A 57,453-nucleotide genomic window follows, 5' to 3' on the forward strand; every position below is an offset into this window, starting at 1 on the left:
GTAATATAAAATGGAATTGGTATTTTATAAAAATATAATTTTATAAAAATTGTAATTGAAAAAAGGTTAAAAAATGAAGATGATTAGTTACTAGATTTTTGGAGAGGGCTTGATTTTCTAAGGAAAATAGGTGGAGGTAAAAAGAAGTGATAGGAGGATATAGTACACAAAATATTATTTCAATATAAATAAAAATCATTAAAATGATTATGTAAAAGACGGTTTCGTACAATATCGAAACCGTCTTTTTGTGTTGATTAGTGCTGGTTTTGTTTTCGAGCCTGCTCTGGTGTATCAAGTCCAGTTGCACCTGGATACTGTAGTGATTGATTACGATCAGATTCAACGCGGCGCGATTCTCGCAGTTTTCGTTCTTGGCGATCTTTACCCATAATGAATAACACCTCCTTGTTAAAAGTGTTGCTGTTATAAGAAAAAACTATGCGTAAATAAAATGGATTAACTTTCATAAAAAGTTCCCATAATGGAAAACATAGGAGGTGAAGTTGATGGATGGAAGTACTTTTTATTTTATAGCTTGGATAGGGTGGATTGTCGTAACCTTTTTTATGAAAAAGGACCCTATTCGGTGGAAGTTAGGCGCTTGTATATTGATTTTTATAATTTGCTCTCCGTTACATGTAACGATTGCCTCATTCATGGTATCAGTAAATGCTCTTTTACTTTGTATTATTTCTTTTATAGGGATCACGCTATATTCTGTTTGGAAAAAATTATATAGCTTACTTTCGGCACTTATTATTGCAATGTTATATACAAGTTTTCATCTGTTAGAGGTATATGATCCGATTTGGATTGTGGTGGATAGAGTGTTTCTGCTAAGTAGTGCTCTTGTGTATGCATCGGTGTTATTGCATGGGGATCGCATATTACGATTATGTTCCCTATATGTAGGGATGTTACAAGGAGAGTTGCTAGTGACATTTATTTTTCGGAAATTGAATTTTCCATATGATTACGGTAGTTTAGCATTTTTTGATATCGTCGCCGTTTCTACATTATTCATGGCAGTATTGTTTTGGATTGCAAAAGCATCAGTATACATGGAACAGTTTAAGAGAAAAACACGTAAAAGAAAGGCGAGGGTAATACATGACTGAATATACACCAGCCATTTTATGCGGCGTAATAGCGGGTACAGTTACAAGGTTGTTAATGCTTCGGACGGATACGCGGCAATATCCGACGAGGCTGCATGGGAAAATTATTCATATTGCAATGGGGTTAATTGCAGCAGCTTTAGGAGCGATTGCAATCCCGTCTATTTTGAAAAAAGATTTTTCTGCCATTACATTTCTTACGTTAGCAGCAACACAATTTCGTGATGTACGTAATATGGAAAGAAATACGCTTCAACAATTAGATGGATATGAGCTCGTACCGCGTGGAAATACATATATTGAAGGAATTGCATTGGTTTTTGAAAGTCGCAACTATTTGGCGATGTTAACGTCGTTTGCAACGACGTTTGCGTATATAGGATTCCGTTCATGGATTGCTGGAGTAATTATGGCTATAATCGCATTTTTTATTGCGAAAAAATTAATGTCTGGAAAAAGGCTACATGATCTTGTTGAAATTGAGCACGTTCCGCTTCGTTTTGAAGGGGCAGGACTGTATATTGATAATATTTATATTATGAATATTGGATTGCCGGCGAGGCAAGAAGAGATTATGAAATATGGCATGGGGTTTATTTTAAAACCGAAATCAATTGATGCGATGGTTACAATCTCAAATTTAGGGCAACGACAAGCTATTTTACACGATGTTTCGGTGGCGTTAGGGATTTATAGAGATTCTGGTACACCAGCGCTTGTACCGTTAGCAAAGCGTGATTTAGAGGATGGCAGGGTTGGAATCTTTGTCTTACCGCAAGATCAAGATGCAGAGAAAGCGATAAGTGTCATAGGAAATGTACCAACGTTAGAAAGTGCTGTCCATATGTCATCGGAAGCCCCGAAAGGAAGGGGAGATAAGAGATGATGTTAGAAAGCGTTATCCTGGCAGTTATTACAACAGCGCCAGAAAAATTTGCAGGTGGTGCTCCTTTATTTGTTTGTGAGTCGATGGAGGAACTAGAATTTGTTGCAAATAATTTAGAGGCAATTTTAGATGGTATTGCACATCGCTTACAAGAGAATGTATATATTATTGTGAAACATTAGGAACGTGTGTTATAATGTGAGGTGTTTTGATACGTTGAGAAATATTCTGGAATGCAAATCCCTTCTTGCACAAAGAAGGGTTTTTTACATAATAAACAGAAGCAAGTTGAAAGGATGAAAGTATATGCCGAAACCAGTAATAGCAATAGTAGGCCGCCCGAACGTAGGAAAATCTACTATTTTCAATAGAATAGTTGGAGAAAGAGTTTCAATCGTAGAAGATATCCCAGGTATAACTCGAGACCGTATTTATAGTGCGGGAGAATGGTTAAATCATGAGTTTAACATTATTGATACAGGTGGAATTGATATTGGAGACGAGCCGTTCTTGACACAAATTCGTCAACAGGCGGAAGTTGCGATTGATGAAGCAGATGTTATCATTTTTATGACGAATGGTCGCGATGGTGTAACTGCAGCGGATGAAGAAGTTGCTAAAATTTTGTATCGTTCTAAAAAACCAATTGTACTTGCGGTAAATAAAGTTGATAATCCAGAAATGCGTAGTGATATTTATGATTTTTATTCATTAGGATTTGGCGAGCCATTCCCGATTTCAGGTACACACGGTTTAGGGCTTGGTGATTTGTTAGATGAAGCTGCAAATCATTTTCCAAAGATTGAAGAAGAGGCGTATGACGATGAAACAATCCGTTTCTCTTTAATTGGACGTCCAAATGTAGGGAAATCATCGCTTGTAAATGCACTTCTTGGTCAAGAACGTGTAATTGTAAGTAATATCGCAGGAACGACGCGTGATGCTGTCGATACACCATATAGTAAAGATGATCAAGATTATGTAATCATTGATACAGCTGGTATGCGTAAAAAAGGAAAAGTATATGAAAGTACAGAAAAGTATAGTGTACTTCGTGCACTTAGAGCAATTGAACGTTCTGACGTTGTTTTAGTTGTTTTAGACGGAGAAGAAGGAATTATTGAGCAAGATAAAAAAATCGCTGGATATGCTCATGATTCAGGACGAGCTGTTATTATCGTTGTAAACAAATGGGATGCAGTGAAAAAAGATGAAAAAACAATGAAAGCATTTGAAGAAAATATCCGTGCTCATTTCCAATTCTTGGATTATGCGCCGATTGTATTCTTATCTGCAAAAACGAAAAAACGTACACAAACGTTATTACCGGTTATCAATGAGGTAAATGAAAGCCATAGCATCCGTGTACAAACAAACGTATTAAACGATGTAATTATGGATGCGGTAGCGATGAATCCAACACCGACTCATAATGGTAGCCGTCTGAAAATCTTCTATGCGACACAGGTTGCGGTAAAACCACCGACATTTGTTGTGTTTGTAAACGATACAGAATTAATGCACTTTTCATATGAGCGCTTCTTAAAGAATCGTTTACGTGAAGCGTTCGGTTTTGTAGGAACGCCGATTCACATTATCGCTCGAGCAAGAGACTAATGGAGAGGATGTGATTTTATGACAAAAATCACAGTAGTAGGAGCAGGTAGCTGGGGAACAGCGTTAGCGATGGTATTAGCTGACAATGGACATGATGTACGTATTTGGGGAAATCGCTCAGAACTTATGGATGAAATGAATACGAAACATGAGAATAGTCGATATCTTCCAGGCATTACATTGCCAAGCACAATCGTAGCCTACTCTTCTTTAGAAGAAGCATTAGTAGATGTAAATACAGTACTGCTAGTAGTACCGACGAAAGCGTACAGAGATGTATTACAAGAGATGAAAGAAATTGTTACAGAACCGATTACTTGGATTCATGCGAGTAAAGGGATTGAACCTGGTACGTCAAAACGTATTTCGGAAGTGATCGAGGAAGAAATTCCAGAGAACTTAATTAAAGATGTTGTTGTATTGTCTGGACCGAGTCATGCTGAAGAAGTTGGTTTACGACAAGCGACAACAGTTACGTCTGCAGCAAAGCGTATGGAAGCGGCTGAGGAAGTACAAGATTTATTTATGAATAGTTATTTCCGTGTATACACAAATCCAGATATCGTTGGAGTTGAACTTGGTGGTGCGTTAAAAAATATTATCGCATTAGCTGCTGGTATAACTGATGGTCTTGGATTAGGTGATAATGCAAAAGCGGCATTAATGACACGTGGTTTAACAGAGATTGCTCGTTTAGGAAGAAAAATGGGCGGGAATCCGTTAACGTTTGCTGGTCTAACTGGTATGGGAGACTTAATTGTAACTTGTACAAGTGTTCATAGTCGAAATTGGCGTGCTGGAAATATGCTTGGAAAAGGATACTCTTTAGAAGAAGTGTTAGAAAGCATGGGTATGGTTGTGGAAGGTGTAAGAACAACGAAAGCTGCTCATGAATTGGCAGAGAAAATGGAAGTTGAAATGCCGATTACAGCTGCTTTATATGACGTGCTGTTCAATGGAAATAACGTAAAAGATGCGGTAGGCTCATTGATGGGACGTGTTCGAAAACATGAAGTGGAAGCTATACCTGACTTACTGTAAAGAAAAGCGACAGAAGTACATTCGTACTTCTGTCGCTTTTTTATTTTATGGGTCTTTTCACCATTTTTTTATTTTTGCATAGGATGAAGAGTAACTTGAGGAGAGGGTGAAAAGAATGGATAATAACATTTTTAATAATATTGAGAAGGAAGCGAAAGTAAATAAAGAGGATATTTTTAAATTAGCATCATCCGTGCAAAATGCGAATTTACGTGATGAAACTGTACTTCGTCAATTAATTCATCAAGTGGCTCTTATGGCGGGACGTGAAGTGCCGAAAGAGCAAGAGGATCAAATTGTAAAAGCGATTATTAATAATAATATGCCAGCAGATTTTGGCTCGTTAAGCAAAATGTTTAAAAAATAAATTATGAGAAACAAAGAGTTTGTAGATTGCATATGATAGCCATGAAAGAATGGGAATAGAGCTGTTTTTGGGCATATTTGGTCAACCGAAGCGAGAGATACAATCGCTTCGGTTTTATTTTTATCTAGATTGGTGGAAAATACTGAAAAACCTATTGATTAAAGTTACATATTCGTAATTTGTAGTAAAATGTTCTTTTTGTATTTGTTTAAAGATTTTAATTTGTTAAAATAGTATAAAAATAGATTAATAAAAAGGGGTGTGTATATGTCAGAAGGGCTTATGAAAATGTGGCTGGCTTTAGGGGCAATTGGATTTATGTTTTTTGCAGTAAGCTTTATTTTATTAAGTAGACATAAAATAAAGAATAAATTCTTGAAAGGGATTACAGCGTTAGTAGCGTACACCCTTATGGTTGTGTCAGGAATTGTTATTTTTCTTGTTGTATTTAGTGGACCTGTACAGCAGTAAATGGAATGGTCTCGAAAATACTACATACGGAGCAAGTTATATTAGTATGAAAAGGTGATGCTAGTGAAAAAAGTCCATATTATTTTAATATTTTGTTGTATGAGCCTTTTAACGGGGTGTCTGTATCCGAAAGAAAATATGAAGCAAAATGCGGTTCCTTATGAAGATCAGCTGCAGGTTGTTCAAAAAGCTGTTGTGACATTTAAGGAGCAAAATGATGGGATATTGCCAATTAAGACGAGGGATATGAGTACACCTATTTATCAAAAGTATCCAATCGATTTTCAACAGATTGCCCCGCGTTACATACAAGAAGCGCCAGGAAATGCATATGAAAGTGGAGGAGTATATCAATACGTATTAATAGACGTTGAAACAAATCCAACAGTAAAGTTAATTGATGTTAGGATGGCTGAACAAATTCAGGAATTATCTTTAAAGCTTAGGATGTATCGTGATGAACATCAATATCCACCTTTTAAAAAAGTAATTTCAGATGGTGTATATGAATTGGATTTCAAAAAACTAGGATATAAAGATGTGCCACAAGTGACAAGTCCATATTCTGGTAAAGGGCTTCCTTTTGTAATTAATGAAAAAGGAGAAGTTTTTGTTGATTATAGAATCGACTTATATGACGCTTTGAAAAAAAATGAAGGGCAGTTTACGGAGGGAGAAGATATTCGAAATATACTTTCGAAAGGTTCCCCGTTTGTACCAGCTTATTCTTTACCGTACACAGTAAAGGACGGAGAACCAATTTTTTTAAAATCATAAGTCATGAACCTTTCTTTTAGTGAATAAGTTCTAGAAGAAAGGTTTTTTATGTTATACAACTTACGATGCAAACAAAAGATATTTTTTAATAGTCATATGAAATTGGACAAAATTATATGATATATTGTCCGAACTTCTAGAATACCATTATATTATATCAGATATTATAGGCAACGTTAGAGAAGGTATTAGTTGACTATAAACGCGGAATTATTCCCAAAAATTTTGAGGGAGGGAATCACTTGGAAAAGGTAGATATTTTTAAAGATATTGCAGAACGAACAGGCGGTGATATTTATTTTGGAGTTGTAGGAGCTGTTCGAACAGGGAAATCAACATTCATTAAAAAATTTATGGAACTTGTAGTTATTCCAAATATTGAGAATGAGTCTGACCGTCAAAGAGCGCAGGATGAATTGCCTCAAAGTGCTGCTGGTCGTACAATTATGACGACGGAACCGAAGTTTGTTCCAAACCAAGCGGTTTCTATCGAAGTAGATGAAGGACTTGAAGTGAATATTCGATTAGTAGATTGTGTTGGATATACGGTTCCAGGAGCGAAGGGCTATGAAGATGAGAATGGCCCGCGCATGATTAATACCCCTTGGTATGAAGAACCTATTCCATTCCATGAAGCTGCAGAAATCGGCACGCGTAAAGTAATTCAAGAACATTCAACAATTGGTGTTGTAATTACAACAGATGGAACAATTGGTGAAATTCCAAGAAGAGATTATATAGAGGCAGAAGAACGCGTTGTAAATGAATTGAAAGAAGTAGGAAAACCTTTCATTATGATAATTAATACGGTACAGCCGTATCATCCAGATACAGAGCAATTACGCCAAAGTTTATCAGAAGAATATGATATCCCGGTTATTGCAATGAGTGTGGAGAGTTTAAGAGAAACAGATGTATATAATGTACTTCGTGAAGCGCTATTTGAATTCCCTGTATTAGAAGTGAATGTGAACCTTCCAAGCTGGGTAATGGTGCTAAATGAAGGGCATTGGTTGCGTCAAAGTTATCAAGAAGCAGTTCAAGAAACTGTGAAGGATATAAAACGTCTTCGTGATGTGGATCGCGTTGTTTGGCAGTTTAGTCAATATGAATTTATTGATCGAGCGAGCTTAGCTGGCATTGATATGGGGCAAGGTGTGGCGGAGATTGATTTATATGCGCCAGATGAATTATATGATCAGATTTTAAAAGAAGTAGTAGGGGTAGAAATTCGAGGGAAAGATCATTTATTGAAGCTTATGCTCGATTTATCTCATGCGAAAACAGAATACGACCAAGTCGCAGACGCACTGCGTATGGTTAAGCAAACAGGATATGGTGTAGCAGCGCCTGCGCTAGCAGATATGAGCTTAGATGAGCCAGAAATTATTCGTCACGGTTCAAGGTTTGGTGTGAAGTTAAAAGCGGTAGCGCCATCCATTCATATGATTAAAGTAGATGTAGAGTCAACGTTTGAACCGATCATTGGTACTGAAAAGCAAAGTGAAGAATTAGTTCGTTATTTAATGCAAGATTTTGAAGATGACCCGTTATCAATTTGGAATTCTGATATATTTGGACGTTCGCTTAGCTCGATTGTTCGAGAAGGAATTCAGGCGAAATTATCCTTAATGCCAGAAAACGCTAGATATAAATTAAAAGAAACGCTAGAAAGAATTATTAATGAAGGATCTGGCGGATTAATTGCGATTATACTATAAGAAAAATCCCTCTCATTGTAGAGGGATTTTTTGTTTTTTTTGATTATAAAATAGAAAAATAAACAGTCATTATCTAATACATTGTTGTAAATTGTCAAGTTTCATCAGATTTTCACATTTTCACAGTAACAATTTCCTTAAAAATATTGAATTATAAAGGAGAATCGTATAATATAGGCGTTGATAATGATTTATCTACATCTTTGTAGTATAGAATTTGTAAAAATTGCCTACAAATGAAAGTAAGACTCATTTTATGATCATTATACAGTCTTATCTTTGGGAGGAGGTGAATGGCATGAACAAGACAGATTTAATCAATGCTGTTGCAGAAGCAAGTTCCCTTTCTAAAAAGGACGCAACAAAAGCAGTAGACGCTGTTTTTGATTCTATCTTAGAAGCTTTAAAACAAGGTGATAAAGTACAACTGATCGGATTCGGTAACTTCGAAGTTCGTGAGCGTGCGGCTCGTAAAGGTCGTAACCCACAAACAGGTGAGGAGATTGAAATCGCTGCAAGTAAAGTACCTGCATTCAAACCTGGTAAAGCGTTAAAAGATGCGGTTAAATAATCCTTACATATTAACAGGGAAGAAGAGTTTCCTTTTTGGGAACTCTTCTTTTTGCTTTTAAAAACATAAATATGCTAGAATGTGTTCGTATCACTTTTAGGTTTTCGGGAGGGCTAGCGGATGGCAAAAGTTAATTTAGAACAAATTGAACATGCAGTACGCCTTATTTTAGAGGCGATTGGGGATGATCCAAATCGTGAGGGAGTACTTGATACACCAAAACGTGTTGCAAAAATGTACGCAGAAGTGTTCTCAGGTATGCATGAAGATCCGAAAGAGCATTTGCATAAAGTATTCGGAGAAGATCACGAAGAGCTTGTACTAGTAAAAGATATACCATTTTATTCGATGTGTGAGCATCATTTAGTTCCATTCTATGGAGTTGCTCACGTTGCATATATTCCGCAAGGTGGAAAGGTGACAGGGTTAAGTAAATTAGCTCGTACTGTAGATACAATTGCACGTCGTCCACAACTGCAAGAACGTATTACATCAACAGTAGCGAACTCTATTATGGAAGTACTAGAGCCTCATGGTGTAATGGTAGTAGTAGAAGCAGAACATATGTGTATGACGATGCGTGGTGTGAAAAAACCAGGTGCGAAAACAGTAACGACAGCAGTGCGTGGTGTGCTTGAAAATGATGCTGCAGCGCGCAGTGAAATTTTATCGTTTATTAAAACGAAGTAAAGAAAAGCGGGAAACTGCTTTTCTTTTTTTTTTTAGTAAATAAATGATATAGTTTTAGCTAGACAGAGTGAGATTAGAAAAATTGCTTACATGAATGGTAGGTGTAGCCAAGTTTTGGTTATAGAAAATAGAGTGTATGTGTTATAATAAGTTTTATGAATTAGAAAACAAGGGTGATTTTTTGTGTGTGACATCTACGGAGGGTATGCGGGTATAAAAGAGAAATTGATGGAGAAATTACGCCATCCTTATTTTATAAACTATATTGAAGAACCATTTATTGATGAAGAAAAGATAGCATTGTTATATGGTGCTTTAAAGAGTGCAAACTTACATATAGAACAAATTGAGCATTACGTAGTAACGATTATGCTTGTACAAATTGCGCTTGATACGCATGAAAAGGTATCAAATAAAGCAGGCGAGGAAGCGATTGAATCGCATAAATGTCGTCAATTAACAGTACTTGCAGGCGATTACTATAGTGGACTATATTATTATTTATTGTCTATGAATCGTGATATTGTTTTAATTCGTGCACTTGCTGAAGGAATTAAAGAGATAAATGAACACAAAATTATGTTATACCAAAAAGCGCATGAAACGACGGATGACATAATGAAAAGCGTAGTAACGATTGAGTCTGCACTCCTTCAAAAAACATGTGATCATTTTCATTTATCACATTGGAAGCCATTTATCACATACGTATTAGGTGGAAATCGCCTTCAAAAAGAAATTCAATTGTATGCTGATAAACAACATTCACCTGTTTTTCAAGCGATGCAAGATGCTTTAGGGGATAAAGCAGAAGTAGTGATTAATAGTTGGATGATGGAATTGAGAAAGAAAGAAAAACAATTTTTAGAAAATCACATAGACATTAATGAAATAAATTCTGTGTTAAGGGATAAATAGAAGACATAAGCAATTTTACATTGGAAGAAGGTACGAGCATGCAACAATCAAAAGAAGAAAGAGTACATGACGTATTTGAAAAGATTTCTGATAAATACGATGTGATGAATTCTGTAATTAGTTTTCAAAGACATAAAGCGTGGCGTAAAGAAACGATGCGAATTATGGATGTACAACCAGGCAGTCAAGCGCTTGATGTATGCTGTGGAACCGCAGATTGGACAATTGCACTAGCTGAAGCGGTAGGTGAACAAGGAAAGGCTGTTGGCTTAGACTTCAGTGAAAATATGTTATCTGTCGGTAAGCAAAAGGTAGAGGCATTACAATTAAAACAAGTAGAACTTCTACATGGGAATGCAATGGAACTTCCGTTTGAAGATAATACGTTTGATTATGTAACGATTGGGTTTGGTTTACGTAACGTACCGGATTATATGCACGTATTAAAAGAAATGACGCGTGTAGTAAAACCAGGTGGAAAAGTAATCTGTTTAGAAACATCTCAACCAACAATGATTGGTTTTCGACAAGGGTATATTTTATACTTTAAATATATCATGCCGTTATTTGGAAAGATGTTTGCGAAAAGTTATAAAGAATATTCATGGCTTCAAGAATCTGCTAGTACGTTCCCAGGGATGAAAGAACTGGCTCAAATGTTTGAGCAAGCTGGACTTGAACGTGTGCAAGTGAAACCATTTACTTTTGGGGTAGCAGCGATGCATTTAGGTATTAAACCAGAATCAAAATAGAAAAAAGAAGTTTTAGGTTAAGGTGAACAATATGAAGTTACAACTTATGTACTCTTTTTTACGATCGGATATTAATGTAATAGAAAAAGAATTAAAAAAGACAGTCGCTTCTGAACAGCCATTAGTAGAAGAGGCAGCATTACAGCTTATTGAAGCTGGTGGGAAGCGAATTCGTCCTGTATTTGTGTTGCTTGCAGGGAAATTTGGAGATTATAAGTTAGATGCAATTAAGCATGTTGCTGTTGCGTTAGAACTTATTCATATGGCTTCTCTTGTTCACGATGATGTTATTGATGCTGCATTTTTACGACGCGGCAGTGCGACTGTGAATGCAAAATGGGGAGATCGTATTGCGATGTATACAGGGGACTATCTGTTCGCTAAGTCTCTTGAATGTATAACAAACATCGAAATCCCAGAGGCGCATCAAGCGTTATCACATACTATTTTAGAAGTCTGTAAAGGTGAAATTGAACAAATTAAAGATAAATACAATTATGACCAGAATTTAAGAACGTATTTAAGAAGAATAAAGCGAAAAACAGCATTATTAATTGCCGCGAGTTGTCAATTGGGAGCGATTGCTGCTGGTGCTAATCGTGATACGGTAAATCGTTTATTTTGGTATGGGTATTTTGTAGGAATGTCTTATCAAATTATTGATGACATTTTAGACTTCGTTTCCACAGAAGAGAAACTTGGAAAACCTGCTGGCGGAGATTTACTACAAGGGAATATTACACTTCCTGCTTTATATGCGATGGAAGATCCAGCACTTCGTCAGAAAATCATATCTGTACACGAAAATACAACAGCAAGTGAAATGCAAGAAATTATTGATGCTGTAAAAAATAGTACAGCAATTGATCAAGCATTTGCGTTTAGTGAACGTTATTTACATAAAGCTTTAGAAATAATAAAACCACTCCCACGTGGACAAGCAAAGTACGCATTACAAAATGTTGCAAAGTATATTGGAAAACGAAAATTTTAATGTTTATTCTAAAAAATAAAATAATCTCTCTATTTCAAAACTATTGCACAATTGTGATAATATGTGTGTGGGGATATACAATTACATACATAATTCAGAAGTGGAGAGATTTTTTATGGAAAAAACATTTCTAATGGTAAAACCAGATGGTGTACAACGTGCCTTCATTGGGGAAATTCTAGCTCGTTTTGAGAAAAAAGGCTTTCAATTAGTTGGTGCAAAATTAATGCAAGTCACTCCGGAAATTGCTGGACAACACTACGCTGAGCATAAGGAAAAACCTTTCTTTGGTGAGTTAGTAGACTTTATTACATCTGGACCTGTATTCGCAATGGTATGGCAAGGTGAAGGTGTAGTAGATACAGCGCGTAACATGATGGGGAAAACAAGACCACATGAAGCAGCTCCTGGAACAATTCGTGGAGATTTCGGTGTAACTGTTGCGAAAAATATTATTCATGGTTCTGATTCTTTAGAAAGCGCAGAGCGCGAGATTGCTATTTTCTTTAAAGAAGAAGAATTAGTTGACTACTCAAAATTAATGAATGAATGGATTTACTAATTATTTTGAAATAATTTGTAAACGCTTTAATCACTGTGATAATAGTAAAAAGTGCAAGGAGAATAGGGGTATTCTTCTTGCGCTTTTTTTATTTTCAATTAGTTACGAAGTTTGAGCTGTTATGATATATTGATATTTAAATTAGGCCTATCGGAAATATAGAATAAGAAAATGGTCGATTTATGATATAATTTCTTTAATATTTTTAGAATGATAAAAGTTAATATAGTGAGATAAATACATATACGAAAAGAGGAATAACGTATGCGATATATTACAGCTGGTGAATCTCATGGTCCGCAACTTACAACGATTATAGAAGGTGTTCCAGCAGGATTGTCTTTAGTAGCGGATGATATAAACGAAGAGTTAGCTAGAAGACAAAAGGGATATGGGCGTGGTAGACGCATGCAAATTGAAACGGATCAAGTGCAAATTTTAAGTGGTGTTAGACATGGAGAAACATTAGGTTCCCCTATTGCACTCGTTGTTGAAAATCGTGATTTTGCACATTGGACAAAAGTTATGGGTGCAGAACCTTTAACGGAACAAGAAGAAAAAGAGATGAAAAGGAAAGTGACAAAACCAAGGCCTGGGCATGCTGATTTAAATGGTGCAATTAAATATGGTCATAGAGATATGAGAAATGTACTGGAACGTTCCTCAGCGCGTGAAACGACGGTGCGTGTTGCTGCTGGTGCGGTTGCTAAAAAGGTGTTAGCAGAACTTGGTATTAAATTGGCGGGCCATGTAATTGAAATTGGCGGTGTACAAGCTAAGGAGGTTACGTATAGTTCAATTGAAGACTTAAAGAGTATTACAGAAGCATCACCTGTACGTTGCTTAGATGAAGAAGCTGGTAACCAAATGATGAAAGCAATTGATGGTGCGAAAGCAAATGGTGATTCAATCGGTGGAATCGTTGAAGTAATTGTGGAGGGAATGCCAATTGGAGTAGGTAGCTACGTGCATTATGATCGAAAACTGGATGCGAAATTAGCAACTGCAATTATGAGTATTAATGCTTTTAAAGGTGTCGAGATTGGAATTGGTTTTGAAGCAGCACATAGACCGGGAAGTGAAGTTCATGATGAAATTCTGTGGAATGAGGAGCATGGATATACACGAAGAACAAATAATGCAGGTGGATTAGAAGGCGGTATGACGACTGGAATGCCAATTGTTGTGCGAGGTGTGATGAAACCGATACCTACACTTTATAAACCTCTTCAAAGTGTAGATATTGATACGAAAGAGCCTTTTACAGCGAGCATTGAACGTTCAGATAGTTGTGCAGTGCCAGCAGCTAGTGTCGTTGCAGAAGCAGTTGTGGCTTGGGAATTAGCGACAGCTTTAATAGAACAATTCGGATTAGATCGTATGGAACTAATTCGTGAAAATATCGAGAAACATAATGAATATGCGAGGGGATTTTAATGGGAAACATACATATTCAAACGAAATCAAAAGAATATGATGTACATGTTGGTAAAGAAGCGTTGTCACACTTAACAACGATCGTTCAAAGTATGCAGCCCGCGGTATCTAACGTAATGATCATTTCAGATGAAGCTGTTGCATCACTGCATTTACAGACAGTTATCGATGCATTACAAGTAGAGCAGGACGTGTTTTCGTTTGTTGTACCAAGTGGCGAAAAAGAGAAGTCTTTCGAAAATTTCTATGCAGCTCATACGTCAGCTCTTGAAAATAAATTAGATAGAAATTCTTTAATTCTTGCACTTGGAGGCGGAATGATTGGAGATTTAGCTGGTTTTGTTGCTGCGTCGTTTATGCGTGGTATTCGCTTTGTGCAGGTTCCGACGACTTTATTAGCGCACGATAGCGCAGTGGGTGGGAAAGTAGCGATTAATCATCCGTTAGGTAAAAATATGATTGGTGCATTCCATCAGCCAGAAGCAGTAGTATATCATACACCGTTTTTACAGTCTCTTCCTGAAAAAGAGTGGCGTTCAGGTTATGCAGAGGTGATAAAGCATGCTCTTATTGGTGATGTGGAGCTATATCATTGGTTAAAAGAAGAAGTGCAAACATTAGCGGATCTTCGTGATGAGAAGTTAATCCATATATTAACGAAGGCGATTCCTGTAAAGGCAAATGTTGTATCACAAGATGAAAAAGAGAAGGGTGTACGTGCCCATTTGAACTTTGGACATACGTTAGGACATGCTCTTGAAAAAGAGCTAGGGTATGGAAATATTACTCACGGTGACGGCGTAGCGGTGGGAATGTTATTCGCCATATTTTTAAGTGAGCAAGTGTACAAGGTTGATCTTGCTTATGAAGATATGAAGCAGTGGTTCTTGAAATACGGCTATCCAAAAATGCCAAGAGATTTGAATGTAGAGCGCCTTGTTAAATTGATGAAACAAGATAAGAAAGCAAATGCAGGAGCAATTCATATGGTGCTTATGCAGGAATATGGGGTAGTGAATGTCGTATCTATTTCAGATGAGACTGTTCATATTGCGTTAGAGGCATTTCAAAAAGATATGGTTTAAAATGATAGCGAAGTGCTGTGAAGTGCTCATTTAGAGGTATTCTCGTAATAGTGACGGTAATGATAAGCGATTATAGTAAGGGATTATAACCGTATTGTAATTGAATAAAATGACTGGGGGAAGAAAAATGAGAGTGAAAGAGCAATTGTTAACTTTGAGAGCATATGTACCTGGGAAAAATATTGAAGAAGTAAAAAGGGAATATGGGTTATCAAAAATTGTGAAATTAGCATCGAACGAAAATCCATTCGGTTGTTCAGCACGCGTAACAGAAGCATTAACTTCTTTAGCGAGTCAATACGCTCTTTATCCAGATGGATATGCATTTGAACTTCGGACAAAAGTAGCAGAGCAGTTAGGTGTCAAAGCAGAACAACTGTTATTTGGTAGTGGATTAGATGAAGTCATTCAAATGATTAGCCGTGCATTACTACACGAAGGAACAAATATTGTAATGGCGAATCCAACATTCTCGCAATACCATCACCATGCTGTTATTGAAGGAGCAGAAGTTCGTGAAGTACCACTAAAAGATGGCATTCATGATTTAGATGCGATGTTACAGCAAGTGGATGATAAAACGAAAATTGTATGGATTTGTAATCCGAATAATCCGACAGGTACATATGTTGAAAAACAAAAATTACTTTCATTTTTAGAATCAGTTCCTAAGTCGGCTCTCGTTATTATGGACGAAGCATATTATGAATACGCGGAAGCAGAAGACTATCCGCAAACATTACCACTTCTTGAAAAATATGAAAATCTTATGGTTTTACGCACGTTTTCAAAAGCATATGGTTTAGCTGCTTTTCGTATCGGATATGCGATTGGGGATGCGAAGTTAATCGGACAGCTAGAAGTAGCGAGGTTACCATTCAATACATCAACTGTAGCGCAATCTGTAGCACTCGCTGCATTAGAAGATCAAGCCTTTTTACAAGATTGTGTGCAAAAGAATGCTGAAGGTCTAAATCAGTATTATGCATTTTGTAAAGAATATAGCGTATTCTATTATCCATCTCAAACAAATTTCATTTTCTTAAAACTTGGTATACCAGGTAATGAAGCTTTCGAACGATTAATGAAAAAAGGATATATCGTTCGTTCAGGTGCTGCATTTGGTATCGATGATGGTATTCGTATTACTGTCGGTTTGAAAGAAGAAAATGATGAAATTATAGAGTTGCTGAAAGAGCTTGTAAATGAGAAAGTACAGAAAGAAGAAACATATTCTTAAGAGATTGTGAAGGCTCCTATTATAGGAGCCTTTTTTATCGTATTAAAAATAAAGGTTGAAGACTAGTAATTAAGTTGTTCTGTAAATCACGGTTTGTATGGCTTGATAATTAGTGAGAGAAGTTATTTGCACGGTCATAAAAGAAAGCGGTACAATAGAAGATGATAAGGTATCGGTGTCATATCCGAACCTTTTGAACAATTAACTACTCTGTAAGAAGAAGTATAAGAAGAAGTATAAGAAGAAGCATGCTCATTCTAAAGGTTGCGTTCTAACAGTGAGTTGCTTATGATAAATGAACAGAAGAGAATATTTTTTAGAATTAAAGGAGACGTTTATGCAAAAGTTTGAACAAGCTGTTTCATATATTGAAAATGGTGAAGCGGAAAAAGGATTACAATTATTAAAAGAACAATTAAAAATTGCGAATGATGAAGAGAAGTATGATATCGCTCGTTACTATCATACACTTGGATTTACAGATGAGGCATTAGCAATTACTGAAGACTTACGTTTACTATATCCGGAAGAAAGTGAATTCACTGTATTTTTAGCAGAATTATATATTGATCTAGATAAAGAAGATGAAGCGATTGAAGTGCTTCATGATATTCCAGAAAATGACGATTTATATGTTCAATCGTTATTACTTGTTGCAGATTTATTCCAAATGCAAGGTTTTGATGATGTAGCAGAGCAAAAACTATTAAAGGCGAAAGAAATGATGCCTGATGAACCTGTTATTACGTTTGGATTGGCAGAATTATATAGTAGTAAAGGTGAAGAACAAAAGGCAATTATTTATTATGAATCGCTATTAGCGGAACATAACGTAATGGGTGGTGTTGTGATCGCACTTCGTCTTGCAGAAACGTTAAGCGCGATCGGAAACTGGGAAGAGGCGATTTCTTATTATGAAGCAGGCCTAGAGGAACAAAAAGATATTCACTCATTATTTGGATATGCCTTCACATTATACCAAGGTGAAGAATATCAGAGAGCAATTGGTGCTTGGCAAGAACTAAAAGAATTAGACCCTGAGTACGCATCACTGTACATGTATTTAGCGAAAAGCTATGAAAAAGAAGGGATGCTTCAAGAAAGCTATGAAACGCTTCATGAAGGAATTAAAGTAGATGAGCTTTCAGTGCCGTTTTATGTAGAATTAGCGAACATTGCGGCGAAATTAGGAAAAGTAGTAGAAGCAGAGGAAGTTCTTCAAAAAGCGCTTGAGTTAGATCCAGGACATTTAGGAGCAACATTAAAATATGCGTATATCTTAAAAGAACAAGAAAAGTACGAAGAGTTAATTGCAATTGTAGAGCGTGCTATTGATAGTGGAGAACCAGATACGCAACTACTTTGGGATCTTGCGTATGCAAAAAAACAATTAGAAATGTATTCGGATGCATTAAAACACTATGAAAGTGCATATACTTCTTTTAAGAATCATCCAGACTTCTTAGAAGAGTACGGTTATTTCTTATTGGAAGAAGGAAAGCGAAAAGAGGCGAAAGAAGTATTTATCCAGTTATTACAACTAGACCCGACACAAATTCATATTGAAGAGTTGTTATATAATTTAGAGGATTTTTCATAAGTTGGAAGGAAACTGAATGCCGCTTCTTGAATCTAAAAAGAAAAGAGAAAGACAGAGGAGGGACTTAATTGCTATGAATACCCCTGTTTCTGTAAACGAGAAGAAGGATTTTGTAAAATGGTTTTTAAATAATTACCAACTGAAACAGCGTGAATGTGTATGGATTCTGAATTATTTAATGAGTCACGACCAATTAATGCATAAAGTCCACTTCGTAGAGCATGCAAAATATTGTCCGCGTGGCTTAGTGATGTCAGCGAATTGTGTGAAAGACACACCGTTTCACTTTTTTAAACAAAATGTTATGACAACAGATGCTGAAAAATCGTTTCATGATATTCGTTTAAATCGAGATGAGGATATTTATATTCAACTCAACTTTAAATCGTCGTTTCAAAATGCGAATTATGTAGCTGTATTAGAAGAAAACCCATATCTACCAAAGCATATTGAAGTAAATGAAAAAGATCGTTTACTTGCAGAAAGATTTTTGGAAGAAAGTGTATTTTCGTTTAGAAGAGAACGCCTTTTGAAACAAATTGATGAAGCGTTAGATAAGCAAGATAAGGAAGCGTTTCATAGATTAACGGCAGAGTTAAGGACTTTATAGAATTTATTTGGATTAATAATTTTTTACAAATTTCAGACTTTTATCAAGAAAAACTACCTATATTGGGTAGTTTTTCTTTTTTTACCTCTTTTAGTATGGTTTAATATATATAAAGTGAAAGTTCTGTCATTTGTAAATGAAGGGGGGAAGAAATTTGAAATGGATTGTAAAAGATGTGGAACAGTTTGAGCAAGCAAGAGAGTATGTTGATACCGGAGTAATACCGCTTTTATCAATTTCGGCAGCGAAAGAAATGAAAATGGTTGTAGAACAAGGTGAATTTATCGAATTGTTGAGTATGGAATTGGAAAGAGAGTATAAAGGAAGGGTGCTTTTACTGCCTGCGTTTACGTATTTAGTAGAAAGTCAAAAGAATGAAAAAGGTCGTTTGCAAGAATGGACAAATCATTTACGAAGCGAAGGTTTTAAGCATATTGCTTATGTTACAAGTGATTTTTCATGGAAAGAGGATATAAAAGAGTTACAGGGAGATTTATTTTGGTTTCCTTCATTAGCATTAGAACAATTTAGTGATCAAGCGAAAAGAGAAGTTATTCATGCACATATAAAAAATATAATGGTGATGTTGGAAGAGAAGTGGGGAAACTGATAATAAACAGAAAGTTCTTATTATTATGAGTAGTATGATATTGACCTGTGCATGAGCGTATTATATCATGATAGTGTCCTAGTTTTTATTTTTTATATAATTTATCACGAGGGGACAATTTCTGATAGAGGGGGGAAATTTTCGTGAGCGAGAAAGAACATCGCGTGTCAAGAAGACAATTTTTAAATTACACACTCACAGGGGTAGGAGGCTTTATGGCTGCCGGTATTTTAATGCCGATGACGCGATTTGCGCTTGATCCGGTGTTAAGAAAAGAAGCCGGAACAGATATGGTTGCTGTTGCGCAAGTAAAGGATATTACAACAGAGCCGAAGCGTTTCGATTTTAAAGTGAAGCAGGTTGATGGTTGGTACAAGTCTGAAGAACCAAAATCGGCTTGGGTTCATAAAGATGAAAGCGGAGACATTGTTGCGTTCTCTCCAGTATGTAAACATTTAGGATGTACAGTTAACTGGAATTCGGACAAAGCACATCCGAATCAATTCTTTTGCCCATGTCACGGGGGGCGTTATACAAAAGATGGGATGAACATTAAAGGTACGCCACCCCTTGCTCCGCTTGATGTGTACGAGTCTAAAGTGAAAGATGGAACGCTGTATCTAGGAAAAGCAAAGCCAAGAGGGGGTGCAAAGTAGATGTTAAATAAAATTTATGATTGGGTAGATGAAAGATTAGATATTACACCAATATGGCGTGATATCGCTGATCATGAAGTACCTGAACATGTAAACCCGGCACATCACTTTTCTGCATTCGTCTATTGCTTTGGAGGACTTACCTTTTTCGTTACTGTAATTCAAATTTTATCTGGAATGTTTTTGACGATGTATTATGTGCCTGATATTAAAAATGCTTGGGAATCAGTTTACTATTTACAAAATGAAGTTGCTTATGGGCAAATTGTTCGTGGTATGCACCACTGGGGTGCTAGTCTCGTAATTGTAATGATGTTTTTACATACACTCAGAGTTTTCTTCCAAGGTGCGTATAAAAAGCCCCGTGAGTTAAATTGGATTGTTGGTGTTCTTATTTTCTTTGTTATGTTAGGTCTTGGTTTTACCGGATATTTATTACCGTGGGATATGAAAGCTTTATTTGCTACAAAAGTAGGGATTCAAATTGCAGAGCAAACACCGCTCATTGGTCCTTATATTAAAACATTACTCGCTGGTCATTCCGAAATTGTTGGCGCTCAAACATTAACTCGCTTCTTTGCTATTCACGTCTTCTTCTTACCAGCAGCACTTCTAGGTTTAATGGCCTTCCACTTCATCATGATTCGCAAACAAGGTATTTCCGGTCCACTATAAGAGATTGCTAAATTAAAGGGGAAAGAACTAAAGGAGGGAGATTATGCATCGCGGCAAAGGGATGAAGTTTGTAGGAGATTCTCGGGTACCAGTAGCTCGGAAACCAAATATTCCAAAAGACTATTCTGAATACCCAGGGAAAACAGAAGCATTTTGGCCGAACTTCTTGTTAAAAGAATGGATGGTTGGTGCAGTTTTTTTAATCGGTTATTTATGTTTAACAGTGGCGCATCCGTCGCCACTTGAGAGAATGGCGGATCCAACAGATGCTGGATATATACCACTTCCAGATTGGTATTTCTTATTCTTGTATCAGTTATTAAAGTATTCTTATGCTTCCGGTTCATTTACTGTAATTGGAGCGTTTATTATGCCAGGGATTGCGTTTGGTGCATTACTGTTAGCTCCATTTCTTGATCGAGGTCCAGAAAGACGTCCATTGAAGCGTCCTGTAGCAACTGGATTTATGCTTTTAGCAATTGCATCGATTATCTTTTTAACTTGGGAATCTGTAGCACATCACGACTGGGAAGCTGCAAAGAAACAAGGAGCAATTGTAAAAACAGCGCCAGTTGATAAAAATGATGATGGCTATAAATTAATGCAAAAAAATACTTGTTTAACATGTCATGGTGACAACTTACAGGGCGGGGCGGCAGCACCAGCACTGCAAAACTTAACTTTAAAGCCAGAAGAAATTGCTAAAATTGCGAAAGATGGAAAAGGTTCAATGCCTAAAGGTGTATTTAAAGGTACGGATGAGGAACTGAAGAAGCTTTCGGAATTCGTTGCAAAGTATAATAAAAAATAATAAAAAGCTGACTACAAAATTTGTAGTCAGCTTTTCTATTTAGTTGGATGAAGTTTGTTATAATAGAGTAGGATTTAGTGAATGAATTACTTATCTTGAAAGGTGTTGGACATACAGATTGGTGTACTTGTATGCAATGTTAAGACAACGATCGGTATTATTATTTTTATTAATTGTTAACATATTAGGTACAATTTACGGATTTATATGGTACGGAAATCAATTGAAAGAAACGTCACCTATATTTTGGCCGTTTGTACCAGATAGTCCTATGGCGAGTCTCTTTTTTGTCTTTGTTTTAATTGCTTTTTGGACAAAGAGAAACTGGGGATTAGTAGAAGCGTTAGCGATTGTTACTTTAATAAAATATGGTATTTGGGCTGTTGTTGTAAACGCGATTATGATTTACGTAAAAGGTCCTATTGGCCTTATGGGCTACATGTTAATGCTTTCGCACTTTGCGATGGCGGTGCAAGGTGTTTTATATGCTCCATTTTACCGTATAAAAAAATGGCATTTTATAGTAGCGGGTGTGTGGACGTTGCATAACGATGCAATTGATTATTTATTTTGGCAAATGCCGCGATATGGAATTATGCATTTGTTTGTAGAGGAAATTGGTTATTTTACGTTTTGGTTAAGTATTGCTGTACTATGTATTACATATTATTGTTGCTTACGTGAGCACAGGAAACAATTTTCTTTATGACGGTTAGAACATTTAGGGGGAGAACATGGAGAAAAATAAGAGTGGTACAAAAATATTGGATCGATTGATTACTTTAATTGTTTCATATAGCATAGCATTTTCTATTTTTGCACTTGCAACAACGGCAGTTGTGTATGGAAAATGGCTGTATTATTTTGAAATTGATTTTTTAAATATTCCTGATTTAGCGGATATGACGAAGGATGAAATTAAAAGAAATTACGATGTGCTTATTACATATTTATCCCCGTTTTATGACGGAGCATTACATTTGCCAACATTAGATATGTCTACAAATGGCCGTATTCATTTTGTAGATGTTAAAAATATTTTAGTAAAGATTCAATATGTGATGTATGCGACAATTATGATTGCAGTGATAGGCGGAATTTATTTATTAAAAAAGAAAAATGAAAAGTTTTTACTGCACGGATCGATTTTAACAATCATTTTTCCAATAGCGCTTATGTTACCAATCGCTATTAATTTTGAAAAGAGCTTTGTATTATTCCATAAGCTTTTATTCAGTAATGATTATTGGATGTTTGATATTGAAACGGATCCAGTTATATTAATGCTACCAGAGGAGTTCTTTATGCATGCTGCGTGTGCTATTTTATTATTCATTTTAGGTGGTAGTATACTTTGTTACAGCTTATATAGGTATTTCGTAAAAAAGAAAAGGATGTCAAAGAAAAAATTCTCTGCTTAAAGAGAATTTTTTTCTTTGTAAAACGATAATATATTTTTCGGTCCAGTTCTGTTCTATTCTTGTCCAAATTAACATATTTTGTACTAGTAGTTATAGGGGGGACCGGGATGAAGAGAACATTAATTGGATTGATAGCATTTCTAATTATAATGTTTCCGTTGCGTATATATGCTGAAGAATGGAATGAGCTAACAGGGTTGTTAGACGACTCGTTACAGTTAGTAAAGCGTAATGAAGATGAAAAAGCAGTGCAAGTATTACAACTTTTCTCGGAGCAATTTTTAATCAAGGGGAATGAAAAGAAGCAGGAAGTAACACCAGATCAAGTTAGAGTTATTTCTTTAGCTTACGACAAGGCACAGCAATCGCTCTCTGAAGAAGGTTTAGGTAAGCAAGTTAAAATTGATAATGTGTTGGCATTACAACTTGCTGTTGATGCGCAAGTATCGAAATATCAACCGCTTTGGATGGAAAGAGAAAGAAAAGTAATGGATGCCTTTTCTCAAATGGAAAAAGCGATGGAAAAAGAAGATGTTGGGCAGTTTCAACAAACGTTAAATACATTTTTAAATGAATTCAATATTATTTATCCAAGCTTAATGATTGCTTTGCCAGAAAACGAGGTACAGCGTGTAAATGCTCATTTATCTTATTTGGATGAATTTCGTAACGTTATGTTAAAAACGAAAGGCGGCCAAATGCAATTAGGGATTATTAAAGGGGATTTGCAAAAGATATTTCAAACAGTAAAAAAGGATGAAATTGCACCCTCTCTCATTTGGTTTATGACAATTACTGGGGGACTTATTTTATTCACATTAACTTATGTTGGATGGAGAAAATATAAAGGAGAGAGAGAAAAAAGAAAAAGTAATGTACATTCTAAAAATAGATAATGTAATAAGTAAAGATATGGATTGTAAGGTTTATTCATTGACAATAGTGGCAGAAGAAAATAGAATGAGAAGTACTATAATTAAAACTTCAATGGAGGTTCATGATGTTTTATTTAATTTACTTCGCGATCATAATGATCATACCGTTGTATGCACAGTCAAGAGTACGTAGTGCCTATAGCAAGTATTCACAAGTTTATTCAACATCAGGTATGACAGGAGCGGAAGTGGCTCGAAAAATTTTAGATGAAAATGGATTATACAACGTAGCTGTAGAAGAAACACCAGGTCATTTATCAGACCATTATGATCCAACCGCTAAGACGGTTCGATTATCCACAGATAACTATTATGGACATTCAGTTGCTGGTACGGCAGTTGCAGCACATGAAGTAGGACACGCAATTCAAGATGCGCAAGATTATAACTTTATGCGTATTCGTCATTCGTTAGTTCCTGTGGCGAATTTTGGATCGAATATATCATGGGTATTTATTATGATTGGTATATTTGCGACAATGTCGAAACTATTGTTATTAGGAATTATTTTAATGGCTGCAGGTGTTGTGTTTCAACTTGTTACATTACCAGTTGAGTTCGATGCTTCAAAGCGTGCAATGCAACAAATTGAAGCGTTAGGTATCGTATCAACAGATGAATATGGCCAAGCTCGTAAAGTATTAAATGCAGCAGCATTAACATATGTAGCAGCTGCAGCTGTAGCGGTATTTGAATTATTACGTCTCGTATTAATGTATACTGGTATGCAGCGTAGCGACGACTAAAGACTATCAATTTTGATAGTCTTTTTTTGTTGTGTGGCTTGAATTATATAATGTATTGCAAATAGAAATAATAGAAGTAATGCGGAAAGGCGGTGGGGGAAATGAAATATCCAGACCATTTAGTAAAACAAGTGAAAGAGCGTAGTGCTCCTTATCAACTAGAAGGTTTTTTAAGTGGACAAGGCCCTGAAAATCCCAAATTTATGTTGTTAGGAGAAGCGCCTGGTGAAACAGAAATTCATAATGGGATTCCGTTTAGCGGGAGGGCGGGAAAACAATTAATGGGTTTTTTAGAGCGTATTCACGTTACAAGGGAAGAAGTATATATTACGAGCGCTGTTCGGAGTAGACCTTATAAATGGCGAGAGAAAAAAGAACGAAATGGTGAAATCATACAAAAAAAGTATAATAGAACGCCAAATCAAGGAGAAATAGTTGCCCATGCGCCTTTATTAGATTATGAATTAGAGAAAATAAATCCGAAGCTTATCGTCACGCTTGGAAATATCGGTCTTCAACGTTTAATAGGAAAAAATAAAAAAATCACAGATGTACATGGGCAATTATTAAAACAGCCCATTCAAAAATTAAAGGATATGCAAAGTGCAGAGTTTATATGGTCAGAGAATGAATATCATGTTTTTCCAACTTTTCATCCAGCTTCCATTTTTTATAATCGGAGTTTATTGGAGCTTATTTATGAGGATTTGGAGAAGCTTAAAAGACTTGTAATAAAAAACTAGAAAAGCTAAGGTGCTTTTCTAGTTACATTTAATTATGTAAAGGGTTTTTATTTTCATCTAGCGTAAAACCTTCACCAACTACATCATGTACATCACTTACAGCAACAAAGGCATGAGGATCTACAGACGTAATAATATTTTTTAATTTCACGATTTCATTTTTAGCAACAACGCAATACAGTACGTTACGTTCCACTTTTGTATACGATCCAACAGCCTTTAAAAAGGTTGCTCCGCGCTCCATTTCAGATAAAATTTTGGCAGCGATTTCATCATTTTTCTCTGAGATAATAGTCGCTCCTTTAGCGGCATAGGCTCCTTCTTGCATAAAATCAATGACTTTAGCCCCGATAAAAACAGCAACTAACGTATACATACCCTCACGGTATGATAAATAGGTAAGAATAGAGACGACGATAACGACAGCATCGAACATAAACATTGTTTTACCCATACTCCAGCCAACATATTTATGAGCGAGCCTCGCGATAATATCTACACCGCCAGTAGTCCCGCCATATTTAAATATTATGCCAAGACCGATACCGATAAATGCCCCGGCGAATAAAGCTGCGAGTGTCATATCATTTTGTAAGTTTAAATGTAAGTTAAGAACGTCATAACGTTGAAAAATCCATAGAAATAAAGATACGCTGAATGTGCCGATTAGTGTATAGATAAATGTCGTTCTTCCAAGTAACTTCCAACCAATAAAAAAAATAGGGATATTTAAAATTAAGTTTGAATAAGAAGGATCAAACTTAAATAGAAAATACAATAATAGTGTAATACCAGTAAATCCACCTTCTGCAAGGTGATTTTCAATATTGATATTCACAATACCGAAAGAAAAAATAGCGGAACCGATTAAAATAAAAATAATATTTCGCATCTTCAATTTTGATGTCATATAGAAATCCCCCTAATTATGTAATGATTGCATTGCTCCGCTGAAACAGTAAAACATAATAATAAGTAATTTCTAGTTGCAACCCGATTGGTTCGGGCTAATCTTTTGCAAAAATCGCAAAAGAAGTTTCACTTTACCCCGTACCAACGGCTGGTAGGAGATAAAGTTCTGAAGAAAGGCAAACCAGCCGTAGGAACCCGATTGGTTCAACTAATCTTTTGCAAAAATCGCAAAAGAAGTTTCACTTTATTATAGTCTATCCAAAAAAGGGTCGCAAATAGGTGTTTGGTGGGGAATAATATTTGTCAAATCGCGATGAATTGGCTAACATGAAAGAGGAAGGATTAGAGGTGAATAGTATGGAAGCAAAAACGATGAAAGATATGCAGAAAGAAGTAGATGCATATATTGGTCAGTTTAAAGAAGGTTATTTCAGTCCGCTTGCAATGATGGCTCGTTTAACGGAAGAAATGGGAGAGCTTGCAAGAGAGGTAAATCATTATTATGGTGAGAAACCGAAGAAAACAACTGAAAAAGAAAATAGTATTGAAGAAGAGCTTGGAGATGTATTATTTGTTATGATTTGTATGGCAAATAGTTTAAATATTGATTTAGAGACAGCACATAACATTGTAATGAACAAATTTAATACACGTGATAAAGATCGCTGGACACGTATTGATGAGGGAGAGAAAGAATAATGAAAGAAATTAAAGTAATTATCGCCGGACCAAGAGGACGTATGGGACATGAAGCAGTCCTTCTTATGGAAAGAACGGAACATTTAAATTTAGTAGCAGCAGTGGATTATAAGCATGGTGGTGAGAAGATTTCTGATTTACCTGGCATGCCAGCATTACATGCACCGATTTACGCTGATTTACATACTTGTTTAGATGAAGTAGAAGCAGATGTGTTGTTAGATTTAACAACACCAGAAGTTGGGAAACAACACGTTACACTTGCAGTTGAGCGTGGACTTCGTTCTGTTATTGGTACAACTGGATTTACAGAAGAAGAATTGGCACGTTTAACAGAGAATGCAAAAGAAAAAGCAGTAGGAACAATTATTGCTCCAAACTTTGCAATTGGTGCAGTTCTTATGATGAAATTCTCACAAATGGCAGCGAAATATTTCCAAGATGTTGAGGTAATTGAATTACATCATGATCAAAAATTAGACGCACCATCTGGTACAGCTGTAAAAACGGTAGAATTAATTCGTCAAAATCGTGAATCAAAGCAGCAAGGTCATCCAAATGAAGTAGAGCAACTAGCAGGTGCACGTGGTGCAAATGTAGACGGTATTCACATTCATAGTGTACGTTTGCCAGGGCTTATTGCACACCAAGAAGTAATGTTCGGTGGAGATGGACAAATGTTAACAGTTCGTCATGATTCATTCAATCGTGCATCATTTATGTCAGGTGTAAAACTATCAATTGAGACAGTAATGAACCTTGATCATCTTGTGTACGGTTTAGAAAATATTATCGACTAAAGGGGAGACAACGGATGAAAATTGCCTTAATCGCACATGACAAAAAGAAAAATGATATGGTTTCGTTTGCATACGCATATAAACCAATTTTTGAGCAACATGAATTATTTGCAACAGGAACGACAGGGCTTCGCATTATGGAAGAGACTGGATTAGTTGTAACAAGATATCAATCTGGCCCTCTTGGTGGAGATCAAGAAATTGGTGCAATGATTGCAAAAAACGATTTAGATATGGTGATTTTCTTCCGCGATCCATTAACAGCACAGCCGCATGAACCGGATGTGAATGCATTGCTTCGTTTATGTGATGTATATGCGATTCCACTTGCAACGAATATGGCAAGTGCTGAAATGTTAATGCACGCATTAGAGCGAGGAGATTTAGATTATCGTAAGTTAAGAAAATGAGGGGAACAATTATGAGTGGATTACATATATTAGCGTTTGGTGCTCATGCCGATGATGTTGAAATCGGCATGGCTGGTACCATCGCTAAATATACAAAGCAAGGGTATGAAGTAGGTATTTGTGATTTAACAGAAGCTGATCTTTCTTCAAATGGAACGATAGAGTTGAGAAAAGAAGAAGCAAAGGTTGCAGCTCGTATAATGGGAGTAAAAACGAGACTGAATTTAGCGATGCCAGACCGTGGTTTGTATATGAAAGAAGAGTATATACGTGAAATTGTCAAGGTGATCCGTACATATAAACCAAAACTAGTTTTTGCACCGTACTATGAAGATCGCCATCCAGATCATGCAAATTGTGCAAAGCTTGTGGAAGAGGCTATTTTTTCAGCAGGAATCCGTAAATATATGCCGGAACTTGCACCACATCGTGTGGAGTCTTTTTATAATTATATGATTAATGGTTTTCATAAACCGAATTTTTGTATAGATATAAGTGAGCACCTCTCTATAAAGGTGGAAGCATTAGAATCGTATGAAAGTCAGTTTTCAACAGGGAGTGATGGGGTTAAGACACCGTTAACAGAAGGATACGTTGAAACGGTGATCGCTCGTGAGAAGATGTTTGGAAAAGAAGTTGGAGTCTTGTATGCCGAGGGATTTATGAGTAAGAAACCGGTTTTATTACATGCTGATTTATTAGGGGGATGTAAATGAAATTAAAAATAGGTATTACATGTTATCCTTCTGTAGGTGGTTCTGGAGTTGTTGGAACAGAATTAGGAAAGCAATTGGCGGAACGCGGGCATGAAATTCACTTTATTACATCGGGTTTACCATTCCGGTTAAATAAAGTATATCCAAACATTTATTTTCATGAAGTGACGGTAAACCAATACTCTGTATTTCAATATCCACCATACGATTTAGCGTTAGCAAGTAAAATGGCAGAGGTTGCACAAAGAGAAAATCTAGACATTTTACATGTGCATTATGCAATACCACATGCGATTTGTGCATATTTAGCAAAACAAATGATCGGGGAGCGTATTAAAATTGTTACAACCTTGCATGGAACAGATATTACTGTGTTAGGTTCCGACCCTTCGTTAAATAATTTAATTCGTTTTGGTATTGAGCAATCGGATGTTGTAACTGCTGTCTCGCATTCATTAATTAACGAAACGCATGAGCTTGTAAAACCAAGTAAAGAAATTCAAACGGTATATAACTTTATAGACGAACGTGTATATTTCAAGCGTAATATGTCTCAATTAAAGAAAGAATACGGTATAAGTGAGAGTGAAAAAGTACTTATTCATATTTCGAATTTCCGTAAAGTGAAACGTGTGCAGGATGTTGTTCAGGCATTTGCTAAAATTGTTAAAGAAGTAGATGCGAAGTTGCTTCTTGTTGGAGACGGACCAGAATTCTGTACGATTTTACAGATAGTGAAGAATTTACATATTGAAGATCGCGTTTTATTCCTAGGCAAGCAAGATAATGTTGCAGAACTACTTGCGATGAGTGATTTAATGTTGCTTCTATCAGAGAAGGAAAGTTTTGGTCTTGTTTTATTAGAAGCAATGGCGTGTGGTGTACCTTGTATCGGAACACGGGTCGGAGGTATTCCAGAGGTTATTCAACACGGGGAAACAGGATATTTATGTGAAGTTGGCGATACAACAGGAGTGGCAAATCAAGCTACTCAGCTATTAAAGGACGAGGAACTTCATCGTAATATGGGAGAACGAGCAAGAGAAAGTGTTTATGAGCAATTTCGCTCAGAAAAAATTGTTTCACAATATGAAACGATTTACTATGACGTACTAAGGGATGACAAAAATGGAAAGATTTAAAAAAGCTAGTTCTATTATTGAGACATTAAAGCAACAAGGACATGAGGCTTACTTTGTTGGTGGGAGCGTACGAGATCTTATTATCGATAGGCCGATTGGAGATATTGATATTGCGACATCTGCTTTACCAGAAGAAGTGATGGCTATATTCCCAAGAAATGTTCCTGTTGGTCTTGAGCATGGAACTGTAATTGTTTTAGAAAATGGTGAGCCTTATGAGGTAACTACTTTTCGAACAGAAAGCGAATATGAAGATTTTCGAAGACCTAGTAGTGTTCAATTTGTTCGTTCATTAGAAGAGGATTTAAAACGTCGTGATTTCACGATGAATGCAATTGCTATGACAGAAGAAGGCGAAATGGTTGATTTATTTGCTGGACAGGAAGCCATTCAAAAGAGAGAAATCGTGACAGTTGGAAATGCTGCAGATCGTTTTCAAGAAGATGCCCTGCGAATGATGCGTGGTATTCGGTTTGTAAGCACGTTAGGTTTTTCATTAGAAACGAAAACGAAGCAAGCAATTGAAACGTATGGGCATTTGCTAGAACATATAGCAATTGAGCGCATTACAGTAGAGTTTGAGAAACTGTTAACTGGTACATATTGTGTGAAAGGTCTCAAAGAATTAGTAGAGACGAAGCTATTTTCTCATTTGCCATATTTACAAATGTCAGAAGAAAGACTGTTAACAGCTACGCGGTATAAATGGGATTCTTTCGAAACGGATATTGAGGCGTGGGCATTTTTCTTATATTGTATCGGAGAAGAACATCCATCTGTCTTTTTACGTCAATGGAAGTTTTCGAATAAAAAAATAAAAGATATTGTTGCAGTTTTATTGGCAATCCGTACTAGAAAGGAGAAGGGTTGGGATACAGTCCTTCTTTATAAAACGGGAATTCATATCGCTGAAATGGCAGAGAGAGTATATGAAGCGATGATTGAAAGCTATGACCCTACATCTGTTAAACGAGTACAATCAATGTTTCATGTATTGCCAATCCAGGGTCGTCAAGAAATGAATGTGACTGGTAATGATTTATTAAACTGGGCAAACAAAAAGCCTGGTCCGTGGGTTGCTGAAATGCTTCAGAAAATCGAGGAAGCAATCGTACAAGGAAACGTAGTTAATGAGAAAGAGCGTATAAGGGAGTGGCTGCAAGGATGCAATCTACTATAAGAAAGCAGTTATTACAAGTTTTTTCTGAAGCGGATGGCGAGTTTGTATCCGGCCAAACGATTAGTGATAAACTTGGTTGTTCAAGAACTGCTGTGTGGAAACATATGGAAGATCTCCGGAGTGAGGGATATGAACTTGAAGCTGTGCGTCGATTAGGTTACCGAATTGCAAGTAAGCCAGACAAAGTGACTGCTAATGAAATTCAGTTAGGGCTACAAACGAAGCGAATTGGTAGAACAGTGTATTTTGAAGAAACTGTTGAATCAACGCAGCACATTGCAGCAAAACTGGCTTATGAAGGTGCAGAAGAAGGAACTATCGTTGTAGCAGAAGAACAAACAGCGGGAAGAGGTCGTTTAAGCAGAAAATGGCATTCACCAAAAGGAACAGGAATTTGGATGAGTATTATTTTACGCCCATCGATTCCAGTTCATCATGCACCGCAACTTACTTTGTTAGCGGCTGTTAGTGTTGCACAGGCAATTGAAAAATGTACAGGTGTAGGCGTGGGAATAAAATGGCCAAATGATATTTTAATTCAAGGTAAAAAGGCTGTAGGTATATTAACAGAAATGCAAGCGGATCCTGATAAAATTAATGCTGTCATTATGGGCATCGGTATTAATGCGAATCAAAAGCAAGAACATTTTGATGAAGAAATTCAGCACATTGCTACTTCATTAGCGATTGAATCAGGTAAGCCGATTGTTCGTGCAGAACTTATGCAACAAATCTATTTACAACTAGAAAAATTATATGAAGAGTATTTACAAAATGGTTTCTCTGTCATTAAAATTCTTTGGGAAAGTTACGCTGTGAGCATCGGGAAAGAAATTACCGCTCGAACGATGAGAGAGACGATTACGGGGTTAGCAAAAGGAATCACAGAGGATGGTGTATTACTTCTGGAGGATCATGAGGGGAAAGTACATCATATTCATTCTGCAGATATCGAAATTAAGTAAAAGAAGTTCCTCTTTTGGAACTTCTTTTTATTTCAATATTTTTGAGTTGAATTTGTAACATGATAATAAATTCTTTTAATAGTTAAAGTTCACTTCAAAATATCTTCCGTCTAGTTGGCCTGGCATGTTATTTGACGATTACTTTGCCTTCCATTCCTTTAAGCAGATGGTATCGACATATTAATTCATATGTACCAGTATTTTTAGGTTTCACGGTAATATTCTTTTCTTTTCCTGACTCGACTACGACGTCAATGCCGAGTTTTTTCACTGTAAAGGTGTGCTCGTTTTTGCCTTTATTTTTCAATAGTAATGTTGTTGATCCTTCAATCGGAATCGTGATGACATTTGGATTAAAGTAATCATCATTTAGTTCAACCTCAATCATGTTCGTTAAATCGGTGGGTTGTGTTACGACATTAACTGAGGCAAATACATGAAAGGATTCTAAAGATATCCACCATACAATTATTGCAAGCAAACTGCTGAATTGAAATAACCACCTGTTCATAGACATCTGCAATTCTCCTTTGTTAAGTACTTTTCCTCAATTAACCTGCATCATTAGTCAAAGAGTTATACTATACAGTTAAATTGATTATAGAAGAAATTAACTTGGACTTTTTTAACGTACGTTGAAAAAACATGTATCTTTTCAGGATTGAATTATCTATAAAAACTTTATCCCGCTATTTGCCCTGCTGCCCGTAAAAGCCCGATTGGTGAGGACTGATAATCAGTGGGGGATGAACAAAACCCCCACTAATTAAAGTTTCACTTTATAGCATATATACTTTCGTATTAAATTTCATATACCGTAATAAGAATAAAAAATTATTTTTTCGAAAAAATGTAGTAATTCCTTTTTGTAGTTTGCTATAATTAGTTCGAATGTGGGCAGTATCAGAGCGAACTGCACCATGATTCGAAGTAAGACGAAAAATAATAACTTGGATTCTGCCTTGATCCAATAACGGACTGGGACAGAGGGATGAATAATGCCGACTAACACACAACCCTTCTGCCCTTTTATGGCCAGAGGGGTTTTTTATATGATTTCGGCCATCTCCTCTCTCCTGCATAAAGGAGGAGTAGTTTTTGAAAACAAAAACAGATTTTTTGAAGATGAAAGAGCAAGGTGAGCCGATTACAATGCTAACGGCGTATGATTATCCATCTGCTAAATTAGCAGAAGAAGCTGAAGTTGATATGATTTTAGTTGGAGATTCTCTTGGAATGGTTGTACTCGGATACGATTCAACAGTACCTGTAACAGTAGAGGATATGATTCATCATACGAAAGCTGTACGCCGCGGAGCGAAAGAGACGTTTATTGTAACTGATATGCCATTTATGTCGTATCACGTATCATTACAAGAAACGATGGTGAATGCACGCCGCATCGTTCAAGAGAGCGGGGCGCATGCACTGAAGGTAGAAGGTGCTGGAGAAGTTGTATCAACAATTCAATATTTGACGAACGCAGGAATTCCTGTTGTAGCGCATTTAGGTTTAACCCCTCAATCTGTAGGAGTGTTGGGTGGATATAAAGTGCAAGGAAAAGATGCGGAGAGTGCAAAGAAATTAATAGAAGATGCAAAGAAATGTGAAGAAGCTGGTGCAATAGCGCTTGTGTTAGAATGTGTACCAATGCAGTTAGCAGAACTTATTTCAGAGCAACTAACAATTCCAACAATTGGGATTGGTGCAGGACAAAAAGTAGATGGGCAAGTGCTTGTTTATCATGATCTTATCTCATATGGTGTAAATCGCGTTCCGAAATTTGTGAAGCAGTATACGTCTGTTCAAGAGGAGATTGTACGTGGGATTTCTCAATATGTTGCTGAAGTAAAGACAAGGCAATTTCCTGAAGAAAAACATTCGTTCACAATGAAAGAAGAAGACCGCTTAGCGTTATACGGGGGAAAACAATAATGAAAATCATAACTACAGTGCAAGAGATGCAGCAAATTACGAGCGAACTTCGTGCAAGTGGAAAGAGTATTGGTTTTGTTCCAACAATGGGTTATTTACATGAAGGCCATGCTACTTTATTACGTAGAGCAAGAGAAGAAAATGAAATTGTAGTTTTAAGTGTATTTGTAAACCCGCTGCAATTTGGCCCAAATGAAGATTTAGATCGATATCCTCGTGATATTGATAGAGATGAAAATGTAGCAAAAGAAAACGGTGTAGATTATTTATTTTATCCGAGTGTAGAAGAAATGTATCCAGCAGAACAAACAACAACAGTAGAAGTTGTAAAACGCACGGACGTATTATGCGGTAAACAAAGACCTGGTCATTTTGCTGGTGTTGCAACTGTACTAATGAAACTATTTAATATTACGCTGCCAACGCGTGCTTATTTCGGTATGAAAGATGCTCAACAAGTTGCAGTAATTGAAGGATTTGTAACTGATTTCAATATTCCAGTTACAATCGTACCAGTTGATATTGTAAGGGAAGAAGATGGATTAGCGAAAAGTTCTCGTAACGTGTACCTATCACAAGATGAACGTGAAGAGGCTCTTCATTTATACCGCAGTCTATGTATAGCGAAAGAAAGAATTGAGGCAGGAGAACGTAATCCGGAAATCATTACAAATCTTGTGAAAGAGTATATTGAGACGCATACGAAAGGCACTGTAGATTATGCGGATTTATATGCATATCCGTCATTAACAATGGTAGAGAAAGTCGAAGGACGAATCATTTTAGCTATTGCAGTTAAGTTTGAAAATGTAAGATTAATTGACAATATAACATTAACGGTTAAATAAGGGGGAGCATCTATGTTTCGCACAATGATGAGAGCAAAGTTACATCGTGCAACTGTAACGGAGGCAAATTTAAATTATGTAGGTAGTATTACAATTGATGAAGATTTAATGGATGCAGTAAATATTGTAGAAAATGAAAAAGTCCAAATTGTAAATAATAATAATGGTGCTCGCTTAGAGACATATGTTATTAAAGGAGAACGCAGTAGTGGTGTTGTTTGTTTAAACGGTGCTGCGGCAAGGCTTGTACAACCAGGGGACAAAGTAATTATTATTTGTTATGGGCTAGTTACGGAAGAAGAGGTTCATAAACAAGAACCAAAAATTGCAGTACTAGACGATAATAATCAAATTATTGAAATGTTAGGTGCTGAAAAAGCGGGTACGATATTATAAGTAGAAAGGCTATCTCCATTGCGGAGATAGCTTTTTTGTGCATCTTTTCATTAAGATGAGATAAAACGTGGTATAGTAACATTATATAAATTATTGTTGTTTGAAAGGTAAGAAATTGAGGTGTTACATATATGAGTAAGCGTTATGTCGTTGTTGATTTAGAGACGACAGGGAACTCCTGGAAAGATGGGAAGGATAAAATTACCCAAATTGCAGCTGTTGTAGTAGAAGATGGAGAGATATTGGAGATTTTTTCGTCTTTTGTTAACCCAAAGAGAGAGATCCCACCATTTATTACAGAATTAACAGGGATTGATGAAAGTCTTGTAAAACAAGCCCCGTTATTTCAAGATGTAGCCCCGATGATTGTTGAGCTATTACAAGGTGCGGCTTTCGTTGCGCATAATGTTCACTTTGATTGGAATTTTTTAAATGAAGAATTAAGACAGGCTGGATATACAGAAATTCATTGTCCGAAAATTGATACGGTTGAATTGGCACAAATTCTTTTGCCGACAGCTGATAGTTATAAATTACGTGATTTAGCTAAGAAGCATGAACTAGAGCACGATCAACCACATCGTGCGGATAGTGATGCTCTTGCAACAGCGGAATTATTTTTACAATTTTTAAATGAAATTGAAAAGTTACCACTTGTCACGTTGCAATCGCTTTATGAATTAAGCGATGTATTCCAAAGTGACATAGCTGATGTGCTTTCTGAAAATATTTTAAAGAAAGTAATGCACGGTAAAGAAGATATAGCGGAGTATGAAATACATCGAAATATTGCGCTGAAAAAGCGGAACTATTCCTTAAACCTTGGAGAAACGTGTTCATCAAAGTTTGATGCCTTCTTGAATAAAACGATGGATAAATTGGAATCACATATGCCAAAGTTTGAAAGAAGAGAAAGTCAACAACTGATGATGAAAGAGATATATACGGCGTTAAGAGATTCTCGTTTTTCACTAATTGAAGCCGGTACAGGAACAGGAAAGACTCTTGCTTATTTGCTTCCTAGTCTTTATTTTGCAAAGAGAAAAGAAGAACCTGTCATTATAAGTACACAAACGGTACAACTCCAACAACAAATATTAGAAAAAGAAATTCCGTTATTACAAAAAATAATGCCATTTTCATTTGAGGCAGCTCTTCTAAAAGGAAGAAAGCATTATTTATGCTTACATAAATTTGAGTATGCTTTGCAAGAGGAAGAAAAAAATTATGATATGGCACTTACGAAGGCGAAGATTTTAGTTTGGCTATTGCAAACTGAAACAGGTGATCGAGACGAATTAAATATTCCTGAGGGCGGAAAGTTACTTTGGAATCGTATTTGTAGCGATGCGTATAGTCCAGGCGGTATGCAAAGTAATTGGTTTAGTCGTTGTTTTTATCAGCGAGCGAAGAATAAAGCTTTATTTGCAGATATCGTTATTACAAATCATGCGTTATTATTTCAAGATTTTTCAAGTGAAGAACCGTTGTTTGCTTCATGCGAACATATTATTTTTGATGAAGCTCACCATATTGAAGAAGCTGCGAGTAGAACATTGGGTGAACAGTTCTCTTGTATGTATTTTCAATTGGTTATATCTCGTCTTGGGACGCTAGAAACAGAAGATGTACTCTCCAAAGTATATAAAATGATGAAAAAATCAGAGCAAGCATCTCGTTCAACTTTCCGTATGATAAGTTATAGTTTGAAGGAACTTAAATTTGATGCGGATGAACTCTTCCAAATGTTACGTACTTTTATATTTAAACAAACAAAGCAAGAGCAAGGAACGAATAATATGCCGCTCATCTATAGGTATAACGCAGAACTAGAAAAAGGTAAGTTGTGGGATAGTATCGTCGAATTAACAAATCGTTTTATATATGAATTAAGAAGGGTAGTAACTGCTCTTGAGAAGCAAGTGGATATATTGCAAAGTAAGTTAGAATGGGAGATGCATGTTGTAACAGGTGAATTTATGCATTTAATTGAGTTGCTGAGAAAGATGGCAGAATCATTACAGTTACTCGTATTAGAAAAGAATTCGTATGTAACTTGGATGGAGACTGAAACGAAAGGGACAATTCATTCAACAGTTCTATACGCACAGCCTGTCCATATTGGTGAAAGATTTGCTGATGAATTTTTAACAGAAAAAAAGAGTGTTATTTTTACATCCGCAACACTAACAGTTAACGATACGTTTGATTATATAAAAGAGGAACTTGGTTTACATGATTTCGCTCCAAATACTTTAAAGGTTCCGTCACCATTTCGTTATGATGAACAGATGAAATTAATGGTTTCAACGGATGTACCTTTTATTAAGCAAGTAAGTAATGAGCGATATATTGAATCTGTATCGGAACATATTGCAAAGATAGCAAAAGCCACAAAAGGCAGAATGCTCGTTTTATTCACTTCGTATGAAATGTTAAAAGAAGCGTATGCGAATTTAAAAAATAATGATGAATTAGAGGGTTATTTATTACTCACCCAAAGTGTGAATAATAGAAGTCGAAGCCGCTTAATTCGAAAGTTTCAAGAGTTCGACAAATCAATTTTATTAGGGACGAGCAGTTTCTGGGAAGGAATAGATATTCCAGGAGATGCCTTAAGTTGTCTTGTTATTGTCCGTCTACCATTTACGCCTCCTCATCAGCCTATGATGGAAGCGAAAGGTGAGTGGCTAAAAAATCAAGGTGAGGATGTATTCGCTAAATTAGCGTTGCCACAAGCAATATTACGTTTCAAACAAGGATTCGGCCGCTTAATTCGAACGAATACAGATACAGGAACGGTAGTAGTGTTAGATCGTCGTTTGACGAGTTCTTCCTATGGAAAACGATTTCTACAATCGATCCCTAACGTACCTCTTTATGAAGGGCCATTAGAAGAATTATTAGTACAATTAGAAGAACCATTAAATGAATAAAAATGGAAGAAAAATACGCCTGAAGTGCTTATAAACTTCAGGCGTAAAAAATGTGGGTAGGAGGAATTTTATTTTTCTTACTTCTTGTATACAAAATGTGTTGGTTTTCGACTTGAAACCTTTTTTTGCTGTACATGTCCTGCTATAATAGATGGGTGATGAAGCAGGGGTTGTAAAGAATGTACTCTTATTGTAACCGCATTGCGTTCTTCTATAATTAGAAATTTTTGTGTAACGGAGGAGTTTTTTCATGGAGAAGAAAATCGAAGTACTATCAACGACGCGTATTAAATATTCGTCTGATTTGTATAAAATTGTTGATAGTTTGAATCGTACGTTAAAAGAGCAGGACCTCATGTTCGGACTAGCATTAGACGAAAAAGATAAAGAAACAGCTGTATTTACGATTTACAGAACGTAGCGATACAATGAAAAAGTGGATCTTTGCAATCATTATTGTTATCGTTGCTAGCGGAATATATGGGGCGTATGTTTATAATAAAGCGATGGGAAAGAAAATTCCAAAAGAGTCGAAATTTGTAGAAATTGCTAAAGAAAAAGCAAAGCTTACAAAGGTGAAATCTGTTGATTATTACAACGGAAAATCTGCATATATAGTCGTGCAAGGTACAGATGAAAAGGGAGAACAACTTATCGTTTGGGTGCCTGAGAAAAAAGGGGATACTGTAGTAAGGAAAAAGAGCGAAGGTATTTCTGAAAAAGAGGCTATACAAAGAACAGTAGAACAAGTCGGCAATGAAAGTAAGGAATCAAAAAGTAAGCCGAAAGAGATTATGAAAGTAAAATTAGGCTTTGAAAATGATGTACCACTATGGGAAGTTACATATATTGATGATGACAATCGTTATAGTTATTACTATCTTGAATTTAAAGATGGAAAATTTTTAAGACGATATAGCATTGAAAAATAGATGTAGGGGGAACTACAAATGAAATTAGCAAAGCGAGTAGCTGCTTTAACACCGTCTTCAACTTTAGAGATTACAGCAAAGGCACAAGCATTAAAAGCAGAGGGGCATGATGTAATTGGATTAGGGGCAGGGGAACCTGACTTTAATACACCAGAGCATATTATGGATGCTGCACATAAAGCGATGTTAGAAGGGCATACGAAGTATACACCAACAGGTGGATTACAATCGTTAAAACAAGAAATTGTGAAGAAATTTACTCGCGATCAAGGTATTGCGTATGATCCATCTGAAATTATTGTATGTAATGGCGCAAAGCATGCATTATATACATTATTCCAAGTATTACTTGATGAGGGAGATGAAGTTATCATCCCAACTCCTTACTGGGTAAGCTATCCAGAGCAAGTAAAGCTTGCTGGCGGTAAGCCGGTTTATGTAGAAGGTTTAGAAGACAATGAGTACAAAATTACAGCAAAGCAGCTGCGTGAGGCAATTACAGAGAAAACGAAAGCAGTTATTATTAATTCACCGAGCAATCCAACAGGAATGATTTATAGCAAAGAAGAATTACAACAGCTTGGAGAAGTATGTTTAGAACATGATATTTTAATCGTTTCTGATGAAATTTATGAAAAATTAATTTATGGTGGCGTAGAATATATTTCAATTGCCCAGCTTTCTAATGCATTAAAAGAACAAACACTTATTATTAATGGTGTATCTAAATCTCATTCTATGACAGGATGGCGTATTGGATATGCTGCAGGAAATAAGCAGCTTATTAAAGCGATGACGAACTTAGCGAGTCATAGTACGTCAAACCCTACTTCAATCGCTCAATACGGCGCAATTGCGGCATATGCAGGCTCACAAGAACCTGTGGAAACAATGCGTCAAGCCTTTGAAGAGAGATTAAACATCATTTATGATAAATTAATTCAAATCCCTGGCTTTACTTGTATTAAACCGCAAGGTGCATTTTACTTATTCCCTAACGTAAAAGAAGCTGTAGCTTTATCAGGATATGCAACAGTTGATGATTGGGCAAAAGCTCTATTAGAAGAGGAAAAAGTGGCTCTTGTACCAGGTACAGGATTTGGTGCTCCAAATAATGTTCGTTTATCATATGCGACATCTCTTGAACAAGTAGAGAAAGCATTGGAACGCATCCATACATTTATGAAAAGTAAAGTGCAAGCTTAATTGTATATTTCGTTCATGTAATATACAAAACCTCCCTATTAATGGGGAGGTTTTTTTGACGAATTGTGGCAAAAAGAAATAGCTAAAGGTGTGTTATACTAGAGAGCGAGGTGTTTGGTGATGAAAAAGAAAATGATGTTACAGTGGTTTGAGCAGGGAAGCATTGCAATTCCAAAATTGCTTATGATGCATTATAAAAAATTAGGTTTAAATGAGACGGAATTTATGGTTGTACTTCATGTACATACATTTTTAGAATCAGGTAATTCGTTTCCGACTCCTTCAGAGATTTCTGAACGGATGACGATAACAGAAATGAAATGTATGGAAGTAATTCAAGCGTTGATTCAAAAAGGTTTTTTATCACTAGAAGGTGGACAAAGATCAGAAGCGATGATGTGCGAAAGTTATTCTTTACAACCGTTATGGGAAAAAATATTACATTTCTTAATGGATGAATCAATAGAGGAAGAGCAAAAAGAAAAAAAACAGCTGCAAGTAAATTTATATACAGTATTCGAAAAAGAATTTGGAAGACCACTTTCGCCGTTCGAATGTGAAACGTTAGGAATGTGGGAGGACCAAGATCAACATCATCCAAATTTAATTCAAGCGGCTCTTAGAGAAGCTGTAATGAGTGGAAAACTAAATTTCCGATATATTGATCGTATTTTATTTGAGTGGAAAAAGAATGGAATTAAAACGGTAGATCAGGCTCAAAATCAAGGTCAAAAATTTAGAGCGAATCAACAAAGAGCACAACAAATGACAAAACAAGAGACGAAATTTACTGGAAAAGTGCCTTTTTATAATTGGTTGGAGCAGTAATATAGGAGGGGAAATATGCTTAACAAAACGCAAATCCGTTATTGTTTAGACACAATGGCGGATATGTATCCAGAAGCACATTGTGAATTGGTTCATGACAATCCATTTGAACTTGTAATCGCGGTGGCGTTATCTGCACAATGTACAGATGTACTTGTAAATAAAGTGACAAGAAATTTATTTCAAAAATATAAAACACCAGAAGATTATTTAAGTGTTTCTCTAGAAGAATTACAACAAGATATACGCTCTATCGGATTGTATAGAAATAAAGCAAAAAACATTCAAAAATTATGTCGAATGTTATTAGATGACTATAATGGGGAAGTACCGAGCGATCGAGATGAACTTACGAAATTACCAGGTGTAGGAAGGAAAACAGCGAATGTTGTAGTTTCCGTAGCGTTTGGGATTCCGGCAATTGCTGTTGATACACATGTGGAGCGAGTGAGTAAACGATTAGCGATTTGCAGATGGAAAGACTCTGTGTTAGAAGTAGAAAAAACGTTAATGAAGAAAGTACCGATGGATGAGTGGGGGGTTACGCATCATCGTATGATTTTCTTTGGACGTTATCACTGTAAAGCACAACGACCGCAATGTGAGGAGTGCAGGCTGTTAGAAGTATGTCGTGAAGGAAAGAAGCGAATGAAGGTGAAATAAAGGATGGAGCGAGTTATAGAAATACCGAAAGAATTTCATTGCTTACCATTTTTTAAAGAAAGCGTAAATTCAATTGAGTATCATACAGACGAGTCTTTTGAAGAAATAATACAAAATACTTATTTTATATTTGATATTGAAAGACAGTATGAGCCATGGAAGGAAATTGAAAACAGCATTCCAGCAGTGTTGAATGTATGGAAAAATAAGCATGAAGACATTGCTATACTGTTTCGAAATAGAGATAAGCAAGAGGCTGAGGGGCCAATGATTCTTTTTGCAGCTCACTTGTTATCGGTTGTCTATTGGCTAAATGAGCAACCTGTTCATAGTTTGAATGAAATACAAATAAATACGAATAAATTAAAAGTGCAACCTGTTAATTTTATGGAAAGATATTCATTTATTATAAAGAAACCGAGTAATTATCATTCTTATATTCAATTAGCGCAGTTATATATCGAAATAGAAAAGCTGTATGTAAAGAAAATGATAACAAAAAAGAAGTCCGCTTCTCGTTAAGAGAAACAGACTTCTTTTTTTGTTTATTAAGACTCTGTTGTAACAACAGTACCGTCTGCGTGAGGTGTATCTCCTCCGGGATTTTGGTGTTGCTGTTCTTGTTGTTTCTTAGCTTCGTCTTCAGCTTTCTTCTTGGCCTCTTCTTCAGCTTTCTTCTTAGCTTCGTCTTCAGCTTTTTTCTTAGCTTCGTCTTCAGCTTTTCTTCTAGCTTCCTCATCAGCTTTCTTTTGAGCTTCTTCTTGTTGTTTACGTTGTTGTTCTTGTTGTTGCTGCTGTTCTTGTTGTTTCTTAGCCTCTTCTTCAGCTTTTTTCTTAGCTTCGTCTTGTTTTACTTTATCTTCATTAGCTTTTTTCTTGGCTTCCTCATCAGCTTTTTTCTTAGCTTCTTCATCGGCCTTTTTCTTAGCCTCTTCTTCAGCTTTTTTCGCATCTGGAGTTCCGCCAGGCGCAGTGAAGGATGCACCAACTGCTGGGCTTGTTCCAGTGCCTTTTTTCGCTACTACAGAGAAGCTGTAAGTAACACCTGGTTTAATACCACCAAGAGTAGCTGTCGTACCACTTATTGATAGGCTACCACTTGAACCGTCAGTTGCTTTATAGCTGGCTGCATATGCATCCACTTCTGCTGGTCCAGACCAGTTTAGTGTAACTGTGCTAGCGCCATCAAAAGTGACATTCAGACCACTAGGGGCATCTACTTTAATTTGTTTAATTGCATCTTTTTTCGCACCTTTAACGTATAACTCTCCGTTTATTTCTTGTACAGAAGAAGGACGTTCAAAGCGTGATTTATCTGTAGCGAATTTGCTCATCATTATTTGGAACATTTGCTGTGCAATTCTAGTGGAGCGATCACTAACATAATTTTTTGGACCATCTTTTTCGTAACCAGTCCAAACAGCCATTGTGTATTGTGGTGTATATCCAGCAAACCAGCTATCTCTGTTTGCATCAGCTGGGATATCATATTTTTGAAGAACTGATGCATCAAAGTTTTGTGTTCCTGTTTTACCTGCTACGTCAACACCTGAAACGTATGCTGTTGGACCTGTACCACCAGAACCAGGTTTTACTACGTCACGAAGAACGTCAGTAACCATGTAAGCTGTATAGTCTTGCATTGCGCGTTGTTCCTTAGGTTTAAAGCTTTTCTTTTTCCCGTCCGGGAAGGTTACTTCTTTTACGAAGTGTGGTTTATTATAGTTACCACTATTACCGAAGGTTGCATATGCACCTGCTACTTCCAATGGAGACCCCTCGTTACTACCGATTGCTGTTGATTCGTAGACTTTTCCTTCTTTAAAGGTCATGCCTAAACCTTCAGCGAATTCTTTTGACTTATTAAGACCAACTGTTTGTGCTGTCTTTAAAGCTGGAATGTTTAATGACTTTTTCAAAGCTTCACGTAGTGAAACGTCACCTTTGTAGCTCTTTGTTGCATTTTGTATTTTTTTACCATTGGAATACGTATACTCTGAATCGTTTAATTGATGGTATGTAGACCATTGTAAATTTTCAATTGCCGGACCGTAGTCGAAAATTGGTTTCATTGTTGAACCAACTTGGCGTTTTAAATCAGTTGCCATATTATGACCTTTGAAAGTAGACTTACTTTCTTTACGTCCAGCACCAATTGCTCGAACTTCTCCAGACTGTGTATCCATAAATACGAATGACCCTTGGAATTGATCGTCCGGATACTTAATAAGATTGCCATCCATAATTTTGTCAGCGTAATCTTGAGCATCTTGATCAAGTGTTGTATGAATCGTTAAACCATCTGAACCGATATTTACATCAGGATATTCTTTTTCAACTTCTTTTACAACCGCATCTAAAAATGCTTGATACTTCATCTCAGTTACTTCTGAAGACGGTTGAAGGCCCTCTGTTACTGGGATCTTAACGGCGTTATTCATTTCTTCTTTTGTTATATAACCATGTCGATTCATTAATGATAATACAACATTACGACGATTTGTTGCTCGTTCAACATTTTCCTTTTTTGTTGGATCATAAATGTTTGGACCTTGGGGTAAACCAGCGAGCATAGCAGCTTCATGTAATTGCAAGTCTTTTAAATCTTTACCATAATATTTTTGCGCTGCTGTCGCAATACCATATGAACGGTTACCTAAATTAATCTTATTTAAGTACATTTCTAAAATCTCATGTTTAGAGTATTGTTGCTCTAATTTATAAGATAAGTACCACTCTTGTACTTTTCTCTTAGCAGTTTTGTCCATCGTTAGAAAATAGTTTTTAACGACTTGCTGTGTAATCGTACTACCACCTTGGGAACCGAAACCACCAGTGACATTTTCCATAACTGCTTTTGTAGTTCGTTTAAAATCAATTCCATTATGATCATAGAAACGCGAATCCTCAGTTGCAAGGAATGCATTTTCAACTACTTTTGGAATTTGATCATAAGTAACATGCGTTCGTTTTTCAGCACCGTATTCATAGAAGAAATTCCCGTTTTTATCAAGAAACTTTGTTGATAAAGGATTAACAAGTTTGGATTTGTCTAATTTTGGAGCGTCCTTTACCATAACAAAGAAAGCGGAAACGCCGGCTACGAGACCAACGATACCAAGAAGTAGACAACCTATAAGGAATTTCTTGAAAAAGGAGCCTTTTTTCTTTGGTTTTTCTTCTTTATGTGTTTTTTTCTCTTGATTTTTCACATGATTTCGTTCTGTACGAGAACGATAATTATCTGACATTATACTTTCTCCTACCTTTCATTCTCTCCCCCAAAAGTCGAAAAAAGAGCCTTAGTGATGACTCTATCACGAAAAATAAACCGTGTCTAGTACACGGATATAGTCAATCCGAGGGTGATAACCGCATGATAATAAGGATCCATGCTCTTCTATTTCTTCTTTCGTAATCGACTTGCGTCCACCAGTATTTTGACGATTCCAAAATGCAATAATATGTTTTGCATCTAATAAATAAAATTCATCAAAAAGTGTAAATTTAATAATGACAAATGCAATTCCATTATGAGCAACCACTTGCTTCATATGTTCTATTTGATGAAGGTGGAAGTTTTGAAGTGGGAAACTAGTTTTATTTTTTGTTTCCTTTGCTTCAAAATCGATGTATTTCCCTTTGTATACACCGTTGTAATCTGTTGTAGAAGGTTGTTTAAAATACGCTTCTTTTACCACTGCAGCACTTCGAGCGGGGTAATCTACTTTTACAATTTGAAGAGGTGTAGGTTTTTTATGTACACATGCAATATTATGGGTTAAGTAATATTGATTTGTTTCATTCAATTCCTCTTCAAGGGACATACCTCTGTTGCTATAAGTATGTGTTTTTATAGGTGTTTTTTGAGGTTGTGAAGCTTGATTATACCTTTTTCCATTTGGGTAACGAATGGTCATAGTGTGTCCACTCCCAACTTACTAAGAATTACTTACAAAGGTGATTATATCAAAAAATGAAAAAAGATGTGACCTTTTTGATGAAAGGTATGATGACTTATTTATGTTTACATGGAATGATTATATGAAAATTAAACAAAATCGAGAAAAAAAGTTTTGTACAGAGGAAGAAAAAGCAATCATTCGCAATATTAAAAAGAAAACAGAAATAGCTAATGTGGACAATATTTCTCGGACACAATCTTATCAAGAATATTATTTAAGAAATAGTGAAATCAGGTGGGCCTTTTTAGCGAGTATGGTTTCGAGAAATGCGGGATGGAATATGACCGATTTAGAAGGGAGATATTATGCTACTGTTTTACCTAAAACGGTAAAAAAACATTTATTTCTTCTGTACGAACAAGCTAATTGGATTATTTTCTTAGATGCCTTTCCTCAGCTATTATTGTATGAGGAAAGTAAGAAGAGACGTACACCTCTCTTTCATTTGTTGCAATATTTCAGCGTATCAATTTTTATGGAAAAAGAATGGTTACTTTTCTGGGAGAAAAGAGATATGAATAGGCTTATAACAGCACTTATTATAAATGAACAAAATAAAATTCAAAAACCAGTCATTGAGAGCACATATTTTAAAAAACATGTATTCCATACTGCACTTTTTAAAGTACAAGAAAGATTTCATATTAGTGCAGTTATCTTCCCAACAATTGAAGGGAGAATGTATGGATTTTCGGTTTATCAATTTGAAACGTTACAACAGCGTATAGAACTGGGAAAAAAATTAGCATGGTTATTGTTTCATCCAATTTATAATGGTTCGTTTTATAAGTTTGCATTGCAAACTACACATACTGGGTCTAGAGAAGATTATGAATTTTACTCAAAGGAAACTAGAAAATCGTGTACGCCAGCACTTAGAGATAGTTATCCTGTTGTTTTACATGAAGAAATAGAAATGAGAGATTGGTTTTGTGCAAATATGAAAATGGATGTGCTATTTGTACTTGAAGAACCTAAAGAGGAAGTTAATATAACAGAATGGTATAGGAGAAAGAGGGAACAAATCTATAGGATATCTATCGTAAATCGTTTCGTTAAAAGGATGGATGAGTTCATGATATAATGAAAAAGAAGTCCCGTCTTCCATTTTGAAGACGGGACTTCTTAATTTGAAATAAGCCTGCTATGCTTGCTACGACTTTAATCTCAAAACTTAATGCTAGTAGGAGATTAAGGGTGACTTGAAATTTAACCATACGTAATAAAGTCTGGCTTTATGTAGCAGGGAAGTTTGGACCATCTAGCTTTGGATTGCCAGTCTCGGGTTTATTTTGTTGTTTGTTTTGTTTTTTCTTTTTTTCATTTTTGTTCTTTGCCATTGTACTACACCTCCTTTTTGTATTGTTACCATTTCTATAAATGACATACGAAATGATTTCTTTGACGAATAACAACTAGTTTTGTCATGTGGGCAGGAGTGGTGAATCATTCGGCGAAATTACATGACAAAGGAAAAGCAAAGAAGGAGGCGTTTTGTATATGGCGATGGTTCAGAAGGAAGATGTAATGAAAAAAATGGATCAAATGTTAAGTTCTCTCGATTTGCTGGAAATGAATATAGGGATTAGAATGAATCATGCATTAAAGGATGCGAGTGAAAAAATATGTAATAAGATAGAAATAACAGAAATGCATATTGAACATATGGAAAATAAATTAGTGCATCACGAAGAAAAAGGGAATTGGGTAAAGACATTTCAAAACGTCGTAGTGAGTGCATAATAAGGTGGGAAAGAGATGAAGAATGAAGCATTAATACAGTCTTCAGAAAAACTCATGCAGTATAATAATGAAGCGAATATAAAAAAAAGAGAGCTAATCGAATACGACTTTTATAAGGATATGAAACCATTTGTAGACATGGTAGATGAGGAATTAAAGAAGTGGAAAGAATTAGCTTATACGTGGATTAAAGAAGAAAAGCCAAAGTATATACATGTACAGCAAATTGATCAAGTATACGATAATTTACAAACGAATGTGTTACAATGCTTTGTAAATAAAGGTAAAGGTAAACGATTCTTTGAAACACACCAAGCCATTTCGTATACTTTGCAAAATATAGTTGAGCAATGTAAATAACAAGAGGGAGAACCCTCTTGTTATTTTTATGCTTCTGTCATTGTTGTAGGTTTTGTTGCGCCGTTTATTTCTAATTCTTTTATTAATGTTCGATAATCTGAAATGCATATTTTTCCTTCGAGATACCAATGTCTCGCAAAGTCTAATAATTCATTTGCATTCTCTGTGCAATACCCCTTTTTTTGAGAAAACGCTTGTTTTAAATCCCCTAATACCATGTTGATTCCTCCCCCATGAGAATCTTCTTCTTAATTATCATAGCATGGAAGGGTTTTCTTTTTTAATTTTTTAAAAATTTAAACTTCCGACAAAAATAGACAGATACTCCATCACACATATTATTTTATAGGTACATATTATATATGTAGAAACTTATGTAAAGGAGGAGAGAATGCATGTTTCAACAATCTAACGTATATCAGCAAACAAATCCATATGCACAGCAAAATATGTACCAATATAATACGGATACATATTTACGGTATAATATGTATCCTTTCGAGCCTTATTATGGAAATCAAAATTATTATCAACCGTTTGAAGTGTCATTTATGAATCAAGCTCAACAACCACAACAGCAGCAACCTTATGTGAATCAGGCTCAACAACCACAACAGCAGCAACCTTATGTGAATCAGGCTCAACAACCACAACAGCAGCAACCTCATGTGAATCAAGCTCAACAATCACAAGCTCAGCAACCATACATGAATCAACAACAGCAGCCTTATATGAATTCGCAATATTATATGCCACCACCATCGCCCTATGCTAATCAACAAGCGATGTTTTATCCACCAAAACAGCCGTACCCGACGCAAAGTAAACAAAAGCAACAACAGCCAAGTCAGTTTTCTAGTTTTGTTTCTCAATTTAAAACATCCGATGGTAACTATGATGTAAATAAAATGATGAATACAGCTGGACAAATGATGAATGCGATGAATCAGGTGACAGGTATTGTAAAGCAAGTTGGAGGCTTTTTTGGTAAGTAATGTTGAAGAGTTGTCTATGAAAGTATTGTATATGAAATAAAGGACTAGACAAATTTCCTTGTAATAAATGGGTATATATAACAAGCGGCTTTCTCTCTTTTCTCATACTGTAAAGTGTAATCAGATTTTTTTAACGAGAGAGGAGAGAAAAAACTATGCATCATTGTCATCCTTGTTTTGGAGGGCATAAGCCTGTAGGACCTATTTGTACAACTGCTCCTGTCGTTCATCCGACGAAACAATGCGTAACACACTCTTTTTCAACTACGGTGGTGCCACACATTTTCCCAACACATACAACACATGTACATCATCAACAAATTAAAAACCAAAACTTCTTCCCACAAACAAATTCAAATGTAAATGTTGTGGACCCAATCGACCCAGGATTCGGCGGTGGATGTGGACCGTGTGGCCATGGTCATCATCACCACGGTCATCAAATATCTCCATTTGGGCCAGGACCGAATGTATCACCGTTTGGACCAGGACCAAATGTATCACCGTTTTTACCAAACAATGTATCACCAGTAGGTCCAAATATCGGACCAAACGTTGGTGGAATATTTAAAAAGTAAATGATATGTTAGAACTAGCGAAATGCTAGTTCTTTTTTTGTAATTGGAGTGTTGATATGAAAGTTATTGCAGTAACAGGATATAAGCCATTTGAACTTGGAATATTTAAAAATGATCATCCAGGGGTGGGGTGTATAAAAAAGGCATTACACCGTAAATTAACCACTTTTGTAGAAGATGGTTTAGAGTGGGTTATAATAAGCGGCCAGTTAGGTGTAGAATTATGGGCTGCTGAAGTTGTTTTTGAAATTCAAGTAGAATATCCAGATTTAAAATTAGCGGTATTCACTCCGTTTTTAGAACAAGAAGAAAATTGGAAAGAAGATAATCGTGAATATTACGAATTTATTCTTTCTCAAGCAGACCATGTTGATAGTATCACGAAACGGAAGTATGAAAGCCCAGAGCAATTTAAATTAAAAAATCAATTTTTTATTGAAAAAAGTGATGCACTTTTAGCGGTATACGATGAAGAAAAACCAGGAAGTCCCAAATATATTGTAGAAGCAGCAAAGAAAAAAGGGGAAATAGAAAATTATCACAGTTATTTCATTCTTTTTTCTGATTTACAAGATATAATAGAAGAGGAACAGTGGAATAATGCAGAGTAATATGTAATATAGTACTCGTATATATGATTGACAAAAAGCATTGTTTCTGAAAAAATTTAGTTAATGAAAGTTTTGGTAAAAATTTGAGGTGAAGAAAATGATTTCGGATAAAATTAAATTAACAGCAAAAGATATTTTAGAAAAAGAATTTAAAACAGGTATGAGAGGTTATCAGCAAGAAGAAGTAGACAAGTTTCTTGATATGATCATTAAAGACTATGAAGCTTTCCACAAAGAGTTTGAGCAATTAAAGCAACAAAATGCTCGTTTAAAGCGTGAATTAGAGGAACAAAAACTAGCAGTAACGCAAGTTCCACAACAACCTGTACAAACACCAGTCGCACAACCGGTTTATAACAACACGAATACGGATATTTTAAAACGCTTATCTAACTTAGAAAAAGCTGTATTTGGAAGTAAGTTATACGAATGATGTAAGGTGGGAAAAGGTTTAAGCATTTTACATAGAAAAAAACGTTGCAAAATCTTTTTGTTTCCACTATACTAATGGATGTCATAACGTTTGGGTAATCGCTGCAACGCCAACGTTGTAGAGGAAAGTCCATGCTCGCACGGCCTGAGATGGCTGTAGTGTTCGTGCCTAGCCAATTCATAAGCTAGGGTATTCTGGCTGTAAGGCTGGTTTAACGGCAGGGAAAAAACCTAAGTCCTTTCGGATATGGTTTGACTACCTTTAAAGTGCCACAGTGACGAAGTCCTTGAAGAAATGATAGGAGTGGAACGAGGTAAACCCCACGAGCGAGAAACCCAAATAATGGTAGGGGAATCTTTTCCAAGGAAATGAACGACGGGAAAGGACAGGTTTTATAACCTGTAGATAGATGATTGCCACCGGAGTACGAGGCGTGGGCCGTTTGTAGTACAAAGGAACAGAACATGGCTTACAGAACGTTATGAACCAACTATGAAATAACTCAGCTCTCCTTTGTTAGAGGAGGGCTTTTTATTTGTATGAAGTTATAAAGTATGAGTTAAAATGGTTAATGAGAAAATTTTTCGCAAAATGTAATGATTAATAGGAACAATTGCTATTAATTATTGTTTGAATATACATAAGAGGTGAATGCAAATGGGAAAAGTTACTTTAATTGCAACAGCGGCAATGGGTATTGAAGCGTTAGTTGCCCGAGAAGTTCGCGATCTTGGTTATGAATGTCAAGTAGAAAACAGCAAAGTAACATTTGAAGCAGATGAAAAGGCGATTTGTCGCACGAATTTATGGTTACGTACTGCGGATCGTGTAAAAATTAAAGTTGGCGAATTTAAAGCAACAACATTTGATGAGCTATTTGAAAAAACGAAAGCATTAAACTGGGGAGATTATATTCCAGAGAATGGCGAGTTCCCTGTTATCGGTAAATCTTTAAAATCTGAATTATTCAGTGTTTCGGATTGCCAACGTATTGTTAAAAAGGCTGTCGTTGAAAAATTAAAAACAACATATAAACGTACAACTTGGTTTGAAGAAGATGGTCCGTTATTCCGTATCGAGATTGCAATGCTCAAGGATATTGCAACATTAACAATTGATGCGAGTGGTGTTGGACTTCATAAACGTGGATACCGTATGGATCAAGGGGAAGCTCCGTTAAAAGAAACATTAGCTGCGTCTTTAATTAAATTAACAAACTGGAAGCCAGATCGTCCATTTGTTGATCCATTCTGTGGATCAGGTACAATTCCGATTGAAGCAGCATTAATTGGACAAAATATTGCGCCAGGATTTAACCGTGGTTTCGCATCAGATGAGTGGGGCTGGGTAGGTAAACAAAACTGGCGTGAAGCGCGTCAAGAAGCTGAAGATTTAGCGAACTATAATCAACGATTACAAATCATTGGATCAGATATTGATCATCGTATGATTCGAGTTGCTCAAGATAACGCAGAAGAAGTAGGCTTAGGTGATTTAATTACATTTAAACAAATGCAGGTAAAAGATTTTACAACAAAAGAGGATTATGGCTACGTTGTAACGAATCCTCCATACGGAGAACGTTTAAGTGAAAAAGCACTCGTTGAACAACTGTATAAAGAAATGGGACAAGTATTCCGCCCATTAGATACATGGTCAGCGTATGTATTAACAAGCTACGAAGCATTTGAGAAGTGTTACGGAAAAGATGCGTCGAAGAAGCGTAAACTGTTTAACGGATTTATCCGTACAGATTACTACCAATACTTCGGAAAACGTCCACCGCGTAATTCATAGTATAAAACTCCTCCAGCGCGCATATACTGGCTATTATGTAATGCGTAAAGGAGGAAGTGATATGGATAGTTTCCAATTATCAATGATTCAAAAAGCTATTCACCGTACGTATGATGAGCTCGGAAAAGAAGTGGATAGTCAGGGTGCGATTGTAGATGAAATACAAAAAGCACAAGAAGAATATTTGTCAGCTCTTTCACATGAAACAGCGATTGATAAACGGTATTTAAAGTCATTAATATAGAAGAAAATTTTCCTTTTTCGAAAGGAAAATTTTTTTTCGTGAATTTCTATGTATGGCAACAGGGGAAAGCAAATGCATACATATGCGTAGCAGTTGCTATTATTTTTTTATAGAAAAACTTTTTGGTTGGAGGCTAAGGATGTTTACTGAGAAGAGATTACCATTTGAAGTAGGGAAACAAGATAATTTTTATGATAAGTTGAATGAGTGGATTGGAGATGTATTTTACGACATCCTTCCGGAAAAAGGCTTTGAAGAGCGTGATGAACAAATTTTTATGGCGTTTCAGTTAGAACGTGCTTTCCAAGAAAAGAAAGTTATGTTCGCAGAAGCGGGTGTAGGAACAGGGAAAACAATTGTATATCTTCTATATGCAATTTGTTACGCGCGTTATACAGGAAAACCAGCAATTATCGCTTGTGCAGATGAAACGTTAATTGAGCAGCTGGTAAAAGAAGAAGGGGACATTGCTAAATTATCTGAAGCATTAGGCTTATCAGTAGATGTAAGACTTGCGAAATCAATGGATAATTATTTATGTTTACGAAAATTAGAAGATGTTATGAGTGGACGAGCTCCAGAAGTAATTGAAGACGTATATTACGAGTTACCACAGTTTGTATTCGATCATGGTACGATGCAAAACTTTACTCACTATGGTGACAGAAAAGAATTTCCACTTTTAAATGACGAAGAATGGTCAAAAGTAAATTGGGATTACTTCCAAGATTGCTTTACTTGTGATTCTCGTCATCGTTGTGGACAAACTCTTTCTCGCGAACATTATCGTAAAGCAGCAGATTTAATTATTTGTTCTCAAGATTTCTATATGGATCATATTTGGACGTACGATGCTCGTAAGCGTGAAGGGCAAATTCCATTATTACCAGAAAGTAGCTGCGTTGTATTCGATGAAGGACATCTTGTAGAATATGCAGCTCAAAAAGCTTTAACATACCGTTTAAAGCAAACGATGATGGAGCAACTTTTAACGAGATTGTTGCAAAACGATATTCGCGAGGAGTTTGCACATTTAGTAGAAGAAACAATTTGGCAAACAGAGCGATTCTTTGATGTGTTACAAGAGAATAAAAAGGAAATTGCCGGTTCTGATCGTTTAGAAATTACTGTGACAGAAAAAGTAACAGCTGAAGCGAAGCGACTTTATGCAAAAATTGGTGAAGTCGGTGATGCATTAGTATTTGAAAGTGAAATGCATACAGTAAACACGTATGACTTAAATATCGTTGATGAGCATTTAGATGTGTTAGAACATTCACTTCGTCTGTTTATGCACGAGAAAAATGTAATTACATGGGGCGAAGAAGGTGATGGTGCCTTCACGTTAGTTATTATGCCGCGTGCAGTTGAAGAAGTGTTACAAGAGAAAGTATTCTCGAAGAAAATCCCGTATATTTTCTCTTCTGCGACATTATCGAACAACGATTCATTCGCATTTACAGCAAATAGTCTAGGGGTAAAAGATTACTTATCATTCTCAGTTGCCTCACCGTTTGATTATGAGGAGCAAATGGCGGTAAACTTACTATCGCATACGAAAGAAAATGAATGGGAAAGAAAGTGTCAATATACACTTGAAAATATACAAAAAACAAATGGACGTACGCTTGTATTATTCCGTACAACACAAGAACTTGCAGCGTTTAAAGAATATGTAAGTAAAGAACAAATGTCAGTTCCGTTTCTATATGAAGGAGATCAGGAAATTAGTCAGCTCGTTTCTCGTTTCCAAAATGAAGAAGAGACTGTACTTTGTGCCGTTCATTTATGGGAAGGTTTAGATATTCCAGGTTCATCATTATCACATGTTATCATTTGGTCATTACCATTCCCTCCAAACGATCCTGTGTTTGAAGCGAAACGTAAGCACGTAAATGATCCATTCTGGGATGTAGATGTACCGTATATGATTTTACGACTTCGTCAAGGGATGGGACGTTTAATTCGTACGAGCGACGATAAAGGTGCTATATCAATCTTCTTATCTGATTCAGAAGATGAGAAAGTAGTTGCAGCTGTGAAAAATGTACTGCCAGTAGAAGGTAAAGAATTATAAGGAGAAAGCTTGGCGCTTGCCAAGCTTTTTTCTATTATAAAAGGAATTTATATGTCCGTGTCGAATTAAGTTTGAGGTAGAAAAAGGAGGCTTTTATACGATGACAGTTGCTACATATGAAGTAGAAAAACAATTTTTAACATACGTGAAGAAGATACAGAATTACGGAGAAGCATTAAGTTTAATGTTTTGGGATTTAAGAACAGGTGCACCCAAAAAAGGTGTGGATCAGCGTTCTGAAGTAATTGGTATGCTTTCGTCAGAAGTGTTTGCTATGTCGACTTCAGATGAGATGGGAAACTATTTAACAGAGCTTGAAGCTTTAATACGCGAAGATAAACTTTCTGAAACGACGAAGAAAATGGTTGAAGAGTGCCGGAAAGAATATGATAGAAATAAAAAAATTCCACAAGTTGAATATGAGGCTTATGTGAAATTAGAAGCGAAAGCAGAGAGTGTGTGGGAAGAAGCTCGCGAAAAATCTGATTTCGAAATGTTCCGCCCGTACTTAGAAAAAATTGTGGAATTTAAAAAGAAATTTATTACATATTGGGGTTATGAAACATATAAATACAATACATTATTAGATATGTATGAGCCAGGTATTACAGTAGAAGTTTTAGATCACGTATTTGGTCAGCTTCGTGAGCGCATCGTACCGCTTGTAAAAGAAATCTCTGAGTCTAAAAAAGGATTAAAAACAAGTGCTTTATCGGAACAATTTTCAAAAGAAAAACAAAAGAACTTTACATTAGAATTATTGAAGCAATTGAATTATGACTTTGAAGCAGGTCGTCTTGATGAAACAGTACATCCTTTCGAAATTACATTAAATAGAGGGGATGTTCGTATTACGACACGCTATGATGAAAAAGATTTTCGTATGGCTGTTTTTGGAACAATTCATGAATGTGGTCATGCAGTATATGAACAAAATATTGCAGAACAATTTGAAGGTACACCACTTTGCAGTGGTACATCTATGGGTATTCACGAATCACAATCATTATTCTTTGAGAACTTTATCGGCCGTAATAAATCATTCTGGAAGAAGAATTATGATTTATTAAAAGAGTATAGCAATGGTCAATTTGATGATATGTCAGTCGATGAGTTTTATGATGCAATTAACGAATCGAAACCGTCATTCATTCGTATAGAAGCAGATGAACTTACATACCCGCTTCATGTTATGGTTCGTTATGAGCTTGAGAAAGAATTATTTGATGGTACATTACAAGTGAAGGACTTACCAGCAGCTTGGAATGATAAGATGGAAGCATATTTAGGCATTCGTCCGGAAAATAATGCACAAGGTGTATTGCAAGATGTTCACTGGGCTGGTGGTTCATTTGGATACTTCCCATCTTATGCGCTTGGTTACATGTATGCAGCGCAATTTAAGCAAAGAATGTTAAAAGACATTCCGAACTTTGATGCATTATTAGAAGAAGGAAACGTAACACCGATTCGTGAATGGTTAACAGAACATATTCACCAATATGGTAAAACGAAAAAGCCGCTTGAAATTTTAGAAGATGTAACAGGTGAAGGCTTAAATGCAAACTACTTAGCCGATTATTTAGAAGCGAAATATAAAGAGATTTATGAGTTGTAAAAAAAGAGCTGCTTAATTGCAGCTCTTTTTGTTAAAGGGGATGGGAGAATGGGTTATACATATACAGTAATGAAGCAAGAAGAAGCGGAGGAAATTGCGTATAACTGGTATTATGAAGGGAAATATTCTTTTTATGATATAGAGGCAGATGAAGAAGATTTAGATGAATTTTTACATGGTGAGAGTAGAGGGGATCATACATTTTCTGTGAAGCAAAATGGCATTCTCATTGGTTTTTTTACTGTTTGTAAAATGAATGATGGAACGGTTGATATAGGACTTGGAATGAGACCTGATATAACTGGCAATGGATTTGGTTTACAGTTCGTGAATGCTGGACTAGCTTTTAGTGAAGAAAAATACGGGTGCAATTATATAACACTATCAGTAGCGACATTTAATGAGAGAGCAATCAAAGTGTATAAAAGAGCAGGATTTGAGGCGGTTGGAACGTTTATACAGAAAACAAATGGTAGTTGTTTTGAGTTTTTGAAAATGAACTACATATGTAAACATGATTAAAAAACAGAGGGGTCTTCTGTTTTTTATTTTGATTTAGAAATATATGATACATATTTTTGTACTTGTTGTAATAGAGGGTTTTGAAATTTTGGTAAAGGATGTGTATGATAGAATTTTAGTAGCAAATAGCAGGTTTAGTAAGGAAAGGTAGAGGTAGTATGATTACAATTAAAATGAAAAATGAAATAGATTTGATGCATGAATCTGGAAAATTACTTGCTTCATGTCATAAAGAAATTGCGAAAATGATAAAGCCAGGTATAACGACGCAAGAGATTAATACGTTTGTTGAAATGTATTTAAAAAAGCATGGTGCCACATCTGAACAGAAAGATTACAATGGGTATCCATATGCGATATGTGCATCTGTAAACGATGAAATGTGTCATGGGTTTCCGGCCGATGTTTCTTTAACTGAGGGTGATATTGTAACAATTGACATGGTAGTAAACTTAAATGGTGGTCTTTCAGATTCTGCTTGGACGTATATAGTTGGAAATGTTTCTGATGAAGCAGAAAGGTTATTGTTAGTAGCTGAGAATGCTTTATATAAAGGGATTGATCAGGCGGTAATCGGTAATCATGTAGGAGATATTGGCTATGCAATTGAAAGTTATGTAACAAATGAAGGTTTTTCTGTTGCAAGAGACTTTACGGGGCATGGGATCGGTAAAGAGATTCATGAAGAACCAGCAATTTTTCATTTTGGGAAGCAAGGACAAGGGCCTCAGTTACAAGAAGGAATGGTGATTACGATTGAGCCGATTGTCAATGTAGGTATGCGATATTCGAAAGTAGATTTAAATGGGTGGACTGCACGAACGATGGACGGGAAATTATCAGCTCAATATGAGCATACACTTGCGATTACAAAAGATGGGCCAA

At 36.1% G+C, this 57,453-nt stretch carries 66 protein-coding genes and 1 other RNA gene (1 of these 67 only partly in view); 60 read left to right on the top strand and 7 right to left on the bottom strand.

Translation table 11 applies throughout. The annotated features are described in order from the left end of the window. Window positions 1-257: 257 nt before the first annotated feature. Window positions 258-392 (bottom strand): YpzI family protein, encoded by a 135-nt coding sequence (locus tag C4S65_RS34090; RefSeq protein WP_000513902.1) that lies wholly within the window; start codon window positions 390-392, stop codon window positions 258-260. Between the two features lie 117 nt (window positions 393-509). Here C4S65_RS34090 and C4S65_RS26530 point away from each other — a divergent pair, with 117 nt between their 5' ends. From C4S65_RS26530 to C4S65_RS26670, 29 genes are all read left to right on the top strand, one after another. Next, window positions 510-1,121 carry a hypothetical protein gene (locus C4S65_RS26530; RefSeq protein ID WP_097820771.1) on the top strand — a complete coding sequence of 204 codons (612 nt, stop codon included), beginning with the start codon at window positions 510-512 and terminating at the stop codon, window positions 1,119-1,121. Then, complete coding sequence (locus tag C4S65_RS26535; RefSeq protein ID WP_000141589.1) at window positions 1,114-2,007, top strand: YIEGIA family protein; 894 nt, start codon at window positions 1,114-1,116, stop codon at window positions 2,005-2,007. Before C4S65_RS26530 ends, C4S65_RS26535 begins: the two co-directional genes overlap by 8 nt. Further along, complete coding sequence (locus C4S65_RS26540; protein ID WP_000979048.1) at window positions 2,004-2,189, top strand: hypothetical protein; 186 nt, start codon at window positions 2,004-2,006, stop codon at window positions 2,187-2,189. Before C4S65_RS26535 ends, C4S65_RS26540 begins: the two co-directional genes overlap by 4 nt. A gap of 124 nt (window positions 2,190-2,313) precedes the next feature. Beyond that, the gene (gene engA / locus C4S65_RS26545) at window positions 2,314-3,624 is read left to right on the top strand and encodes a ribosome-associated GTPase EngA (protein WP_001125890.1); all 1,311 of its coding nucleotides are present in this window, start codon (window positions 2,314-2,316) and stop codon (window positions 3,622-3,624) included. A gap of 18 nt (window positions 3,625-3,642) precedes the next feature. Next, complete coding sequence (locus tag C4S65_RS26550) at window positions 3,643-4,665, top strand: NAD(P)H-dependent glycerol-3-phosphate dehydrogenase (RefSeq protein ID WP_000161784.1); 1,023 nt, start codon at window positions 3,643-3,645, stop codon at window positions 4,663-4,665. Between the two features lie 115 nt (window positions 4,666-4,780). Next, on the top strand, window positions 4,781-5,032 hold the full coding sequence (locus C4S65_RS26555) for a stage VI sporulation protein F (protein WP_000369753.1): 252 nt from the start codon (window positions 4,781-4,783) through the stop codon (window positions 5,030-5,032). 267 nt (window positions 5,033-5,299) lie between these two features. Beyond that, entirely contained in the window at window positions 5,300-5,503 is a 204-nt protein-coding gene (locus C4S65_RS26560) for a DUF2768 domain-containing protein (RefSeq protein ID WP_001289005.1), read from the top strand. A 63-nt stretch (window positions 5,504-5,566) separates the two neighbouring features. Beyond that, window positions 5,567-6,280, top strand: a complete 714-nt coding sequence (locus C4S65_RS26565) for a hypothetical protein (RefSeq protein WP_000755479.1) — start codon at window positions 5,567-5,569, stop codon at window positions 6,278-6,280. Window positions 6,281-6,522: 242 nt separating this feature from the next. After that, entirely contained in the window at window positions 6,523-8,001 is a 1,479-nt protein-coding gene (gene spoIVA, locus C4S65_RS26570; RefSeq protein ID WP_000416521.1) for a stage IV sporulation protein A, read from the top strand. Window positions 8,002-8,299: 298 nt separating this feature from the next. Beyond that, window positions 8,300-8,572: an HU family DNA-binding protein gene (locus tag C4S65_RS26575; RefSeq protein WP_001043860.1), complete on the top strand. Its 273-nt coding sequence runs from the start codon at window positions 8,300-8,302 to the stop codon at window positions 8,570-8,572. A 120-nt stretch (window positions 8,573-8,692) separates the two neighbouring features. Continuing rightward, window positions 8,693-9,262, top strand: coding sequence for a GTP cyclohydrolase I FolE (gene folE, locus C4S65_RS26580; RefSeq protein WP_001151482.1), 570 nt, complete (start codon window positions 8,693-8,695; stop codon window positions 9,260-9,262). 183 nt (window positions 9,263-9,445) lie between these two features. Further along, a complete protein-coding gene (locus tag C4S65_RS26585) occupies window positions 9,446-10,180 on the top strand; it encodes a heptaprenyl diphosphate synthase component 1 (RefSeq protein ID WP_000332840.1) in 735 nt (244 codons plus the stop codon). Window positions 10,181-10,218: 38 nt separating this feature from the next. Continuing rightward, window positions 10,219-10,932 carry a 2-heptaprenyl-1,4-naphthoquinone methyltransferase gene (gene menG, locus C4S65_RS26590; RefSeq protein WP_001187672.1) on the top strand — a complete coding sequence of 238 codons (714 nt, stop codon included), beginning with the start codon at window positions 10,219-10,221 and terminating at the stop codon, window positions 10,930-10,932. 31 nt (window positions 10,933-10,963) lie between these two features. Next, window positions 10,964-11,926 carry a heptaprenyl diphosphate synthase component II gene (gene hepT, locus C4S65_RS26595; protein WP_000776072.1) on the top strand — a complete coding sequence of 321 codons (963 nt, stop codon included), beginning with the start codon at window positions 10,964-10,966 and terminating at the stop codon, window positions 11,924-11,926. A gap of 115 nt (window positions 11,927-12,041) precedes the next feature. Continuing rightward, window positions 12,042-12,488 (top strand): nucleoside-diphosphate kinase, encoded by a 447-nt coding sequence (gene ndk / locus C4S65_RS26600; RefSeq protein WP_000415878.1) that lies wholly within the window; start codon window positions 12,042-12,044, stop codon window positions 12,486-12,488. Between the two features lie 264 nt (window positions 12,489-12,752). Further along, window positions 12,753-13,925 (top strand): chorismate synthase, encoded by a 1,173-nt coding sequence (gene aroC / locus C4S65_RS26605; RefSeq protein WP_061666887.1) that lies wholly within the window; start codon window positions 12,753-12,755, stop codon window positions 13,923-13,925. Then, window positions 13,925-15,010, top strand: a complete 1,086-nt coding sequence (gene aroB, locus C4S65_RS26610) for a 3-dehydroquinate synthase (protein ID WP_000526807.1) — start codon at window positions 13,925-13,927, stop codon at window positions 15,008-15,010. The genes aroC and aroB overlap by 1 nt, the downstream gene beginning before the upstream one ends. Window positions 15,011-15,137: 127 nt before the next feature. Beyond that, window positions 15,138-16,250, top strand: coding sequence for a histidinol-phosphate transaminase (hisC, locus tag C4S65_RS26615; RefSeq protein WP_086405875.1), 1,113 nt, complete (start codon window positions 15,138-15,140; stop codon window positions 16,248-16,250). A 337-nt stretch (window positions 16,251-16,587) separates the two neighbouring features. After that, window positions 16,588-17,850: a tetratricopeptide repeat protein gene (locus tag C4S65_RS26620; RefSeq protein WP_001168666.1), complete on the top strand. Its 1,263-nt coding sequence runs from the start codon at window positions 16,588-16,590 to the stop codon at window positions 17,848-17,850. A gap of 73 nt (window positions 17,851-17,923) precedes the next feature. After that, window positions 17,924-18,460, top strand: a complete 537-nt coding sequence (locus C4S65_RS26625; protein WP_001095926.1) for a ReoY family proteolytic degradation factor — start codon at window positions 17,924-17,926, stop codon at window positions 18,458-18,460. 136 nt (window positions 18,461-18,596) lie between these two features. Beyond that, window positions 18,597-19,070 carry a YpiF family protein gene (locus C4S65_RS26630; RefSeq protein WP_003306633.1) on the top strand — a complete coding sequence of 158 codons (474 nt, stop codon included), beginning with the start codon at window positions 18,597-18,599 and terminating at the stop codon, window positions 19,068-19,070. 143 nt (window positions 19,071-19,213) lie between these two features. Beyond that, entirely contained in the window at window positions 19,214-19,726 is a 513-nt protein-coding gene (gene qcrA / locus C4S65_RS26635) for a menaquinol-cytochrome c reductase iron-sulfur subunit (protein WP_001290420.1), read from the top strand. Continuing rightward, entirely contained in the window at window positions 19,727-20,401 is a 675-nt protein-coding gene (gene qcrB, locus C4S65_RS26640) for a menaquinol-cytochrome c reductase cytochrome b subunit (RefSeq protein ID WP_000932700.1), read from the top strand. A gap of 43 nt (window positions 20,402-20,444) precedes the next feature. Further along, on the top strand, window positions 20,445-21,212 hold the full coding sequence (qcrC, locus tag C4S65_RS26645; RefSeq protein ID WP_000554601.1) for a menaquinol-cytochrome c reductase cytochrome b/c subunit: 768 nt from the start codon (window positions 20,445-20,447) through the stop codon (window positions 21,210-21,212). A 118-nt stretch (window positions 21,213-21,330) separates the two neighbouring features. Then, window positions 21,331-21,921 (top strand): DUF1405 domain-containing protein, encoded by a 591-nt coding sequence (locus C4S65_RS26650; RefSeq protein WP_116365365.1) that lies wholly within the window; start codon window positions 21,331-21,333, stop codon window positions 21,919-21,921. Between the two features lie 25 nt (window positions 21,922-21,946). Continuing rightward, window positions 21,947-22,633: a TIGR01906 family membrane protein gene (locus C4S65_RS26655; protein WP_000414366.1), complete on the top strand. Its 687-nt coding sequence runs from the start codon at window positions 21,947-21,949 to the stop codon at window positions 22,631-22,633. Window positions 22,634-22,740: 107 nt separating this feature from the next. After that, complete coding sequence (ypjB, locus tag C4S65_RS26660) at window positions 22,741-23,529, top strand: sporulation protein YpjB (protein WP_000831588.1); 789 nt, start codon at window positions 22,741-22,743, stop codon at window positions 23,527-23,529. 101 nt (window positions 23,530-23,630) lie between these two features. Continuing rightward, window positions 23,631-24,314 carry a zinc metallopeptidase gene (locus C4S65_RS26665; protein WP_011109966.1) on the top strand — a complete coding sequence of 228 codons (684 nt, stop codon included), beginning with the start codon at window positions 23,631-23,633 and terminating at the stop codon, window positions 24,312-24,314. 101 nt (window positions 24,315-24,415) lie between these two features. Next, window positions 24,416-25,057, top strand: coding sequence for a uracil-DNA glycosylase (locus tag C4S65_RS26670; protein ID WP_000876852.1), 642 nt, complete (start codon window positions 24,416-24,418; stop codon window positions 25,055-25,057). 28 nt (window positions 25,058-25,085) lie between these two features. On the opposite strand, the gene C4S65_RS26675 is transcribed toward C4S65_RS26670, so the two are convergent. Continuing rightward, window positions 25,086-25,967 carry a YitT family protein gene (locus tag C4S65_RS26675; RefSeq protein WP_000202118.1) on the bottom strand — a complete coding sequence of 294 codons (882 nt, stop codon included), beginning with the start codon at window positions 25,965-25,967 and terminating at the stop codon, window positions 25,086-25,088. A gap of 359 nt (window positions 25,968-26,326) precedes the next feature. On the opposite strand from C4S65_RS26675, the gene C4S65_RS26685 reads away from it, so the two are divergent. Genes C4S65_RS26685 through C4S65_RS26715 form a run of 7 tightly spaced genes read left to right on the top strand, consistent with a single transcriptional unit; the run spans window position 26,327 to window position 31,881 of the window. Beyond that, the gene (locus tag C4S65_RS26685; RefSeq protein ID WP_014894810.1) at window positions 26,327-26,668 is read left to right on the top strand and encodes a nucleotide pyrophosphohydrolase; all 342 of its coding nucleotides are present in this window, start codon (window positions 26,327-26,329) and stop codon (window positions 26,666-26,668) included. Next, the gene (gene dapB, locus C4S65_RS26690; protein ID WP_000658818.1) at window positions 26,668-27,468 is read left to right on the top strand and encodes a dihydrodipicolinate reductase; all 801 of its coding nucleotides are present in this window, start codon (window positions 26,668-26,670) and stop codon (window positions 27,466-27,468) included. The genes C4S65_RS26685 and dapB overlap by 1 nt, the downstream gene beginning before the upstream one ends. A 14-nt stretch (window positions 27,469-27,482) precedes the next feature. Continuing rightward, entirely contained in the window at window positions 27,483-27,878 is a 396-nt protein-coding gene (gene mgsA / locus C4S65_RS26695; RefSeq protein ID WP_000684768.1) for a methylglyoxal synthase, read from the top strand. A gap of 11 nt (window positions 27,879-27,889) precedes the next feature. Continuing rightward, on the top strand, window positions 27,890-28,594 hold the full coding sequence (gene bshB1, locus C4S65_RS26700) for a bacillithiol biosynthesis deacetylase BshB1 (protein ID WP_000015671.1): 705 nt from the start codon (window positions 27,890-27,892) through the stop codon (window positions 28,592-28,594). Then, window positions 28,591-29,736, top strand: a complete 1,146-nt coding sequence (gene bshA, locus C4S65_RS26705) for an N-acetyl-alpha-D-glucosaminyl L-malate synthase BshA (protein ID WP_000768306.1) — start codon at window positions 28,591-28,593, stop codon at window positions 29,734-29,736. Before bshB1 ends, bshA begins: the two co-directional genes overlap by 4 nt. Next, a complete protein-coding gene (locus C4S65_RS26710) occupies window positions 29,723-30,916 on the top strand; it encodes a CCA tRNA nucleotidyltransferase (protein WP_086405877.1) in 1,194 nt (397 codons plus the stop codon). The genes bshA and C4S65_RS26710 overlap by 14 nt, the downstream gene beginning before the upstream one ends. Continuing rightward, window positions 30,901-31,881, top strand: coding sequence for a biotin--[acetyl-CoA-carboxylase] ligase (locus C4S65_RS26715; protein WP_001192058.1), 981 nt, complete (start codon window positions 30,901-30,903; stop codon window positions 31,879-31,881). The genes C4S65_RS26710 and C4S65_RS26715 overlap by 16 nt, the downstream gene beginning before the upstream one ends. A 127-nt stretch (window positions 31,882-32,008) precedes the next feature. Here the strand turns inward: C4S65_RS26715 and C4S65_RS26720 are convergent, their stop codons facing one another. Next, window positions 32,009-32,398 carry a cupredoxin domain-containing protein gene (locus C4S65_RS26720; protein ID WP_061666882.1) on the bottom strand — a complete coding sequence of 130 codons (390 nt, stop codon included), beginning with the start codon at window positions 32,396-32,398 and terminating at the stop codon, window positions 32,009-32,011. 581 nt (window positions 32,399-32,979) lie between these two features. Here C4S65_RS26720 and panB point away from each other — a divergent pair. From panB to C4S65_RS26775, 10 genes are all read left to right on the top strand, one after another. Then, a complete protein-coding gene (gene panB / locus C4S65_RS26730) occupies window positions 32,980-33,816 on the top strand; it encodes a 3-methyl-2-oxobutanoate hydroxymethyltransferase (RefSeq protein ID WP_061666881.1) in 837 nt (278 codons plus the stop codon). After that, window positions 33,816-34,664, top strand: coding sequence for a pantoate--beta-alanine ligase (gene panC, locus C4S65_RS26735; protein WP_000692372.1), 849 nt, complete (start codon window positions 33,816-33,818; stop codon window positions 34,662-34,664). Before panB ends, panC begins: the two co-directional genes overlap by 1 nt. A gap of 12 nt (window positions 34,665-34,676) precedes the next feature. Then, window positions 34,677-35,060, top strand: coding sequence for an aspartate 1-decarboxylase (panD, locus tag C4S65_RS26740; protein ID WP_000490190.1), 384 nt, complete (start codon window positions 34,677-34,679; stop codon window positions 35,058-35,060). A gap of 131 nt (window positions 35,061-35,191) precedes the next feature. Continuing rightward, window positions 35,192-37,996 carry an ATP-dependent DNA helicase DinG gene (gene dinG / locus C4S65_RS26745; RefSeq protein WP_000044955.1) on the top strand — a complete coding sequence of 935 codons (2,805 nt, stop codon included), beginning with the start codon at window positions 35,192-35,194 and terminating at the stop codon, window positions 37,994-37,996. 250 nt (window positions 37,997-38,246) lie between these two features. Continuing rightward, a complete protein-coding gene (locus tag C4S65_RS26750; protein WP_000412179.1) occupies window positions 38,247-38,417 on the top strand; it encodes a YpmA family protein in 171 nt (56 codons plus the stop codon). Between the two features lie 7 nt (window positions 38,418-38,424). Next, window positions 38,425-38,928, top strand: coding sequence for a DUF5590 domain-containing protein (locus tag C4S65_RS26755; protein ID WP_000758741.1), 504 nt, complete (start codon window positions 38,425-38,427; stop codon window positions 38,926-38,928). Between the two features lie 18 nt (window positions 38,929-38,946). Continuing rightward, entirely contained in the window at window positions 38,947-40,134 is a 1,188-nt protein-coding gene (aspB, locus tag C4S65_RS26760) for an aspartate transaminase AspB (protein WP_000761569.1), read from the top strand. Between the two features lie 120 nt (window positions 40,135-40,254). Continuing rightward, window positions 40,255-40,962 carry a DNA replication protein DnaD gene (dnaD, locus tag C4S65_RS26765; protein ID WP_000728542.1) on the top strand — a complete coding sequence of 236 codons (708 nt, stop codon included), beginning with the start codon at window positions 40,255-40,257 and terminating at the stop codon, window positions 40,960-40,962. A 15-nt stretch (window positions 40,963-40,977) separates the two neighbouring features. Further along, on the top strand, window positions 40,978-41,625 hold the full coding sequence (nth, locus tag C4S65_RS26770; protein WP_000933035.1) for an endonuclease III: 648 nt from the start codon (window positions 40,978-40,980) through the stop codon (window positions 41,623-41,625). Between the two features lie 3 nt (window positions 41,626-41,628). Next, a complete protein-coding gene (locus C4S65_RS26775; protein WP_000442660.1) occupies window positions 41,629-42,147 on the top strand; it encodes a YpoC family protein in 519 nt (172 codons plus the stop codon). Between the two features lie 26 nt (window positions 42,148-42,173). Here C4S65_RS26775 and C4S65_RS26780 read toward each other — a convergent pair whose 3' ends face one another. Beyond that, the gene (locus C4S65_RS26780; protein WP_001283104.1) at window positions 42,174-44,876 is read right to left on the bottom strand and encodes a PBP1A family penicillin-binding protein; all 2,703 of its coding nucleotides are present in this window, start codon (window positions 44,874-44,876) and stop codon (window positions 42,174-42,176) included. 66 nt (window positions 44,877-44,942) lie between these two features. Then, window positions 44,943-45,545: a Holliday junction resolvase RecU gene (gene recU / locus C4S65_RS26785; protein ID WP_000155599.1), complete on the bottom strand. Its 603-nt coding sequence runs from the start codon at window positions 45,543-45,545 to the stop codon at window positions 44,943-44,945. A 103-nt stretch (window positions 45,546-45,648) separates the two neighbouring features. Between recU and C4S65_RS26790 the strand changes: the two genes are divergently transcribed. Continuing rightward, window positions 45,649-46,674, top strand: a complete 1,026-nt coding sequence (locus C4S65_RS26790; protein ID WP_097820775.1) for a DUF2515 domain-containing protein — start codon at window positions 45,649-45,651, stop codon at window positions 46,672-46,674. A 151-nt stretch (window positions 46,675-46,825) separates the two neighbouring features. Here C4S65_RS26790 and C4S65_RS35715 read toward each other — a convergent pair whose 3' ends face one another. Continuing rightward, complete coding sequence (locus C4S65_RS35715) at window positions 46,826-47,005, bottom strand: hypothetical protein (protein ID WP_003306651.1); 180 nt, start codon at window positions 47,003-47,005, stop codon at window positions 46,826-46,828. Window positions 47,006-47,090: 85 nt separating this feature from the next. On the opposite strand from C4S65_RS35715, the gene C4S65_RS26800 reads away from it, so the two are divergent. Both C4S65_RS26800 and C4S65_RS26805 read left to right on the top strand, forming a co-directional pair. Continuing rightward, window positions 47,091-47,333, top strand: coding sequence for a hypothetical protein (locus C4S65_RS26800; protein ID WP_001252036.1), 243 nt, complete (start codon window positions 47,091-47,093; stop codon window positions 47,331-47,333). Between the two features lie 15 nt (window positions 47,334-47,348). Beyond that, entirely contained in the window at window positions 47,349-47,693 is a 345-nt protein-coding gene (locus C4S65_RS26805; protein WP_000786936.1) for a YppE family protein, read from the top strand. A gap of 26 nt (window positions 47,694-47,719) precedes the next feature. Here the strand turns inward: C4S65_RS26805 and C4S65_RS26810 are convergent, their stop codons facing one another. Continuing rightward, window positions 47,720-47,911: a YppF family protein gene (locus C4S65_RS26810; RefSeq protein WP_000242652.1), complete on the bottom strand. Its 192-nt coding sequence runs from the start codon at window positions 47,909-47,911 to the stop codon at window positions 47,720-47,722. A 177-nt stretch (window positions 47,912-48,088) separates the two neighbouring features. On the opposite strand from C4S65_RS26810, the gene C4S65_RS26815 reads away from it, so the two are divergent. The 11 genes from C4S65_RS26815 to C4S65_RS26865 form a co-directional block, all read left to right on the top strand. After that, window positions 48,089-48,688, top strand: a complete 600-nt coding sequence (locus C4S65_RS26815; RefSeq protein ID WP_000487715.1) for a YppG family protein — start codon at window positions 48,089-48,091, stop codon at window positions 48,686-48,688. Between the two features lie 155 nt (window positions 48,689-48,843). Continuing rightward, entirely contained in the window at window positions 48,844-49,266 is a 423-nt protein-coding gene (locus C4S65_RS26820) for a CotD family spore coat protein (protein WP_000546292.1), read from the top strand. Between the two features lie 56 nt (window positions 49,267-49,322). After that, window positions 49,323-49,877: a DUF1273 domain-containing protein gene (locus tag C4S65_RS26825; protein ID WP_000862926.1), complete on the top strand. Its 555-nt coding sequence runs from the start codon at window positions 49,323-49,325 to the stop codon at window positions 49,875-49,877. Between the two features lie 97 nt (window positions 49,878-49,974). Beyond that, window positions 49,975-50,310 (top strand): cell division regulator GpsB, encoded by a 336-nt coding sequence (gene gpsB, locus C4S65_RS26830; protein WP_000622431.1) that lies wholly within the window; start codon window positions 49,975-49,977, stop codon window positions 50,308-50,310. 86 nt (window positions 50,311-50,396) lie between these two features. After that, window positions 50,397-50,787, top strand: an RNA gene (gene rnpB / locus C4S65_RS26835) — RNase P RNA component class B. A gap of 180 nt (window positions 50,788-50,967) precedes the next feature. Continuing rightward, on the top strand, window positions 50,968-52,107 hold the full coding sequence (locus C4S65_RS26840; RefSeq protein ID WP_000521232.1) for a class I SAM-dependent RNA methyltransferase: 1,140 nt from the start codon (window positions 50,968-50,970) through the stop codon (window positions 52,105-52,107). Between the two features lie 61 nt (window positions 52,108-52,168). Continuing rightward, window positions 52,169-52,351 carry a DUF3921 domain-containing protein gene (locus C4S65_RS26845; RefSeq protein ID WP_000376895.1) on the top strand — a complete coding sequence of 61 codons (183 nt, stop codon included), beginning with the start codon at window positions 52,169-52,171 and terminating at the stop codon, window positions 52,349-52,351. Between the two features lie 139 nt (window positions 52,352-52,490). Next, entirely contained in the window at window positions 52,491-54,428 is a 1,938-nt protein-coding gene (locus C4S65_RS26850; protein WP_098838393.1) for an ATP-dependent DNA helicase, read from the top strand. A gap of 100 nt (window positions 54,429-54,528) precedes the next feature. Next, entirely contained in the window at window positions 54,529-56,046 is a 1,518-nt protein-coding gene (gene ypwA, locus C4S65_RS26855) for a carboxypeptidase (RefSeq protein ID WP_061666877.1), read from the top strand. Window positions 56,047-56,094: 48 nt separating this feature from the next. Next, on the top strand, window positions 56,095-56,568 hold the full coding sequence (locus tag C4S65_RS26860; protein WP_000542518.1) for a GNAT family protein: 474 nt from the start codon (window positions 56,095-56,097) through the stop codon (window positions 56,566-56,568). A gap of 158 nt (window positions 56,569-56,726) precedes the next feature. Further along, window positions 56,727-57,453, top strand: the 5' portion of a protein-coding gene (locus tag C4S65_RS26865) for a type I methionyl aminopeptidase (protein ID WP_098838394.1). It continues 20 nt past the right edge of the window; 727 of the gene's 747 nt are visible here — the first part of the coding sequence; it begins with the start codon at window positions 56,727-56,729; its stop codon lies off the right edge, out of view.

It is taken from the genome of Bacillus sp. ok061 (genome assembly GCF_900108285.1).
Classification (GTDB): Bacteria; Bacillota; Bacilli; order Bacillales; family Bacillaceae_G; genus Bacillus_A; species Bacillus_A thuringiensis_S.

Bases quoted from the DNA above. Each gene is read 5' to 3' on its own strand.
- C4S65_RS26845 (WP_000376895.1), top strand. From the start codon at position 52,169: ATGGATAGTTTCCAATTATCAATGATTCAAAAAGCTATTCACCGTACG.
- mgsA (WP_000684768.1), top strand. From the start codon at position 27,483: ATGAAAATTGCCTTAATCGCACATGACAAAAAGAAAAATGATATGGTT.
- dnaD (WP_000728542.1), top strand. From the start codon at position 40,255: ATGAAAAAGAAAATGATGTTACAGTGGTTTGAGCAGGGAAGCATTGCA.
- C4S65_RS26780 (WP_001283104.1), bottom strand. From the start codon at position 44,876: ATGTCAGATAATTATCGTTCTCGTACAGAACGAAATCATGTGAAAAAT.
- bshA (WP_000768306.1), top strand. From the start codon at position 28,591: ATGAAATTAAAAATAGGTATTACATGTTATCCTTCTGTAGGTGGTTCT.
- C4S65_RS26665 (WP_011109966.1), top strand. From the start codon at position 23,631: ATGATGTTTTATTTAATTTACTTCGCGATCATAATGATCATACCGTTG.
- hisC (WP_086405875.1), top strand. From the start codon at position 15,138: ATGAGAGTGAAAGAGCAATTGTTAACTTTGAGAGCATATGTACCTGGG.
- folE (WP_001151482.1), top strand. From the start codon at position 8,693: ATGGCAAAAGTTAATTTAGAACAAATTGAACATGCAGTACGCCTTATT.
- C4S65_RS26850 (WP_098838393.1), top strand. From the start codon at position 52,491: ATGTTTACTGAGAAGAGATTACCATTTGAAGTAGGGAAACAAGATAAT.
- C4S65_RS26540 (WP_000979048.1), top strand. From the start codon at position 2,004: ATGATGTTAGAAAGCGTTATCCTGGCAGTTATTACAACAGCGCCAGAA.
- aroB (WP_000526807.1), top strand. From the start codon at position 13,925: ATGGGAAACATACATATTCAAACGAAATCAAAAGAATATGATGTACAT.
- nth (WP_000933035.1), top strand. From the start codon at position 40,978: ATGCTTAACAAAACGCAAATCCGTTATTGTTTAGACACAATGGCGGAT.
- C4S65_RS26815 (WP_000487715.1), top strand. From the start codon at position 48,089: ATGTTTCAACAATCTAACGTATATCAGCAAACAAATCCATATGCACAG.
- panD (WP_000490190.1), top strand. From the start codon at position 34,677: ATGTTTCGCACAATGATGAGAGCAAAGTTACATCGTGCAACTGTAACG.
- C4S65_RS26575 (WP_001043860.1), top strand. From the start codon at position 8,300: ATGAACAAGACAGATTTAATCAATGCTGTTGCAGAAGCAAGTTCCCTT.
- C4S65_RS26710 (WP_086405877.1), top strand. From the start codon at position 29,723: ATGGAAAGATTTAAAAAAGCTAGTTCTATTATTGAGACATTAAAGCAA.
- C4S65_RS34090 (WP_000513902.1), bottom strand. From the start codon at position 392: ATGGGTAAAGATCGCCAAGAACGAAAACTGCGAGAATCGCGCCGCGTT.
- C4S65_RS26860 (WP_000542518.1), top strand. From the start codon at position 56,095: ATGGGTTATACATATACAGTAATGAAGCAAGAAGAAGCGGAGGAAATT.
- C4S65_RS26675 (WP_000202118.1), bottom strand. From the start codon at position 25,967: ATGACATCAAAATTGAAGATGCGAAATATTATTTTTATTTTAATCGGT.
- bshB1 (WP_000015671.1), top strand. From the start codon at position 27,890: ATGAGTGGATTACATATATTAGCGTTTGGTGCTCATGCCGATGATGTT.
- hepT (WP_000776072.1), top strand. From the start codon at position 10,964: ATGAAGTTACAACTTATGTACTCTTTTTTACGATCGGATATTAATGTA.
- panC (WP_000692372.1), top strand. From the start codon at position 33,816: ATGAAAATCATAACTACAGTGCAAGAGATGCAGCAAATTACGAGCGAA.
- C4S65_RS26790 (WP_097820775.1), top strand. From the start codon at position 45,649: ATGTTTACATGGAATGATTATATGAAAATTAAACAAAATCGAGAAAAA.
- recU (WP_000155599.1), bottom strand. From the start codon at position 45,545: ATGACCATTCGTTACCCAAATGGAAAAAGGTATAATCAAGCTTCACAA.
- aroC (WP_061666887.1), top strand. From the start codon at position 12,753: ATGCGATATATTACAGCTGGTGAATCTCATGGTCCGCAACTTACAACG.
- C4S65_RS26555 (WP_000369753.1), top strand. From the start codon at position 4,781: ATGGATAATAACATTTTTAATAATATTGAGAAGGAAGCGAAAGTAAAT.
- ypjB (WP_000831588.1), top strand. From the start codon at position 22,741: ATGAAGAGAACATTAATTGGATTGATAGCATTTCTAATTATAATGTTT.
- gpsB (WP_000622431.1), top strand. From the start codon at position 49,975: ATGATTTCGGATAAAATTAAATTAACAGCAAAAGATATTTTAGAAAAA.
- C4S65_RS26630 (WP_003306633.1), top strand. From the start codon at position 18,597: ATGAAGGGGGGAAGAAATTTGAAATGGATTGTAAAAGATGTGGAACAG.
- C4S65_RS26840 (WP_000521232.1), top strand. From the start codon at position 50,968: ATGGGAAAAGTTACTTTAATTGCAACAGCGGCAATGGGTATTGAAGCG.
- C4S65_RS26670 (WP_000876852.1), top strand. From the start codon at position 24,416: ATGAAATATCCAGACCATTTAGTAAAACAAGTGAAAGAGCGTAGTGCT.
- engA (WP_001125890.1), top strand. From the start codon at position 2,314: ATGCCGAAACCAGTAATAGCAATAGTAGGCCGCCCGAACGTAGGAAAA.
- C4S65_RS26775 (WP_000442660.1), top strand. From the start codon at position 41,629: ATGGAGCGAGTTATAGAAATACCGAAAGAATTTCATTGCTTACCATTT.
- dapB (WP_000658818.1), top strand. From the start codon at position 26,668: ATGAAAGAAATTAAAGTAATTATCGCCGGACCAAGAGGACGTATGGGA.
- C4S65_RS26685 (WP_014894810.1), top strand. From the start codon at position 26,327: ATGGAAGCAAAAACGATGAAAGATATGCAGAAAGAAGTAGATGCATAT.
- menG (WP_001187672.1), top strand. From the start codon at position 10,219: ATGCAACAATCAAAAGAAGAAAGAGTACATGACGTATTTGAAAAGATT.
- C4S65_RS26550 (WP_000161784.1), top strand. From the start codon at position 3,643: ATGACAAAAATCACAGTAGTAGGAGCAGGTAGCTGGGGAACAGCGTTA.
- C4S65_RS26755 (WP_000758741.1), top strand. From the start codon at position 38,425: ATGAAAAAGTGGATCTTTGCAATCATTATTGTTATCGTTGCTAGCGGA.
- qcrB (WP_000932700.1), top strand. From the start codon at position 19,727: ATGTTAAATAAAATTTATGATTGGGTAGATGAAAGATTAGATATTACA.
- C4S65_RS26620 (WP_001168666.1), top strand. From the start codon at position 16,588: ATGCAAAAGTTTGAACAAGCTGTTTCATATATTGAAAATGGTGAAGCG.
- C4S65_RS26810 (WP_000242652.1), bottom strand. From the start codon at position 47,911: ATGGTATTAGGGGATTTAAAACAAGCGTTTTCTCAAAAAAAGGGGTAT.
- C4S65_RS26655 (WP_000414366.1), top strand. From the start codon at position 21,947: ATGGAGAAAAATAAGAGTGGTACAAAAATATTGGATCGATTGATTACT.
- C4S65_RS26715 (WP_001192058.1), top strand. From the start codon at position 30,901: ATGCAATCTACTATAAGAAAGCAGTTATTACAAGTTTTTTCTGAAGCG.
- qcrC (WP_000554601.1), top strand. From the start codon at position 20,445: ATGCATCGCGGCAAAGGGATGAAGTTTGTAGGAGATTCTCGGGTACCA.
- C4S65_RS26560 (WP_001289005.1), top strand. From the start codon at position 5,300: ATGTCAGAAGGGCTTATGAAAATGTGGCTGGCTTTAGGGGCAATTGGA.
- C4S65_RS26535 (WP_000141589.1), top strand. From the start codon at position 1,114: ATGACTGAATATACACCAGCCATTTTATGCGGCGTAATAGCGGGTACA.
- C4S65_RS26625 (WP_001095926.1), top strand. From the start codon at position 17,924: ATGAATACCCCTGTTTCTGTAAACGAGAAGAAGGATTTTGTAAAATGG.
- aspB (WP_000761569.1), top strand. From the start codon at position 38,947: ATGAAATTAGCAAAGCGAGTAGCTGCTTTAACACCGTCTTCAACTTTA.
- ypwA (WP_061666877.1), top strand. From the start codon at position 54,529: ATGACAGTTGCTACATATGAAGTAGAAAAACAATTTTTAACATACGTG.
- C4S65_RS26820 (WP_000546292.1), top strand. From the start codon at position 48,844: ATGCATCATTGTCATCCTTGTTTTGGAGGGCATAAGCCTGTAGGACCT.
- C4S65_RS26750 (WP_000412179.1), top strand. From the start codon at position 38,247: ATGGAGAAGAAAATCGAAGTACTATCAACGACGCGTATTAAATATTCG.
- C4S65_RS26825 (WP_000862926.1), top strand. From the start codon at position 49,323: ATGAAAGTTATTGCAGTAACAGGATATAAGCCATTTGAACTTGGAATA.
- ndk (WP_000415878.1), top strand. From the start codon at position 12,042: ATGGAAAAAACATTTCTAATGGTAAAACCAGATGGTGTACAACGTGCC.
- C4S65_RS26805 (WP_000786936.1), top strand. From the start codon at position 47,349: ATGAAGAATGAAGCATTAATACAGTCTTCAGAAAAACTCATGCAGTAT.
- dinG (WP_000044955.1), top strand. From the start codon at position 35,192: ATGAGTAAGCGTTATGTCGTTGTTGATTTAGAGACGACAGGGAACTCC.
- C4S65_RS26800 (WP_001252036.1), top strand. From the start codon at position 47,091: ATGGCGATGGTTCAGAAGGAAGATGTAATGAAAAAAATGGATCAAATG.
- C4S65_RS26530 (WP_097820771.1), top strand. From the start codon at position 510: ATGGATGGAAGTACTTTTTATTTTATAGCTTGGATAGGGTGGATTGTC.
- C4S65_RS26720 (WP_061666882.1), bottom strand. From the start codon at position 32,398: ATGTCTATGAACAGGTGGTTATTTCAATTCAGCAGTTTGCTTGCAATA.